Source organism: Stenotrophomonas sp. GD04024 (assembly GCF_029837545.1).
GTDB classification, from domain to species: Bacteria; Pseudomonadota; Gammaproteobacteria; order Xanthomonadales; family Xanthomonadaceae; genus Stenotrophomonas; species Stenotrophomonas forensis.
The window spans coordinates 1-56,303 of sequence record NZ_JAOEDV010000025.1 but is presented as its reverse complement, the minus strand read 5'-3'; the positions used below and the strand labels follow the sequence as shown (position 1 = coordinate 56,303).

The following is a 56,303-nucleotide window of genomic DNA, read 5'->3' as shown; positions in this document are numbered from 1 at the left end:
GCGCCAGCGGAAGAAGCAAGCCACCTGCATCACCAGCATCGCCAGCAACCCCAGCGGCCACGCCCACCACAGCCCGGCCAGCCCATGCCGCGCCTGCAACCACATCGCCAACGGCAGCTCCAGCAGCAGCACCGCCGACATGCCCAGCAGCGCCGGCAGCAGCACGGTGCCGCTGCCGCGCATCACCCCAACCAGCACCCCGGCAACCCCCATTGCCAGCACGCCCCAGACCACCGTGCGCAGCTGCAGCGCGGCCAGTTCGCGCACCTCCGGCGCCGCCAGGATCAGGCCGCTCAGCCAGGGCGCCAATGCCATCACCAGCATCACCACCGCGGCCAGCAACGCCAGCCCCAGCAGCACGCCGGTGCGGGCGATGGCCGGCAACCGCGCCGCACGCCCCGCGCCCATCGCGTGGGCCGCAAGGATGGTGGCGGTGATGCCCAGCGACATGGCTGGCAACTGCACCCAGCTCATCAACTGGTTGACCGCACCGTAGGCCGCCGTGGCCGTGTAGCCGTAGCGGTTGATCCAGCCCAGCAACACGATCTCGGCAATGGCCAGGCTGAACATCTGCAGCGAAGACGGTACGCCGATGCGCAGCATCGAGCGGATCAGCCCCCCATCGAAGCGGATGGCGCGCAGCAGATCATGGCCCGGTGCCAGCGGGTGCGCCAGACGATGCCAGCGCCACAGCAACCAGACCAGGGCCAGCAGCGAAGCGAACACCGCCGAGACCGCTGCACTGGCCGCCCCCAGCCGCGGCAGGCCGGCCCAACCCAGGATCATCAGCGGCGTGCAGAACAGGCCCACTGTTGTGGCCAGCAGCAGCGCATGCAACGGCGTCTTCGCATCGCCCACCGCGCGGCTTACGGCGGTCGCCAGCCACAGCAGGAAGAAGGCCGGCGCCCCCAGCAACAGCACGCGCGCATAGGCGATGGCCTCGTCCAGGATCGGTGCCGGCGTACCCAGTGCTGCCAGCAGCTGCGGCGCGAAGAGGCCGCCCACCGCCATCACCAGCACCGACAACGACAGCACCAGTGCCACCGCGCTGCCTGCCACCGCTCGCGCCTGGTGTGGCCGGCCGGCGCCCCAGGCCTGGCCGATCAGCACCATCGCACCGGTCGCAAGGCCCATCACCAACGCCAGCAGCAGGAAGAAGGCCGGGAAGAATGCGGCGGCGGCGGCCACGGCCTGGGTGCCAAGCAGGTGCCCCAGATAGATGTTGTCCAGTGTGCCTGCGGCCAGCTGCAGCGCATTGGTCAGCAGCATCGGAAGCAGCAGGGTCAGATAGGTGCGCCACAGCGGTGGGGCGACCGGCGGAATCGAAGGTGCAGGAATGGTCATCGGCGTCTTTGGGGAAAGCGCTGCCCTGCCGGGCGTTTCAGCCAGCAAAGAGCGCGCACGAAAGGAACGGGCCGTGGCCCGCGATCAGGTGAAGCGCTCGCTCAGCGAGCGCGGGGTGTCAGCCGTCGGCAGTGCCGGCAGGGTCATCGAACGCCAGGCGCAGGGCATGCGTGCGCACGTCGTCGGGCCACGCATGCAATGCCGTTTCAAAACCCGCGCGGTCATGCGCGAACAGGAGGCGGATGGCGTCCTCGAAGCCCGGCAGGTCGCCGCCGATGGTCTGCAGGAAGTGATAGGCACGCTCGCTGTCCCGGCGCTGCCGATCCCTGTCCGCGCCGGCACGGCTGGCCGATTCCACCAGCCTGCGCAGCACCACCGAGGCCCCGCCCGGCTGTTCGGCCAGCCACGCCCAATGGCGCGGCAGCAGTGTCACTTCGCGGGCAACCACGCCCAGCTTGGGTCGACCGCGGCCGCGTGGGATTGCAGGTGTATCGTCGAACGGGGTTTCCGGATCCGCTTCCACGGCCGGCGGGAACGCCTCGGCCACCCGCGCCAGCAGCTGCGCATCCGTGCCGCGCGTATCGAAATCGCGGGTGCGGCCGGTGGCGTTGTCGAACACCAGCAGCGGACCGGCGGCGTTGTCGGCGCGCAGCTGTTTCAGCGCCAACGCGGCGACTTCCGGGGTACCGGACGCCACCAGGCGATGGCCGTCGAAACAGCTGAACGGAGGAAGTCGGGACGCAGGCATGGCAAGGGCACCGGAGGCGATGCGCAAATATTGCCCGGGTAATTTGTGACTGTCAATATTGTCCGGGTATTAATTGGCCGGAAGAGCGTGCCAACCAAGGTTGGCATCCACCAGAAGGGTTGGCACCCACCCGAAAGGTCGGCACCCACCCGATTCGCCGGGTTACAGCCGGCTGAAGGACCAGCTCACCATGCGGCCGTCCTTGTACGGCATCACGCCATGGAACGGGCGCGGGTCGGCATCGAACACCAGCGGCAGGAAATTGCGGTCGCCCTCCCACATCGGCAGCGTGTCCAGCTTGTCCAGCTCCACCCATTCCAGCGTGCCTTCATGGTTGCCACCGTGCGGAGTACCTTCGAAGCCATCGATGACGAACACGAAGCCGAGCCAATCCTCGCCGTGCTTGCCGAAGCCGGGCCAGCTGATGGTGCCGCGCAGGCGCATGCCGGTGCAGTCGATGCCGGCCTCCTCCTGGATCTCGCGGCGCATGCTCGCGGCCACGTCCTCGTCCGCTTCGATCTTGCCGCCCAGCCCGTTGTACTTGCCCAGGTGGTGGTCTCCCGGGCGGGTATTGCGGTGGATCATCAGCACCTGGCGACGATCAGGCGAAAGCACGTAGCCCAGGGTGGCGACGATCGGGGTGTACGGCATGGGGCAGCATCCAGCGGCAGGTCAGCCCCGGATTATGGCCGATCAGCGCACCAGCGACAGGCGGCGCTCGGTCGGCGTGCGGATGCCGTCGGAATCGCGACGCAGGGTGGCGACGCCGTGGCCGCGCTCGGCCAGGTATTCCAGCCACTTGCCGAGGAAGGTGTTCATCCGCATGCGGTGGCTGATCAGCTCTGCCGGCGGCGGATACAGGCCCATCGTGTCCTGCCAGCGGCGGCCGACGTAGCAGTGGGTGGTCTCGGCCTGGCGCGCGTCGCGGTACAGGCGCACATAGGCCGACGGATCGGGCTCGCCGGTGACCGGGTCGGCCAGGTCGTAGGTCAGGCGCAGTTCCACCGTGTAGCGGTGGCATTCGATCACGTCCAGGCGCACGTCCAGGCCATCACCCACCGAAGAGATGTAGCTGCCCGCAACCAGCTCGGCCGGCGCGAACAGGCGCACCAGGTGGCGGTAGTTTTCCGCGTATAGGCCCATGAGCCAGCTCAGCCGGCTCAGGCGGGGGATACGTTCGGTGCGGGGCGAGGCGTGGGCCATGGGTCGATCCTACACGTTGGTGCTTCAACGTGGGGGCGCACACGTGCAAGCCAACCCCTGGGTAGTGCCGGCCGCTGGCCGGCAGCCCTCCGTCGCGGCCGAGGGTTCATCAGCAAGCCGGCCAGCGGCCGGCTCTACCAGACCAGGATCAATACAGCTCGCGCTGCAGCCCCAGCGTAGCCAGCACCTTGCTGGAAATCTCCTCGATCGAGGTGTGGGTGGTGCTCAGGGTCGGAATGCGCTCCATCTGGAACATCACTTCGGCCGCGGCCACCTCGCGCTTGCAGGTATCCAGGTTGGCGTAGCGCGAATTCGGGCGCCGTTCCTGGCGGATCTGCTGCAGGCGGTCCGGGTCGATGGTCAGCCCGAACAGCTTGCGCCGGTAGTTGCGCAGGCGCGGCGGCAGGCGGTCGCTTTCCAGGTCTTCGTCGGTCAGCGGGTAGTTGGCCGCGCGCACGCCGTAATGCAGGGCCAGGTAGATGCAGGTGGGCGTCTTGCCGGCGCGCGACACCGCCACCAGGATCACGTCGGCATCGTCGTAGTTCACCGCGATGCCATCGTCATGGGTCAGGGCGAAGTTCATCGCGTTGATGCGGCGGTGGTAGGTGTCGAAATCGACCATGCCGTGGGCCTGGCCGACCCGCGCCAGGCGCGGGCTGGCCAGCTCGCGTTCCAGCGGCTCGATGAACGGTGCGAACACATCCAGCATCAGCGCCCCGCTGTCGGCCAGGATCAGGCTCAGGCTCTGGTCCACGCAGGAGTTCACCACGATCGGCCGGACCTGGTACCGCTCCCCTGCCGCCTGGATCCGGGCACAGGCTTCACGCGCCTTTTCGGGGTCGTCGACAAACGACATGCGGTCGGTAATGAAGCTGAACCCGGAGAACTGGGTCAGCAGGCTATGCCCAATGGTTTCAGCGGTGATACCGGTTCCATCGGAAACGTAGAACACCGGACGGATGGTCGACATGCGCGCTTTTACCCCCTACGAAGCCTAAAAAGGCCGTCAGCACAAGCTTGTGCCGACGGTGGTCTGCCCGGCATCATATCGGCTTCTTCCTACGGACGCGGCCATTCCAGCCCGCCTCGGGCGATGGCCAAACGGAGCATCGCGCTTGAACGAGAACATCCTGTGGTTGCACGAACTGCGTCTGGCCGACCTGGCCCGCGTAGGCGGCAAGAATTCGTCGCTGGGCGAGATGATCGGCAACCTTGCCGGTCTGGGCGTGTCGGTGCCGGGCGGTTATGCCACCACCGCTGAAGCCTTCAAGGACTTCATCGCGCACAACGACCTGTCCAAGCGCATCTTCGACAAGCTGGCCACGCTGGACGTCGAGGACGTCAACGCGCTGACCGCCGCGGGCAAGGAAATCCGCACCTGGGTGATCGATGCCCCGCTGCAGCCGCAGCTGGACCAGGACATCCGCACGGCCTACGCCCAGCTGAGCGCCGACAACGGCGGCGGCGACGTGGCCGTGGCCGTGCGCTCGTCGGCCACCGCCGAGGATCTGCCGGATGCGTCCTTCGCCGGCCAGCAGGAAACCTTCCTCAACGTCACCGGTGCCGACGATGTCGTGCACAAGGTCAAGGAAGTGTTCGCCTCGCTGTACAACGACCGTGCCATCGCCTACCGCGTGCACCACGGCTTCAAGCATGAAGACGTGTTCCTGTCGGCCGGCGTGCAGCTGATGGTGCGTTCGGGCGTCGGTTCCTCCGGCGTGCTGTTCACCCTGGACACCGAGTCCGGCTTCCGCGATGTGGTGTTCGTCACCTCTTCGTTCGGCCTGGGCGAGATGGTCGTGCAGGGTGCGGTCAACCCGGACGAGTACTACGTCTACAAGCCCACCCTGCAGGCCGGCAAGCCGGCGATCCTGCGCCGCTCGCTCGGCAGCAAGGCGATCCGCATGGTGTATTCGGATGTCCCCGGCGAGCGCGTCAGGATCGAGGACACCCCGGCCGAACTGCGCAACACCTTCTCGATCAGCGACGAGGACGTGCAGGAACTGTCCAAGCAGGCCCTGGTCATCGAAAAGCACTACGGCCGCCCGATGGACATCGAGTGGGCCAAGGACGGTGTCAGCGGCAAGCTGTTCATCGTGCAGGCGCGCCCGGAAACGGTGAAGTCGCGCAGCCACGCGACCCAGATCGAGCGCTTCGCGCTGACCGAGAAGGGCGGCAACGTGCTGGCCGAGGGCCGCGCCGTCGGCGCCAAGATCGGTTCGGGCGTGGCCCGCGTGGTCAAGACGCTGGACGACATGAACCGCGTGCAGCCGGGCGACGTGCTGATCGCCGACATGACCGACCCCGACTGGGAGCCGGTGATGAAGCGCGCCTCGGCCATCGTCACCAACCGCGGTGGCCGCACCTGCCACGCCGCGATCATCGCGCGCGAACTGGGCGTGCCGGCCGTGGTCGGTTCGGGCAACGCGACCAAGGTCATCGAAGATGGCCAGCTGGTCACCGTCAGCTGCGCTGAAGGTGATACCGGCTTCATCTACGAAGGCAAGCTCGGCTTCGAACGCACCACCACCGATCTGGGCAACATGCCACCGGCACCGCTGAAGATCATGATGAACGTGGCCAACCCGGAACGTGCCTTCGACTTCGGCCAGCTGCCGAACGCCGGCATCGGCCTGGCCCGCCTGGAAATGATCATCGCCAGCCACATCGGCATCCACCCGAACGCGCTGCTGGAGTACGACCGCCAGGACGCGGCGACCAAGAAGAAGATCGACGAGAAGATCGCCGGTTACGGTGATCCGGTCAGCTTCTACGTGGACCGCCTGGCCGAAGGCATCGCCACCCTCACCGCTTCGGTCGCACCGAACGCCGTGATCGTGCGCCTGTCGGACTTCAAGTCCAACGAGTACGCCAACCTGATCGGCGGCAGCAACTACGAGCCGCACGAAGAGAACCCGATGATCGGCTTCCGCGGCGCCAGCCGTTACGTCGACCCGAGCTTCTCGGCCGCCTTCGCGCTGGAGTGCAAGGCCGTGCTGCGCGTGCGCAACGAAATGGGCCTGGACAACCTGTGGGTCATGATTCCGTTCGTGCGCACCCTGGAAGAAGGCCGCAAGGTCATCGAGGTGCTGGAACAGAACGGCCTGAAGCAGGGCGAGAACGGCCTGAAGATCATCATGATGTGCGAAGTGCCGTCCAACGCACTGCTCGCCGATGAGTTCCTGGAGATCTTTGACGGCTTCTCGATCGGCTCCAACGACCTGACCCAGCTCAGCCTGGGCCTGGACCGCGATTCGTCGATCGTCGCGCACCTGTTCGACGAACGTAACCCGGCAGTGAAGAAGCTGCTGTCGATGGCGATCAAGTCGGCACGTGCCAAGGGCAAGTACGTCGGCATCTGCGGCCAGGGCCCGTCCGACCATCCGGATCTGGCCGAATGGCTGATGCAAGAAGGCATCGAGTCGGTGTCGCTGAACCCGGACACCGTCGTTGATACCTGGCTGCGCCTGGCCAAGCTGAAGGCCAACGGCTGATGCCCTGAAGGCCGCAGGCTGACGTCGTGTTCATCGGCGTCGGCCCATACTGCTGCTGCACGCAAGCCCCGCCTCTGCGGGGCTTCGTGTTTCTGGCGTCCACGCACGCCCTGCCCCGCGCAGACTTCCCCCGCAGCAAAGGACTTCCGCATGATCGCCGCCGCAGCGCCCGCCCCCGCCGCAACGCCCTGGTTCCATTCGCTCGACTGGGAGCGCCTGCTGGAAACCTACGGTGTGCCGTTACTGGCCGCCATTGTCGTGCTGCTGGTCGGCATGTGGGTGGCGCGACGCCTGTCCAATGCGATGCCGCGCGCCACCGCGCGCATGGGCGTTGACCCGATGCTGGGCAGCTTCCTGCGCAACGTGGTGTACGCCGCATCGCTGGTGATCGTGGTGGTGCTGGCGATCGGCACGCTGGGCGTGCAGATCACCCCGCTGCTGGCCGTACTCGGCACCGCTGGCCTGGCCGTGGGTCTGGCACTGAAGGACTCGCTGTCCAACATCGCATCGGGCGTGATGCTGGTGACGCTACGCCCGTTCCGGGTCGGCGATGTGGTGACCGTGGCCGGGCAGACCGGCACCGTGCGCGAAGTGCGCATCTTCCAGACCGTCATCACCGGCGCGGACAACCAGCACACCACCATTCCCAACACGCTGATCACCGCCGCGCCGATCATCAACCTCACCGCCGAGCCGACGCGCCGCGTCGAACTGGTGGTCGGCATCGGTTACGAGGACAACATCCAGCTGGCGCGCGACACCGCGCTGGCACTGATGAAGGCCGATCCGCGCGTGCTGCAGACGCCGGTACCGGACGTGGTGGTGTACGAGCTGGGCGCGCACGCCATCAACCTCGGCATCCGCTGCTACGTGAAGTCGGCCGACTGGTTCGGCACCAAGGTCACGCTGCTGGAACAGCTCAAGCTGGGCTTCGACAAGGCCGGCATCAACATTCCGTACCCGCAGCAGGACATGCACCTGTACCTGCATGGCAAGGATGGCGGCGTGGTCGAGGCCGATGCACTGGTGCGCGACAAGCCCTGACGCACAACGGTAGTGCCGGCCGCTGGCCGGCATCACCACAGGCAGCACCGGGAATGCCGGCCAGCCGCCGGCACTATCAGGAACCGCGCAGACCGGCCATCGGCGTCAGGCCTCGACGGCCGCTTCCAGCGCCGGGTAATCGGTAAAGCCGACCGCACCACCGCCGAAGAACGTCGCCCGGTCCGGTGGGTTCAATTCGGCACCCGCGCGCAGGCGCTCGGGCAGATCCGGATTGGCGATGAACGGCCGGCCGAAGCCGATCAGGTCGGCCCAGCCCTCGGACAGCGCCTGCTCGGCGCGCTCGGTGGTGTACTTGCCGGCATAGATCAGCGTGCCCGGGTAGACCATGCGCAGCGCCTGCTTGAACGCGACTGGCATCAGCGGCGCATCATCCCAGTCGGCCTCGGCGATATGCAGGTAGCCCACGCCAAGTTCGCCCAGCAGGTGCGCGGCCGCCAGGTAAGTCGCCTGCGGCGTATCGTCCACCGCGCCCTGCAGGGTGGTCAGCGGCGCCAGGCGCACGCCGACGCGCTCACCACCGGCCACCGCCACCACCGCCTGCACCACCTCGCGCAGGAAGCGCAGCCGGTTCTGCAATGCCCCGCCGTAGCCGTCGGTGCGCTGGTTGGCCTGCGAGTCGATGAACTGGTTGATCAGGTAGCCATTGGCGCCGTGCAGTTCGACGCCATCAAAGCCGGCAGCGAGGGCATTGCGGGTGGCCTGCGCGTAGTCGGCGATGATGCCCGGAATCTCATCCTCGGCCAGCGCGCGCGGCATCGAATGCTGGATCATTTCGCCCACGCCGGCCTCGGGGCCTGCGCCGGTCGGGTCGACGAACACCTTCACGCCTTCGGCCAGCAACGCTGAGGAAGACACCGGCGCCACGCCCCCGGGCTGCAGGGCCACGTGCGAAACCCGGCCGACGTGCCACAGCTGCGCGTAGATGCGACCACCGGCCGCATGCACGGCATCAGTCACCTGGCGCCAGCCCTGCACCTGCTCATCGCTGTGGATGCCGGGCGTCCAGGCATAACCCTGGCCCTGCGGGCTGATCTGGGTACCTTCGCTGACGATCAGGCCGGCGCTGGCACGCTGCGCGTAGTAGGCGGCCATTTCGGCGGTAGCGACATTGCCGCCCGTTGCACGCGAGCGTGTCATCGGCGGCATCACGATGCGGTTGGGCAGGGTCAGGGCGCCCAGGCGGTGGGGGGTGAACAGCATGGCGGCAATCTCTTGCGGGGGGAGTACCGGCAAGGATGGGGATGGAGCCCGCAGCACAACAGGCGCATCGTGGCAAAACAGTTGTGCCCGGCAGGCAAGGATGGCCTGGCCTGGGGTCGGATCCCTTTGCGACGCAAAGGGCTCTGCCCCCCGAGCCGGTTACAGCGTCGGCTCGATCAACACGCCACCGTGCGCCACCCGGTCGTAGCAGGCGCGCACCACGTCTTCGCCGTACTTGCGTTCCAGCCGGCGCACGATGAAATGGCCGCGCGCCATGTCCTGGTAGTAATCGGTGAACATGGTGTTGAGCGTTGCACCGGCTGCCGCACCCACGATCGGCACCGCCTGTGCGGCGAACTTTTCGGTGACCACCACGCCGAAACGGGCGGCCACCTTCTCCACTATCTTCGCCAGCAGCTTGCCGGCTTCCTTCGGTGCCACGCCCAGGGTCAGGTCGCGCCCCGTCACCACGCGCCCGGCCAGTTCGGCCGACAGGTGCCGCATCACGTCGGTGGTGAAGCCGCGGGCCAGGTAGTAACCGGTCTCACTGGCGTCATCGCGTGGCGAGTTGCCGCCCAGCGCGAACACCTCCAGGCAGGCCTGGCGGGTACTGAACTCGGACAGGTCAAAGCCCTCGCTGCGGGCCACGTCGGCCACCGCGCGCATCATGATGGTGGTCGACACCGGCAGCTCGATGAACAGTGCAGCGAAGCCAAAGGCCCCGCCAACCGCACCCGAGGTCGCCGCTGCCAGCTTGTGCCAGCGCGTGGAGGCGCCCTTGCCGGGGCTGTTGTCCATGCTCCACAGCGCCGCCTGCGCCGACTTGGACAGCGCCGCCTGCACCGCGCCATGGATACGGCCGGAGACCGCCTTGGGCAGCGCCTTCACCGCGAATTCCAGCGGCGTGCCGACCAGGTTGGCCATGCGCGCGGTCAGGGTCGGCGCTTCCAGCAGGGTTACCGCCCGCTGCAGGTCGGACCAGTCGCGGGCATCGTGGGCGATGTCGCGGGGGAGCAGGATGGGCTCGTTCATGGCGCCGATCTTAGCGCCAGGGAGTTGAACGGAGGGTAGTGCCGGCCGCTGGCCGGCAACCTGATACACGTCACGAAGGCCGCTGAATTGCCGGCCAGCGGCCGGCACTACCAGTTCGCGTGTCACCCGGTAGCGCCGGGCCATGCCCGGTGGCGTCGTTCAAGCAGTCGGCAGGCCCGACAGCGCGCCCATGAACTGGCGGTAGTGGCGCAGCTCGGCGATCGAGTCGTGCACATCGCTCAGCGCGGTATGGTTGCTGTTCTTGCCGACCCCGGCGGCCACGGTCGGCGCCCAGCGCTTGGCCAGTTCCTTCACCGTGGACACGTCCAGGTTGCGGTAATGGAAGTACTTCTCCAGGCGCGGCATCTGGCGGTGCAGGAAGCGGCGGTCCTGGCAGATGGAGTTGCCGCACATCGGCGACAGGCCGGCCGGAATCCACTGCGCCAGGAAGTTCACCGTCTGCGCCTCGGCCTGGCCAAGCGTGGTGGTGCTGTCCACCACACGCTGCCACAGGCCCGAACGGCGGTGCTGGTTGCGGTTCCACTCATCCATCGCCTCCAGAGTTTCCACCGGGTGATGAATGGCGAACTCCGGCCCTTCGGCCAGCACATTGAGCTGGGCATCGGTGACCACGGTGGCAATCTCGATGATCGAATCGTTATCGGTATCCAGCCCGGTCATTTCCAGGTCGATCCAGATCAGTCGTTCGTTGGCCGCGCCGTTGTCCGCCATTGTGTCGCCTCGTTGCTGGGCAGGCGCGCGGCCTACCGGATAGGGAAAGAGGCGCCCATCATACCCGTTCGCCGTTCAGCCCTCGTCGGCGTGGCCTTCCAGCAGCAGCGGCGGCTTGCCCCGCTTGGCACGGAAATAATTGGTCAGGCGCGTGCTGGCTTCCTTGGCCAGCACACCGCCGTGGATCTCGACGCGGTGATTGTGGCGGGCGTCGCCGAGCAGATCGAACACGCTGCCACACGCCCCGGTCTTGGGGTCGCTGGCCCCGTAGACCAGGCGCGAGACGCGCGCATGCACGATCGCCATCGCGCACATCGCACACGGCTCCAGGGTCACGTACAGGGTGCTGCCAAGCAGCCGGTGATTGGCCAGCAGCCTGCCCCCTGCCCGCATGGCCACGATCTCGGCGTGCGCGCTGGGATCGTGCGAGGCGATGTTGAGATTCCAGCCCTCGCCCAGCAGCTGGCCATCGGCGCCGACCAGCACCGCCCCGACCGGAATCTCGTCGAACTCGCGCTGCGCGCGTTCGGCCAGCGCCAGTGCATGGCGCATCCAGTGCTCATCGGCGTCGTGCACCGGTACACCCAGGGTGTCGGTCATGGCGGTTCTCGCGTCGTTGCTGGGCCAGGATGGCCGCCGGGGCGCTAGTGTACGCCCCGGCTCGTGCAGGCGTCGCTAACGCGCGTCGAAGCGATCGCGGGCCGCATCCAGTGCGGGGAAGTTGTGCTCGGCCCAACGGTCCAGCGCAGCCAGCGTGTCGACCAGGCTGCGCGCGACCTCGGTCAGCCGGTACTCCACGTGCAGCGGCTTGCTGCCCCGGTCGCAGCGCTCGACCAGGCCGTTGCGCTCCAGTTGCCGCAGGGTCTGGGTCAGTACTTTCTGCGAGAGGCCTTCGATCTTCCGCAGCAGCGCGCCATTGCGCATCGGGCCCTGTGCCAAGGCAGGCAACAGCAGCATCACCCACTTGCCGGAGATCAGCGCCAACGCATCGCGCGCCGAGCAGTCCGCCGCATAGACATCGCCGGGAAAGGGCATGGTTACCTCAAGGTGCGTAATTGCCGGGGTGCGCCGGCCTCGCGAGGATGGTCGCACACTCCATCACGCCCTTTCCGCATGCATGCCCTGATCCTGCTGGCCCATCCCGAACCGCGCTCGTTCAATGCCCATCTGGCTGCCCAGGCAACCGAGCAGCTGCAACATGAAGGCCTGCAGGTGGACATGATCGACCTGTACGCGGATGCCTTCGACCCGCTGGAAGCGGCCCGTCACCATCCGCAGCGCCTGCAGCCCGGCCACTTCGATGCGCAGCGCGAGCAGCGGCACAGCGCCGAACAGGGACAGCTGCCGGCTGAGGTGCAGCGCCACCTGCGCCTGCTGCAGGCCACCGACCTGCTGATCCTGCAGTTTCCGCTGTGGTGGTTCGCGGCGCCGGCCATGCTGAAGGGCTGGCTGGATCGCGTGCTGGTCTACGGACCGATCTACAACAGCCGGCAGCGCCACGAGCACGGCATGATGCGCGGCAAGCGAGCGTTGCTGAGCGTCACCACCGGCTCATCGGCGCGGGCATGCGCGGTGGACGGCCGCGAGGGCGACACCCGTCTGCTGCTGTGGCCGTTGATGTACAGCCTGCGCTACGTCGGCTTCGAGGTGATGGAGCCGCACGTGGTGCATGGTGTGCGTTCCGGGCTTCCGCCCGAACGTGTGCAGGCACACGATGCCGCGCTGGAGGCCGCCACCGGCAACTACCGTGAACGGCTGGCGCACTGGCAACAATGGCCGAGCGTGCCGTTCAACAACAGCGAGGACTTCGAGGAGGGCGTCGTGCTTCGTGCGGACGCAACCGCGTTGAGCCCCTTCATCCGCCATCGCAACGGGGAATGAATCCACGCCTGCAGCCATCGCCCGGAATCTGCATACTGCACATTCTTCCAAAGCACCTTGGTGACCCATGACCACCCTGCGCCCCTCGCGCGCCGACGACGGCGCCGCCCTCGTCGACCTGTGGCGTCGCGCCGTCGACGCCACCCACGACTTCCTCAGCGCCGAAGACCGCCAGGCCATCGATGCAGAAGTGGCCGGTTTCCTGCCGCAGGCGCCGATGACCGTCGCCGCTGATGCACAGGACCGCCCGCTGGGCTTCATGCTGATCGACGGCAGCCACTTGGAAGCACTGTTCATCGACCCGGACGTGCGTGGCACCGGCATCGGCCGGCAGCTGCTGCAGCATGCACTGGCCCTGCAGCCGCAGCTGAGCACCGACGTCAACGCGCAGAACGCGCAGGCCGTGGGTTTCTACCGGCGCATGGGCTTTGTCGAAACCGGACGCTCACCTGTGGATTCGCAGGGGCGCCCGTATCCGCTGATCCATCTGCGACACAGCGGCTGACATCGTCCGGCAGCCGCCGCGTGCTAGCGTGGCCGCTTCGAATCGAGGAATGCCGCGCATGGATGGTGCAAAAGCCCTGTTGACCCTGTTCGCGCTGGGCATCAGCCTGGTCTGGATCCTGGTGCCGTTCGCCATCTTCGCCGTGCGCAACCTGTTGCGCGAGGTGCTGGTCGAGCAGCGCCGCACCAACGAACTGCTCGAGCATATCGGCGGCTACCGCATTCCCAGGCCGCAACCCGAACCGACCGCCTGGCGCGCGCCCTGAGCAGGAGCGCGCCAGGCCCGGCTCAGGAGGTGGCCTCGAATGCCGGTGAGTACTGCACCTCGCCCTGCGCCATCGGTGGGCGCAGGCAGAGGGCCTGGAAATACTCCGCAGGCACGCCCGGCAGTATCAGGCCTGGTTCGGCGCGGAAACCGAAGCGCCCGTAATAGCCCGGTTCGCCCAGCAACACGCAGCCCCGTGCTCCCTGCTGGCGCAGGGCTTCAAGCGCGGCATGCATCAACGCCGCACCGATGCCCTGCCCTTGCCATCCAGGCAATACCGAGATCGGACCGAGGCCGAACCAGCCGCTGCTGCCATCGCTGACCGCCACCGGCGAAATCGCGACATGGCCAACCCGCTCGCCATCGACCTCTGCCACCAGCGAAACCGCCAGCTCGCCGCGCGCGCGCAGTGCATCGACGATGAAGTGTTCGGTGTGGCTGCTGTGCTCGGCGGTAGCGAAGGCTGCGGCTGTCAGCGCATGGATGGCGGCGATGTCGGCCGCGGCTTCATTGCGGAGGGTGTAGTTCAAGGGGCACCTCGATCGATGCGGCGCACCCGGACAGCGGGTACGCGGTGAGGGAAAAGGATTGCCATGGCGTGCATCAGCGATTGTCCAGCTGCGGGCGCACCGCAACCAGTCCGGCGCGGTTGATGCGGTAGGGACGACCGTCATGCGAACTGATCAGGCGCTTGTTCTTCAGCTTCTTGAAGACGGCCAGCGTGCAATCGCTCAGCAACAGGCCTTCACGATTGAAGCATTCAACGCTGCGGACACGGCCGGAGCCGTCGCGGCTGAAGGCAATGCAGCCGCCCTGGGCGAGAACGTGCAACGTCCTCTGCTCCGCTCGGGAGATATTCATGGGAAGAGAGATCCTGCGTAATCGGAAATGCGGACGACACGGGCTGCCAACGGCACCCGGCCAGGGGAACACGCATTCGATAACCACTCCCGGCAGACACACGGGAAGGGTTATCCGATGACGGCAATCTCCAACATGAAAAACCACACTCGGCAGGCGCCTGCGTGCTGCAGGCACGCGCACGTTACCCAGCCGCCTGCGGCGGGTCAACCTCGGCACTACCGCGATTGGGCGATAATTTATCTTTCATCCGCAGGAGCCGACGATGGTCTGGGCAGCATCGGCGCGCATCCGCCAGCACCCACTGGACCTCAACGTAAAGCTCGCCGACATCGCCATCCGCGCCGACTGTAGCCGGTGGACGCGGCACACACGTCGATGGCGCTGCTCAGCGTACGCGAGGGGTGCTGGCCGAAGGGGAGGCACAGATGGCACCGATGCAACCCGGGCACCACCGGTCAAACGCTGATTCTTGGCCATGGGCACTGATCACTGCTGCGGTGCAGCAGTACAATGGGCGGCTCCCCGTCCCCATCGCGCCCCCGCATGAGCCCCAACTCTTCCCTGGCTGCGCGGCTGACGCCCCGTCAGCGCACCCTGATCATTCTCGCCCTGTCATTGGGCGGCTTCGCCATCGGCACCAGCGAGTTCGCCAGCATGGGCCTGATGCTGGAGATCAACCGGGGCCTGTCGATCTCTGAAACCCAGGTCGGTCACCTGATCAGCGCCTACGCCATCGGCGTGGTGGTCGGTGCGCCGATCCTGGCGTTCGTCGGCGCCAGTTTCCCGCGCCGCAAGCTGTTGTTGGCGCTGATGGGCTTCTATGCCGTCGGCAACCTGGCCAGCGCGCTGGCGCCGAACTACGCCACCATGCTGCTGGCGCGCTTCGTCGCCGGCCTGCCGCATGGCGCCTACTTCGGCGTGGCGATGCTGGTGGCTGCGGCGATCAGCCCCGCCGGCCAGCGTGGCCAGGCGATGTCGCGCGTGCTGCTCGGCCTGTCGATCGCGATCCTGGTCGGCAATCCGCTGACCACCTGGCTGGGCCAGCAGCTGAGCTGGCGCACCGCCTTCGCCCTGGTCAGCCTGCTGGCCATCGCCACCGTGGTGATGATCGCGCGCTTCCTGCTGCCCGATCCGGACGAGGTGCGTACCTCGCCGATGCGCGAACTGCGCGCCTTCAACACCACCCAGGTGTGGCTGGCGCTGGCGATCGGTGCGGTCGGTTTCGCCGGTATGTTCTGTGTGTTCACCTACCTGGCACCGACCCTGGTGCAGGTCACCGGCGTGGCCGAATCGTGGATGCCGCTGGCGGTGGGCGTGTTCGGCATCGGCGCGATCATCGGCAACATCGCCGGTGGCTGGCTGGTGGACAAGTTCCACTTCAAGGCCGCCGCCGTGGTGTTGCTGTGGTCGATCGTGATGCTGTTGCTGTATCCGCTGGCGGCACAGTCGGTGTGGACGATCGGCCCGATGATCATCACTGTCGGCACCATGGGCGCGCTGGCGGCGGTGCTGCAGACCCGCCTGATGGACGTGGCCGGCGAAGCACAGACGCTTGCCGCCGCTTCCAACCATGCCGCGTTCAATACCGCCAATGCCCTGGGCCCCTGGCTGGGCGGCATGGCGATCAGCGCCGGCTTCAGCCCGGCCAGCACCGGCTACGTCGGCGCCGCCACCGCCCTCGGCGGCCTGCTGCTGTGGGGTGTGGCGGTGATGCTGGACAGGAAGCGCAAGCACGCCGTCGCCGGCAGCCACTGAGCATCGCGCCGGGTCGTCAGTCGCTGCCGTTGCGGCGGCGGCGGCCCGGTCGCAGCAACGCACCATCGCCGGCTGCCAGCGTGGGCCGTGCCAGTTCGCCACGCTGTACGCGGTCCAGTACCCGCCGTGAATTGGCCGCGCAATCAATGCCGTCCGGCCGCGCCTGGATATCCTCGATCAAGGCCAGCAGGTGCGCCCGGCTCTGCGCAAGGCGCAGTTGCAGCGCCTCGATATCGGCCACCTTCCGCCGCAGCATCGTGATCAGCGCATCGTGCTGCCACTGGCCCATGTCCGGCGGCAGCAGCGCACGGATCTCTTCCAGGCTGAAGCCGGCGCGCTGCGCGCCGATGATCAGCTCCAGCAGCAGTACCGCCTGCTCCGGGTAGTCGCGGTAGCCGTTGGCCTGGCGCTGCACCACCAGCAGCCCGGCATCCTCGTAGAAGCGGATGCGCGACGCGGCCAGTCCCGTCCGCCGCGCCAGTTCACCGATCTTCATGGGCCTGAATCCTCGACATCGGCATCGGTTGACCTTCAATCAAACTTGAAGGTTAGCGTAGCGCTATTCCCCTGTCCCGGAGCTGTCCGATGTCCCTGTTCTCGCCGCTGGCCCTGCCTTCGGGCGCCGTCATCCACAACCGCATCGCCAAGGCCGCGATGGAGGAAAACATGGCCGACGCCGACCACGCGCCCTCGCCTGCGCTGTTGCAGCTTTATCAGCGCTGGGCCGACGGCGGCGCCGGGCTGATCATCACCGGCAATGTGATGGTCGATGGCCGTGCCATGACCGGACCAGGCGGTGTGGTGCTGGAAGACGATCGCCATCTTGATCGCTTCATCGCCTGGGCGGACACGGCCCGCGCGCGCGGCGTGCAGATGTGGATGCAGATCAACCACCCCGGGCGGCAGATGCCGGCCGCGCTCGGCCAACCGGCGCTGGCGCCTTCAGCGGTGCCGCTGCAGATGGGGGCGTTGTCCAGCCAGTTCGCACCGCCGCGGGCGATGACCGGGGCCGACATCGAAGAGGTGATCGCCCGCTTCATCCGCAGTGCCGAGCTGGCCGAGCGCGCTGGCTTCAGCGGGGTGGAGATCCACGCCGCACACGGCTATCTGCTCAGCCAGTTCCTGTCACCGCTCTCCAACCGCCGCGAGGACCGTTGGGGTGGCAGCCTGCAGAACCGCGCGCGCCTGTTGCTTGAGATCGTGCAAGGGGTGCGCGCTGCGGTGTCGCCCACGTTCGCGGTGGCGGTGAAGCTCAATTCCGCCGACTTCCAGCGTGGCGGCTTCTCGCCGGAGGACGCGCGCGCGGTGGTGGAGATGCTGGCGCCGCTGGGTGTGGATCTGGTCGAACTGTCCGGTGGCAGCTACGAAGCACCGGCCATGACCGGCGCCGCGCGCGATGAACGCAGCCTCGCACGCGAAGCCTATTTCCTCGAGTTCGCACGCGAGATCGCCACAGTGGCGACGATGCCGCTGATGGTCACCGGCGGTATCCGCCGCCACGCGGTGGCTGAGCAGGTGCTGGAGAGCGGTGTTGCGATGGTGGGCATCGCCACCGCGCTGGCGATCGAACCGGACCTGCCCAAACACTGGCAGCAGGGGCACGACGCGGGGCCGATGCTGCGCATCATTGATTGGCGCAGCAAGCCGCTGGCGGCCAGCGCACACATGGCGGCGGTGAAGTACCAGCTGGGTCGGCTGAGCCGGTGCCGCCCCACCGCGCCCGGCGTCTCACCGCTGTGGGCGCTGCTGCTGGCGCAGGCAGCGGGCAGGTGCCGGACCCGTCGCTACAGGCGCTGGATCGCCGCACGCGCAGGCAGCCGCTGAACAGGCAGGCTTCTCATCGCGGCGGCGATGCTCCACCATCTGCGTGATCGGCGGCAATCCGCTCCCGATCACAGCAGGCACAAGGAACCCACGTGGCAGCCGCACCGACCAGGAACCGCGAAAAACTGCTCGATGACCTGCTCTCGCTCGGCCGCAACTGGGCACTGGCGATTGCCATTGCCGGTGCGGGGGCGGCGGTCCATTACAGCGAAACGGTGTACGAGGCCGGCCTCTGGCGCGGGCTGCTGCCCACGCTGTGCTTCCTGGTCGCCATCATCTGGATCGTGCTCAGCATCATCCGCTTCGACCTGACCCTCCAGCAGCACTTCGAGCGCAAGCGCACGCGCTGGCTCAGCCGCCTGCTGTACGTCGTGCTGTTGGGCACCGGCATCACGGCGGTGTTCTTCGTCACCGAACTGGCGGCCAGCAATCACATCGCGCGGATGTGCGATTCGGTCGCCAACGAACCGGCAAGCCGCATCTACCGGTCGAGCGAATGCCAGCGCCTGTACCAGCATCGCGCGGCGTACCGGAAGCGACTGGAATCGGCCGAGGGCGAGTTCGACTGAGCGCCTGGCGGGCCGCTGTGCAGCACCGGACGCACGGGATGCAATCCGGCGGAAGCCGGCCGACGCGTAGGAAAATTGCGAATTCCACCGTCAGGTAGTTGCCCGCCCATGCGGAGTCACCGATAGTTCTGTGCGATTTAACACGTCAGGTGACGCAGCGCAGCTGCACGCAAAGGGAATTGCATGGATCGCACCACCATCACGGAAGGCCCGAGCCTTCTGACCCGGAACAGCACCCGGATCACAGTATCGCTCGCGCTGGCGCTCATCCTCCAACTGCTGGCTGTGGCGCCCGCGCAGTCGGCCGGGCGTGATATCCGTTATGTGGACACGGCCAGCGCGTTGGTTCGCCTGCAACCGGAAGGCACCGTCAGTGAAACAGTCAGCCGCGGTACGGCCGTCATCGTCAACCGGATCGATCGCGGGTGGGCAAACATCGATACGGACCGTCATTCAGGGCACTGGATCTCTGCCAGTCTGCTGTGCAGTGGCGCAGGCTGCTGGAATCGATCAGCCCCGTCCGTCGGCAACGCGCACGCGCTGCCAGCCGCTGCCGGAGCGCGCCTTGCGCCCGCCAGGGCGGCGCCCCGCGCATCCTCGTCCAGTGCGTACAGCTGCCCCTGCTCGGCACGCTACAACTGTACTGGCCCTCGCGGGGGGCAGTACTGCATCACCTCGGGGGGCAACAAGCGCTATCGATGAACAGGGGGCACGTCCGAGCCCTCGCCATGAACACATTGCGTGGATATCGTTTTCGACAGAGTGTGGACAACGCCCTGTTGTCTCCCGCACCGGAACGGCCATGCTCCCCCACTCCCGCCCCACCCGCCACGATGCCATCGCCCTGCAGGCGGGCGTGCTCGGCAGCGTGCTGGCGCTGGGGTTGTTCAAGGCCATCGCCCTGTCGGCGCTGGCGAGCGGCTCGCTGCTGGTGATCGGCATTTGGCTGCTGGCCTGCACTCTGCTGGCGGCGTGGGCCCTGGCGGCGTGCCTGGCCTGCCTGGCGCTGAGCCGGCGCGTATTCGTGCTGATGCTGGTGCTGTGCAGCCTGCTGCTGATCTGCGTCGCCTGATGCGGCGCGCCGACCATCGCGGCGACCAGGGAGAGGCGCCGCAACAGCCGCGTCCGCTTGACCCGCTGCATGCACACAGCTGACCGCGCCGTCACTGCCTTTGGGCAACGATACGCCATGCGCCCCTGCCGAGATGTCCATGCCCGACTCGATCCACCCCGTCATCCGCGCCTTCGAGGCAGTGTTCAACCTGTCCGGCGGCGTCGAGCGCATTACTGCGCTGACCATCACCTGCCGGCACTGCGCCGAAACCACTTCGGCCAGCGAACACAGCCTGCTGCAGCTGCCGGGGGGCGCCCTGTTCCGCTGCGAACGCTGCGGTTGCCACCAGCAGGTCAGCCATGCACGGGTGGCCGATTGGCAGCTCCCCACGCTGCTGGGTGTATGAGCATGTGATGTGCCGATGCCGCGCGTGCCTGTGCAGGACGCGCTGACATGCACTCGGCTATGCTGCCGCACCTTTCCGCGTCGACGGCCATGCATCCTTTTCCCCTCTCCGTCTCCGCACCCGACCAGCTGGCCTACCGGCTGCTGCAGGACAGCGATTGGGCCCGTTCCGCCGCCGCCGCGAGTGCGCCTCCCGAACTGCGCACCCTGCTGGCGATGATCCTCGACTCTCCCGAGCCGCTGTGGATCGCGTGGGGCCATGATGAAAAAGCGTTCTTCTTCAACGACGCCTATCTGCCGATGCTGGGTGACAAGCTGCACGGCGCGATGGGCAACTGCCTGCAGACCGTCTGGGCAGACGTCTGGCAGGACGTGTCGCAGGCCATTGATGATGCGTTTGCCGGCACCCATCGCAGCTTCAACAACCTGCCACTGATGATGGACCGCGACGGTACGCTGCGGGAAACGTTCTGGACGTTCTCCTATTCACCGCTGCGCATGGGCAGCGGCGCGGTGGCCGGCATCTTCTGCGTGGTGAGTGAACAGACCGAGCGGGTGATCGAGCGCGACATGCACAGCCGCCAGGTTGCCGCCATCACCGAACAGGCACGCGAGGCGCACCTGGAGCTGGTACGCGCACGCGAGCAACTGCGGCAGTCGCAGAAGCTGGAGGCCATCGGCCAGCTCACCGGCGGCGTCGCCCACGATTTCAACAACCTGCTGCAGGTCATCACCGGCTCGGTGGACATGCTGCTGCATACCTGGCCTGGCGACGATCCGCGCCTGCGTTACGTCCAGGCCATCGGCAGCGCCTCGGACCGGGCAACCCGGCTCACCGCGCAGCTGCTGGCATTCTCGCGCCGCCAGAGCCTGTCACCGGAAGTCTTCGATCTCTGCGAGAGCGTGCAGGCTCTGTCGGACATCATCAGCACCGTGCTCGGTGCGCGCATCACGATGTCGGCGAACCTGCCCGGCACACCGCTGCCGGTACTGCTGGACCGCACGCAGCTGGACACCGCCCTGATCAACATCGCGGTCAATGCACGCGATGCGATCGACGGCCAGGGCAGCGTGATGATCGATGTTGAACAGGTCACCGCGGTGCCATCGATCCGCTTCGCCGCGCCGATGAAGGGCGCGTTCGCCGCCATCAGCGTGACCGACAGCGGTGCAGGCATCGATCCGGCGATCGTCGATCGCATTTTCGAACCGTTCTTCACCACCAAGGGCGTGGGCGCCGGCACCGGCCTCGGGCTCAGCCAGGTGTTCGGCTTCGTAAAGCAGTCGGAAGGCGAGGTGGATGTGAGAAGCGAGGCGGGTGTCGGCACGCGCTTCACGCTCTACCTTCCGTTGGCACAGGAGGGCGCCAGCATCGTCCGTGCGCAGCCGCAGCCGGGCCTGGTCCACGGTCACGGACTGTGCGTGCTTGTGGTGGAAGACAACGTCGATGTGGCCGAGTTCGCGGTGGGTGCACTGCGCGAACTTGACTACAACGTGGTGCTGGCACGCAACGCGGACGAAGCGCTGGCGGCGCTGGAACAGGACGCTGCGCGCTTCCACGTGATGTTCAGCGACGTGGTCATGCCCGGCACCAACGGGCTGGACCTGGCGCGTAACGTCCGCAGCCAGTTTCCGGATCTGCCGATCATCCTGACCAGCGGCTACAGCGAACTGCTGGCACGCGACCCGGGGCATGGCTTCACCCTGCTGCGCAAACCCTATTCGCTCAAGCAGCTGGCCGCGGTGATGACCGAGACGGGGCGACAACGTTCGCCAGTGCCGGTACGGGTGTAGCGGTTTCTGCGCCGAGCCACCGCCGACTATCGCGCACTTGTTAGACCATAACAAGTGCGCTTGGGTAGATTGCGCGCGCCCGCTGTCACGCATTTGAATCGCAGGGCCAGTCCGGCATTCCCTCCGAGAACCCCCATGACCCCGTCGTCCCTGTACCGCGCCACGCTTGCCTTGATCGTCGTGTCCGCTCTCAGCGCCTGTGCCACCTATGACGACAACGCGATGCACCCGGCCTGTCAGGAATCACCGCACCTCAAGGACCTGCCGCCCGACGTCGCCGCTCGCGAAAGCCGCTGCAACAAGGGCATGGAGGTCTGGTCGAGCGAGGGCAAGGGCAGCGACAAGCCGCTGGACCTGAGCGGCAAGAAAAAGGAACTGTAAGCGCAGCCGGCGCAGCCCGGATCGGCTGCGCCGCCATCGTGCAGGTCAGCGGACGGCCGCCGTCCCGAACCAGCGCTGCAGCGCGTGAGCCAATCCGGTCGGGTCGGCGCCCGCATCGCAGGCCCAGGCGACGATGCCATCGGGGCGCACCATAACCGCGCCCAGGCCCGTCGCCTCATCCGGCACCGATCCCATGCAGACAGGGTGCGGTGGTGCATCGCCCATGATGTTGCACGGCAACGATTCTACATCGAACACGAGCAGCGCCCCCTGCCCGGCCCTCAGCAGCTCGCCGGTGCGACGGCCGTCGGCCAGCACGAAGTCCGGCACGCTGCGACCGACCAGCGGGTGCCCATCGCCCAGCGCCAGCTGCTGCGCCACTCCCCAGACCCGCTCGGCCAGATAGGTCGCGCCATCGCGGGTGTCGGCCAGATCGGCCATCACCGCCGCCAATGCGCGTGACCCGGCGCCGGGTCGCATCAACGCCACCTGCGCGCGCGACCAGTCCAGCACCTTCGCGCCGATCGGATGCCGCTCGGCCTGATAGCTGTCCAGCAGGGCCTCGCCGGCGACACCACGCACCACCGCCGCCAGCTTCCAGCCCAGGTTCATTGCATCGCCGATGCCCAGGTTCAGCCCCTGCCCACCCAACGGTGAATGCATGTGTGCGGCATCACCGGCCAGCAGCACGCGACCGTTGCGGTAGGCGCTGGCCTGGCGCGCGGCGTCGGTCCAGGTGGTGGCCAGGTGCAGCGCGGTGATCGTTGCATTGCGACCGGACACGCGCCGCAGCAGCGCTTGCGCCGACGGCAGGTCCAGCGGCGTGCGATGGCCGGCGCCGCCATCGAAATCAGCCAGTGCCAGCACACCGGGGGGATTGAAATTGCACATGCCGTGCGGCGTGTACTGGCGGCCCGGCGTGAGCATCGAAGGATCTTCCAGCTCGACGAGCAGGGAGTGGCCGGTGAACTCCGGATCGGTTCCTTCGAAGCTGAAACCCGATTGCTTGCGCACCGTGCTGCGGGCGCCGTCGCAGCCGACCAGCCAGCGGCCGTGGACGGTGCCGTGTGCGGTCGTCTGCACAGCGACCTGATCCTCCTCCACCTGCACCGCCTGTACCGCGCAGCCGCGATCGATGTGCACGCCCAGCCCGACTGCGCGCTCGGTCAATACCGCTTCCAGCGCCTGCAGCTCGATCGCCATCTGCGTGCCGACCGGCGTTGGCAGCCGCCAGTTCCAGCGCCCGCTGTCCACGTTGTCCAGCGCGAACGGAATGCCGGCGAAGTGGCCCCCCAACGGCCGCGGTTGCGCCAGCCAGTGCGCCGTGCCGGGCGGGGGAGCGCCCTTGTCCGGCTTCAGCACCTGGGACGCGGCAACCGCGTCCAGCAGGCCGCGCCGATCCAGCGCCTCCAGGGTGGGGGCGTTCAAGCCGCGCAGGCCCAGCGGCAAGCGTTTCAGGGATGATCCAGGGGACTCGGCCTGTTCCAGCACCCGCACCGAACAGCCCGCCAGGGCCAGTTCGCAGGACAGGAACAGGCCAACCGGGCCCGCACCGGCGATGACGACGTCGTACAGCATTGGGACTTCCTCGTGAGCACCGGGCCGGCGCTCTGGCGATCAGAATGTTACACTCGGTGTACGTTTCCACAAGTGAACCTCCGATGACCCCACCTCCGGGCCGCCGCGAGCAGCGCAAGGCCGAGACCCGACAAGCGATTTCAGACGTCGCCACCGAGCTGATCATCCGGCGCGGCTTCGAGGCGGTGTCGATGTCCGAGATCGCCGAGGCCGCCGGGGTCTCGCGCAAGACGGTCTTCAACTACTTCGCCAGCAAGGAAGACCTGGTCTTCGACCGCGACGAGGAGGCGCGCGCTTTGCTGCGCGACGGCATGCTGGCCCGCAACGACATGGCCCCGCTGGGCGCCTTCCAGTCGCTGGTACGGCAACTGCTGGACAGCGGCCATCCGCTGCTGCGGATCAACGCCGGTGCAGCGGCGTTCTGGGCGACCGTGGCCGACAGTCCCGTGCTTGTCGCGCACGCGCGCAGGCTGCAGGCGCAACTGACAAACGACCTCGCGCAGCTGATGGCCGATGCTGCCGGCCGACCCGTCGACGATGCCGAGGCGAGGCTGGGCGCGGGCATGCTGATGGCGTCAATGGTGGCGGCCTACGAGAAGGGCCTGGCCAGCCAGCGGCACGGTGAAGACCCGCGCGAGGCCATGCTGCAGCTGATCGTGCGTGGCGCCACCGGGGTGCTGGTGGCCCTGGCAGGCACCCCGTATACAGACCCGGCCCTGCGTCCATAGCGCATTCGGGGGGATAGGTCACGAAGTGTTGCAAATGCTAATCTTTCTCATTTGCAGCCACCCCCACCTCGCCCCCATGCCCCTTTCCGCTCCTCTGCCGCGCGCCCTGTGCCTTGCGCTGGGCCTTTCCCTGACCTCCTTCGCACTGGCCGCCGAGACCCCGGCAGACGCCCCCAGGGACCTGGACAAGGTCGAAGTCCGCGGCCGTGCGCAGACCCTCTACCGCGCCACCGATGCGGCCGTTGGTACTCGTACCGACACCCCGCTGGAGCTGGTCCCGCAGTCGATCCAGGTGATCCCGCGCGAGCTGATCGACGACCAGGCCGCGCGCCAGGTGACCGACCTGTACCGCAGCATCAGCGGCATCAGCTTCTTCAGCTATGCCGGCGTGACCCTGCGCGGCTTCCGCCAGGAGAACGTGCTGTACGACGGCCTGCGTGGCGATCCCTATGCAGGTTTCTCGGTACCGCAGCTGTTCAACATCGAGCGCGTGGAGGTATTGAAGGGCCCTGCCGGTGCGCTGTACGGCGGCGGCGATGCCGGCGGCGTCATCAACTATGTGACGCGCAAGCCGAAGGCTCGTGCCGAGCGCCGCATCGAGCTGCAGGTGGGCGACAAGGATTTCCGTGCGGGCTCGATCGAAGGCACCGGGCCGTTGAATGCCACCGGCAGCGTTCGCTATCGCGCAGGCCTGTATGCCGACAGCGAACAGGGCGTGCGCTGGAACGCCGACAGCGAAAGCGTGATCGGCGATGCGTCGCTGGCCTTCGATGTCGGCCAGACCGGCGAACTGGTGCTGCAGTTCACCGACATCACCCAGAACCTGGGCGGCAACCGCCTGCGCGGTGTGCCGGTGAACGATGCCGGGACCTTCCTGACCGACCGCCGCTGGAACCACAACGAGGCCAGCGACTTCCTCGACATGCGCGCCAAGGTGGCACTGGTGCAGTACCGCTTCGCACCACGCGACACCCTTGACGTGGACGTTGCCGCACGCTGGTTCAGCAACAACGAGCACCAGATGTACCACGAGCCGATGGGGCTGATCGACCGTGACCGCGATGGCGTGGCCGAGTGGATGACGCGCCAGCTGCGCAACCAGATCCGCGACAACGAGGCGTTCACCGCCAGCGCGAATGCGGTCTGGCGGATCAACACCGGGCGCATCGAGCACAAGATGTTGTTCGGCGCCGATGTGTACCAGCTCGACGCCGACTTCACTGCACAGACCGCCAACAGCGCCGACCTGGCACGCGGCGCCGGCCCGGTGCGCGGCATCGATCTGTTCAACCCGGTCTATGGCGCCAGCACCTGGCATGACTACAACCTGGCCGCCCTGCCCTGGCGCAGCACCTCCACGCGCAGCAAGCGCTACGGCGGCTATCTGCAGGATGAACTGGCGCTGGGCCCGCGCTGGCACGTGCTGGCCGGGCTGCGCTGGGACGGCTTCAGGGATGAGGACCGCCTGGGAGGCGGCAGCGTGGAGGGCAACGATCTCAGCTGGCGGCTGGGCAGCACCTTCAGCGTGCGCGAGGGCCTGAACGTGTACGCCAACGTGGCCAGTGGCTTCGTGCCGCAGAGCGCAGCGAACCAGAACCCGGCGGCGGGCGGGCCATTCGACGCCGAGCGCAGCAAGCAGTGGGAAGTGGGCCTGAAATCCCTGCTGGCCAACCGCGTGACCTTGAACATGGCGGCCTACCGCATCGACCGCAGCAACATCGTGCAGGCTACCGGCGAAGTACAGAACGGCGTCAACCAGCTGGCTGCGCTGGGCCTGGTGCGCAGCACCGGCATGGAGCTGGACCTGCTGGCCGATGTGACCGAACGCTGGGTGCTGAACCTGACGTACGCCTACAACGACGCGCGGGTGAAGGATGCCGGACCGGGCGGCATCACCAATGCCTCGGGCGACCGCTTCGCCAACGCACCACGCAACAAAGTGGGCCTGTGGACGCGCTATGACCTGCCCTCGATCAACTCAGCGATTGGCTTCGGCGTGGATCATGTCGGAGAACGCGTCAGCCTCGACGGACAGACGGTGAAGGCCTACACCGTGTTCGATGTGAGCTGGAAGACCACGTGGAAGCAGTGGCAGTTCCAGGCCAACGTCAAGAACCTGTTCGACAAGGTGTACGCCGCCAGCGGCTTCATCGAACGCAACGGGCATTTCCCGGGTGAACCGCGGCGGGTGTATGTGCAGGCGGCCTACAGCTTCTGAGGCCGTGCTGCAGGGAGCAGCGGGGGAAGTGGCAACCCACTTCCCCTGCCAGCGTCAGTGCGAGCAGGACACCAGCATCGAGCGGGTGGCCATCTGGGTGGAGGTGAAGCCGTTCCTGTTGCCCACCGCGATGGCGTTTCCTTCGTCGCCGTCCTTGCTGAAGACAACATAGCCCCCCGGGCACATCTGCCCGGCCTTCTCGTAGCAGCCACTCCAGGAACTGGAGCCGCTGCAGTCGATGGACACGCCACGGCGGCCATCGGGGGTGACGGTCATCCTGGCGGTGGTACAGCCGCCCAGCGCGGCAACGAACAACAGCGGAACGTACAACTTCATGGGCACTCCAGGGTTGGGGATCAGCAGACGGGCGCCAAGGCTGGAGTGCCCGGATTGCGCCAACCTTGCGCCAGATGGCCTCACCACTGCGGGGTTCCTGCTGCGGTGCCACGCCATGTTCACGCAATGTTCCTGTAATACGGTGCCGGCGCCTGCCGAAGTCACGCTGCGCCCCCTTCCCGCCCGATTCCCGCCGATGCACATCCTGCTGATCGAAGACGAAGCCGAACTGGCTGCCACCCTGAAGTCCGCCCTGCAGCGCGAACGCTACGTGGTGGACCTGGCCAACACCCTGGCACTGGCCCGCGAAGCGGCGCTTTCCGGGTCGCACGATCTGGTGCTGCTGGACCGCACCCTGCCCGATGGTGACGGGCTGGGCCTGATTCAGGTCCTGCGCGGGCACAACCCCGGGGTACCGATCATCGTGCTCAGTGCGCTGGGACAGTTGCCGGACCGCATCGCCGGCCTGGATGAAGGGGCCGACGACTACCTGGCCAAGCCCTTCGCGCTGGAGGAACTGTTCGCGCGGATCCGGGCAGCCGGGCGCCGGCCGGGCGGCATGCAGGTAGAGCCGGTGAGTATCGGCCGGCTGCTGTTCGACCCCGCCTCGGGCGAGGCCACGGTAGGTGGGCAGCGACTGGAGCTTCCGCGCCGCGAGATCCGGGTGCTGGCCGCCCTCGCCCGCCGGCTGGGCCGCACCGTGCTGCGCGAGTCCATCGAAATGGCGGTGTATGGCTTCGACGACGGCATCCATTCCAACACGCTCGACTCGCATGTCTCGCGCCTGCGGCGCAAATTGGCCGACGCCGATGCCGGGGTGGAAATCCATGCCATCCGCGGTGTCGGCTATCTGATGCGGGAAACGAAGTAATGGCGCGACGCCCCTCCCTGAAGCGCCCGCTGATCGTCAAAACGCTGATCTACCAGCTGCTTGCGTTGCTGGTGGCGTTCTTTGCGCTGCTGATGGTGCTGGTGCGTGCCGACAGCGGCGGCTACTACACCATCCAGACCTTTGCCCCGGTGGCCGCCGAGGCCGTTCACCGCGACAGCACGGGCGAACTGTATGTGGAGCACACGCCTGAGCTGGCCGAGCTGCTGAAGATCGTTCCCGGCGCGTGGTTCATCGCCGAGGATGAGCATGGCCACCATGTGACCTTCGGCCATGTTCCACCCGCCTATGCCTCGCTGGTCGGCGCCCTGGACGGCATTCCCTATGGCGACCTGCGCGGACGCGACCGCAGCGATGGCCTGGCGGTGGCGATACGCCAGCACAGCGGCCCGGCCGGCAAGCTGACCATCATGGCCCATGGCGAAACCGATTCGCTGACCTGGCAGATGGCGCTGGCCGCACACATCATCACCCTGCCGATCTTCCTGCTACTGGGCCTGGCCACCCTCATCCTGACCCCGATCATCGTCCGTCGCGCCCTGGCTGGTGTGGAACGCATCGCGCAGGAGGCCCGCAACATTTCCGCCAGCCGTCGCGGCATCCGCCTGACCGAGACCGCCGTACCGGTGGAGATCGCTCCACTGGTGACGGCGGTGAACGAAGCGCTGGACCGCCTGGACGAGGGACACGAGCGGCAGCGTCGCTTCATCGCCGCCGCCGCCCATGAGCTGCGTACGCCGATCGCGATCCTGCGGGTCAAGATCGATGCCACCGACGACGCCACGTCCCGCAGCCTGGCCGTGGAAGTCGCGCGGCTGGCGACGCTGGCCGAACAGCTTCTGGACCTGCACCGCATGGAAGAAGATGGACCGAAGGACTCGCTCAACCTGGCCCGCGTGGCCAAGCGGGTCGTGGCCGATCTGGCGCCGCTGTTGATCCAGTCCGACAAGACGGTCGCCGTCGCGGTGGAACCGAACTTCCCGGTGCTGGGCGAGGCCGGCGCGGTAGAGCGCGTGCTTTCCAATCTGGTGTTGAATGCAGCCGAGCATGGCGGGCGCCACATCATCGTGCGCGTGCAGGGCAGCTGCCTGGAAGTGGAGGACGACGGCCCCGGCATTCCGGTCGACCAGCGCGAGCGCGTGTTCGAGCCCTTCCAGCGCCTGCGCCCGCGCCAGACCGGTGCCGGGCTGGGGTTGAATCTGGTGCGGCAGGTGATCGACCGGCATGGCGGCCGCGTCACGATTCTGGATGCACCCGGCGGCGGCGCATTGATCCGCGTCGAGTTCCCGCTGCATCCGGGCGTCAGCAGCGCGCCGCCACCGGAGCGCTGAGCGCAGCGTACCTGCGGGGCTGACTGCCCGCTGTCCACGCGTGGCGACCAGGGCCGATGCGCAAGGTTGCGGCAATGTTCGCCGCACAGCATCTGCAGGCGTGGCATTGCTCATGATGCCGCGTCCGGGTCTGACAGGAAGCCTGCATGTGACACAGGGAGCGCATCCCTCTTCGTCTACCACGCGTACTCCGCCCCCCGGCTGTACGTCCGGCCTGACCGCGGCAGCGTGGAATCATCGCGCGCGAACGTGGCGCAGCCGTGGCGGCAAGCACTGGCCGCACTGGCTGCGGATACCTGCCGAACCCGAGCGGGTGGAAGCCCTGATACGCCTGACCGGCGCACTGTTCCTGCTGCTGCCGGGCATGTCACTGGTGGCTGCAACATTCCGCCACGCGCCGGGAACAGCCGCCGCCATCGTGCTGTTCGTCACCCTGCATGCGGGGCTGCATATGCTGGCAGTGTGGCGCGAGGCAGCATCCCGACCGATTCCCTCGATCCCCCGGGTGCTGGACGCGCGTGCCGCCGGCATGATGCTGGCCGTTACCTTGCCGGTCATCGTCCTCGGTGCCACAGGTCCGAGGCCCGTCATCACGTCAGCCTGGCTGCTGGCTGGCGCGATATGCCAGCTCTGCAGCCTGCGCCGCGTATCGCAACGCCTGCGCCACGTCCTGCTGGCTATCGGCAGCGTGCTGCAGTTCATTGCGGTAGCCCTGCTCGCACTCGGTACGGTACACGGATAGGCCCGCACCGCCGCAAGGTTCACGCAATCCAGCGCATCGAGACTCGACGACCATCCACGCCCGCCGGCGTGCATCCCATCTGTCGCGAGGACCCACGATGCCCTGTCTTTTCTGGATGCTGAGCCGATGAGCGCCGTACCGCGCAAGCGTCGCCGCGTGCTCATCATTGCCGCCGTACTGCTCTGCACAGCATTGTTCCTTTTCGCCTGGCTGCGGCCCGCATCGCCGCCGCACCTCCAGGTGGCGCCGGTCACCCGTGGCAACATCGAACAGGTGGTGGAAGCCACCGGCACGCTGAAGCCCTCGCGGCTGGTGAGCGTGGGCGCTCAGGTCTCCGGCCGCATCGAAACCCTGCATGTGAAGCTGGGCGACAAGGTAAAGGCCGGTGACCTCATCGCCGAGATCGACTCGCGCACCCAGCGCAATGCGCTGCAGAGCGCGCAGGCCGCCCAGCGCAGCGCACGCGCGAACCGTGATGCCCTGGCCACCGACCTGCGCCAGTACCAGCTGACCCTTCAACGCCAGCAGGCACTGGTTTCAAGGCAACTGGTCGCACGCGCCGACTACGATGCGGCAAAGGCCAAGGTCAATGCCACGCGGGAGCAGATCGCCGCACTCGATGGCGAAGTGGTGCAGCGGCAGACCGATGTGGATGTGGCGCAGACGAACCTGGGCTACACGCGCATCACCGCGCCCACCGATGGCACCGTGCTGGCCGTGGTCGCGCGGCAGGGCCAGACCGTCAATGCGGTACAGAGCGCACCGACCATCGTGATGCTCGGCAACCAGGACGTGATGACCGTCTACGCCGAAATCTCCGAGGCGGACGTGGTGCACACCGCGCTGGGACAGGAGGCGTTCTTCACCATCCTGGGCGACAGCGGCCGACGCTACAGCAGCACGCTGCGCGACATCGCGCCGGCACCGGAGTCGATCACCAACGAAGACACCTCCGGCTTCAGTCCGGCAGGGGCGTCGGCGGGTGCCAGCCGCACCGCCATGTACTACAACGGCCAGTTCGACGTGGACAACGCCGATGGCCGCCTGCGCAGCTACATGACCGCGCAGGTGCGCATCGTGCTGGGGCGTGCCAAGGGCGTGCTGACCATTCCCTCGGCCGCGCTGGGTGCGCGCGCCACCGATGGCAGCTACAACGTGCAGGTCCGCGGCGCGGATGGCCACCCTGCCCCGCGGCGCATCACCACCGGACTGGACGACCAGATCAACGTGGAAGTGCGCAGTGGCCTGCAGGAAGGCGAGCAGGTGGTCCTGGCCCAGGCCGGCGATGCCACCGCCACCGCCGCCGCACAGCCATGACCGGCGCAGAGAAGGACACACCGCTGCTGCGCGTGCGCGACATCCGCCGTGAATTCGCCGCTGGCGAACAGACCCTGGTCGTGCTCGATGGCATCGACCTGGACATCCGCGCGGGTGAACTGGTGGCCATCGTCGGCCAGTCCGGCTCGGGCAAATCCACCCTGATGAACATCCTGGGCTGCCTGGACCGGCCCTCGGCCGGCGCGTATCAGATTGCCGGTCGCGAGACTGCGCAGATGTCGCCGGACGAACTGGCCGAGCTACGCCGCGAGCACTTCGGCTTCATCTTCCAGCGCTACCACCTGCTGACCGACCTGACCGCGCTGGGCAACGTGGAAGTGCCGGCCATCTATGCCGGCCAACCCAGCGCCGACCGCCATGCCCGCGCCCAGGCGCTGTTGCAGCGGCTGGGCCTGGGCGAACGCATGCAGCACCTGCCCGGCGAGCTGTCCGGCGGGCAGCAGCAGCGCGTGTCCATCGCGCGTGCACTGATGAACGGCGGCGCGGTGATCTTCGCCGATGAGCCGACCGGCGCACTGGACACCCAGTCCGGCAAGGAAGTGATGAAGATCCTGGGCGAGCTGCACGCCGAAGGCCACACCGTGGTGCTGGTCACCCATGACATGGCCGTGGCCGAGCATGCGCAACGCATCATCGAGATCCGCGACGGGCGCATCGTCGATGATCGCCCTACCGCTGCCGCGACAGCGGCGGCCTCCAGCAACCCAGCCACCCTGCAGGTGCGCAGCGAAGGCAGCGGCTGGCAGGCGCTGCGCGACCGCTTCGGTGAAGCCTTCCGCATGGCCCTGCGCGCAATGAACGCGCACCGCATGCGCACCTTCCTGACCATGCTCGGCATCATCATCGGCATCGCCTCGGTGGTATCGGTGGTCGCCCTGGGCACCGGCGCACGCCAGGCCATCCTGTCCAACATCGCCTCGCTGGGCACCACCACCATCGAGGTCTACCCGGGCTCCGGCTTCGGCGATGTGCACGCCGCACAGGTGGAAACCCTGACGCCCGGCGACAGCACGGCACTGGCCGCGCAACCGTTCGTGGACAGCGCCACGCCCGGCGTCGCCAGCAGTGGCACCGCCCAGCGCGGCAACCGCTCGGCCAACGTGCACATGCAGGGCGTGAGTGAGCAGTATTTCCGCGTGCACGGCCTGAAGCTCGGGCAAGGCCGCTTCTTTGCCCAGCCCGCCATCGCCGGCTACCAGCAGGTGGTAGTGATCGACGCCAATACACGGGCACGGTTCTTCGCCGCACAGGAAGACCCGATCGGCCAGACCCTGATGCTGGGCAACGTTCCGGTGCGGGTGGTGGGCGTGGTGAAGAAGGAGGCCGGCGCCGTGGGCGATGCCTCGCTGCTGCAGGTCTGGGTGCCCTACACCACCGCCATGGCGCGCATGCTGGGGCAGAGCCATGTGTCCAGCATCACCGTGCGCGTGTCCGACACGGTGGGCATGCAGGCGGCGGAGGCTTCCATCGGCCGGCTGCTGGAGCGCCGGCATGGGCGGCGCGATTTCTACATGAGCAACAACGCGCAGATCCGCACGTCGATCGAGCAGACCACCCGCATCCTCACACTGATGATCAGCTCCATTGCCGCCATCGCGTTGGTGGTGGGCGGCATCGGGGTGATGAACATCATGCTGGTGTCGGTGACCGAACGCACCCGCGAGATCGGCGTGCGCATGGCGGTGGGCGCGCGCCGCAGCGACATCCTGCAGCAGTTCCTGATCGAATCGGTGCTGGTCTGCCTGCTCGGTGGCGTGCTGGGTATCAGCGTGGCGCTGGCGCTGGGGGCCGTGCTGGCACTGGCTGATATCGGCTTCTCGCTGGTGTTCTCGAGCACTTCGATCCTGGCCGCGTTTGCCTGCAGCAGCCTGATCGGCATTGGTTTCGGCTTCCTGCCGGCCCGCCGCGCGGCGCAGCTGGACCCGGTGGAGGCGCTGGTGCGCTGAACAACGCGCATTCCACAGGAACGACTACAGGTTCGCGCAATGTCCGCGCGCTGTACTGGCACCACCGACACAGCCGCACAGGAGCGGAACGATGTTTCAGAAGACAGGACGTACGGCGTTGCTGCTGGGGGCCGCACTGCAACTGCTGGTGCTGATTCCATACGCGGGCGACGCCCATGCACAGGACCGCGATGGCTACCGCTCCGGCTGGGACCGGGGCTATCACGACCGCCAGCGCGACGAATGGGAGCGCCGCGAGCGCGAACGGGAGCGCGAACGGCGCGATGACGACAAGGCCAAGCGCGTGGTGGTGGGCGTTGTGGGCGCGGCGGTAGTTGCCGGCGTAATCGCTGCGGCGGCCAAGCGCGAGCGCGAGACCCGCGAACGTGCCGACTACTGCGTGAACCGTTACGGCAACTACGACCGCCGCAGCGACACCTACCGTGGCTCGGATGGCTACAGCTATCCCTGCCGCTGACCTGCCCTGCTTTCCGAAGGAACCGACTGCATGAACAAGACGCTACTCATCATCACCCTGTGTGCCGCACCGCTGATCGGCCACGCCGCCAGCGGCGACCCGAAGCAGGCCTATATCGATTCCAGCTTCGCCGTCATGGACAGCAACGGCGATGGCCGCATCGACAAGGCCGAGTACGCGAAGTACCAGCAGGCACGCTTCAGCAAGCAGGCCGACTCCATCGACGCCGCGTTCAAGGAAATGGATGCCGACAAAGACGGAAGGATCAGCAGGAAGGAAGCCGCCGTGGTGCCGGAAATCGAGAAGTATTTCGCGGGGCTGGATACTGATGGCGATGGCTATCTGTCGCTGAAGGAAATGCAGCAGGCCATGGTGGCCGCGCAGACGGCAGACGCCCCGGCGAAGTAGCGCCTTGGTACGGGGTCAGCGCCTGATCGTGCGGCATTGCCGCAGCCAGGCCGCGTCGCCCTGGTAGGTGCCCACCTTGGTGGGCACGGCTCCATCGACACGTGCGAGCGCCAGAGCGCCCACCAAAGTGCGCATCCAGCAAGTGGCGCGCGGCAGTCAGCGCACCTTGTACAGCACCGCCGCACCCGGGCGCGGCTCGAACGCCGGAACGGTCTGCTGGGTGAGCACCGTGCCCTTGGCATCCCACACCAGCGTGTCCACCGGGTACTCATCCTTGCGGGTCATCTGGTCGATCTTCGCCACGACCACCGCCGCAGCGGCCGGCACCTCCGGATTCCAGCCGAACACGCCCACGCGGCCGTAGAACACGGCGGGCGCAGAAGCATCCAGCCGGCGGTCCGGGCACATCACCAGGCCATGGTCGAGCATGACGCGCAGTGCACCGATCGGCACCTTCTTCACTGTCGGCGTGGTGCGCTCGCTGCTGTGGCCGGGGCATACATTGGCCGCGCGGGTAATCATGTCCTCGGCTACCTGGCGGTCGGATTGGGCAAAGGCCGCGGCCGGAATCAGGCAGAGGCCGAGCAGTACACGCGTGGACGTCCGGGTCATTGCAGGTTCCTGTGATGGATGCCAAGCGAACTTAGCAATGCCTGCCCGCCGAGTTGCAAAGACCGCGTGAGGCTGCAGCACAGCCCCGCGCAGCCTGCGCCATCACGGAACCAGGCAGCGCTCCACCTGCAGCGACAGCACCTGGCAGGCGTTGAACAGGCCTTCGACCAGCGCTGCGGACGGGCAACAGGCAGGATCATCACTCTCCCGCGCCACATGCGCGGCGTGCAGCATGGCGGTCAGCGCGGTGATGCCCGAGGCACTGCGGGTGGCCAGGGCCAGATCGAAGGCGCGGCCGGGGCTCAGCCGGGTTTCGGTCCAGGGCTGGCCATCGGCTCGCAGATTCTCACCGTGGCCTTTCAAGTGCGCGAAGAACGCAGACGGCAGGACAGACTCCGCGGATTCGCAGAGCGCCGCTTCGAGCGTTTCGGCCAGGGCGGCGGGAAGATCAAGTGCGGCGGCGCCGAGCAGCTGGCGCAGGCGGGGAACGTCGGGAGTACGGTCAGGCATGGCGGCAACCTCACGGTATGGCCACCTGCAGATGCGAGGTGGCGGACGGTGCGGGTTGGCGTGCCGGATACGTAGTACGAAAGCCGGCGGGTCCTAGAACCCCCACGCACCGTCCGCCATGAACTGGCAGGGGGTGCATTGTCATGGCTGCAGCGAAGGCTGCAAACACGACGCCGTGTACTACGTAAGTTCGGGACGCCAATCCCGGCCAGGGCGGGTGCCTTGGCGCGGCGATGATTGGCGCACTCCCGCATCGATGAAAAGTAGGAAAACTCCGCGCTGACACCTTCCTACGCTGGTTGCGTCACGGGATGGCCAATCATCCACCGGCTGACGCGCTTCGCCGACACCTCGTGCATGCAAGCGTGTGCGATCCAACGATCACACCGCGCCGAATGCGACACGCCGGTTATGGCGATCGCGCAGAGAGTCGCAATATGCACGGCCTACAACTTCAGGTCGAACACGCTTGCCCCGCGCCGGATTCTCGCCGTAAACGCTTACACGCAGGGGTTTCGGCGCACATCCGAGCGCGCAAATGGATCACAACGGAATGTGCGATCAACCCCAATTCGATGCGAATGCTGCGACACGATGTTTATAGTCGCGAACTTCAAATGGAGCAGGAGCTCATCATGGAATTCACTTCCTGGCGCAATATTCTTGTTGCCGCTGGCGTGGCCGTCGCACTTTCGGTGACCGCCTACAACGACCATCACCGCCACGCCCTCACCGACGGCGCCGAGGGACGCGATGCGGTAGGCCTCGTCACCGAGGTGCATTGGGATGAAAAGAGGGGAAGAAAAAGCAATTTCGTTCTGAACGTAGAGTTCGAAACCGAAGACGGGCAATCACGCGTGGAGAAGATCGCGGTCTCCAACGATCTTGGCAATCAGATGCGCGCGACCGACGAAGCAGAAGAGATTGATATCCGCTACAACGCCGAAGATCCCTCGGTGGCCGTGGCCGTCGGCGAAGCTGACAATTCCCTGCTGATGCTGTGGCTGGCCATCGCCTCGGGGGTGGTCACCCTGGCACTGCTGGCAGCCCGCCTCATCCAGGGCCGCAAAGCACAACCCGCCTGATTCTTGACGCCGCGTGCAGCAGAGGGGTGCAGGCAACACCCCTCACATTTCAGTTGTCACTCTGGCCACTCTGGTAGCCGCGGTAGGTCTCGCCCCATTCGCGCATGGCCAGCAGCACCGGCACCAGCGTTCTCCCGAATTCGGAAAGTTCGTATTCCACCTTGGGCGGCACTTCGGCATAGACGTGGCGGATCACCACCCCATCGGCCTCCAGTTCGCGCAACTGGCTGGTCAGCATGGATTGCGTGGCGTTGGGTACCCGCCGCGTCAATTCCATGAAACGCCGCTTGCCAGTCATCAAGTGGAAAAGAATGATCGGCTTCCACACGCCGCCCATCACTGACAGCGTGACTTCCACGGCGCACCCGCTCTTGCCATCCCAACGCCTGCTACGCATGCATACTCCCGAAAACCATAGTACCTACGGAAAAACATCGTTCTTGTTGCGATAACGGTGCGAGCCTAGCATGGCGCCATCCACTGAACGTGAGGCGCTTCCATGAGTTTCAAGGCACTGCTGACCCGCAAGACCGACGATGGAGTTTCCACCGAACTTGTCGATTTCGATGAAGCCAACCTGATGGATGGCGACGTCTTGGTGCAGGTTGAATACTCGACGCTCAATTACAAGGACGCGCTGGCGCTGACCCATTCGCGCCCGGTCATGCGCACGTATCCGCTCATTCCCGGCATCGACTTGGCGGGCGTGGTGCTGGAATCCAGCAATGCCGGTTTCAAAACCGGTGATCGCGTGGTGCTCAATGGCTGGGATCTGAGCATGGGCCACCACGGCGGCCTCGCCCAGCGCGCCCGCGTGCGGGGTGAGTGGCTGAACGCGATTCCCGGCAATCTGACCACCCGCGATGCCATGGCCATCGGCACTGCCGGCTATACCGCCATGCTGTGCGTACTGGCGCTGGAAGATGCGGGCGTAGCTCCAGAAAAGGGCGATGTGCTGGTAACTGGCGCCAATGGCGGCGTGGGCTCGATTGCGGTCGCGATCCTTTCCAAGCTGGGCTACCGGGTGGTGGCCGCCACCGGGCGCCCCGAACACGCCGAGTATCTGCACAGCCTCGGCGCGGCCGAGATCATCGACCGTGCGCAGCTTTCCGAGCCGCGCGACCGGCCGGTCAGTGCCGAGCGCTGGGCGGGCGTGGTGGATGTGGCCGGTGGCCCGACGCTGGTCAATGCCATCGCCGAGACGAAGTACCGCGGCGCCGTGGCCGCCTGTGGGCTGGCGCAGAGTGATGCACTGCATGGCTCGGTGCTGCCCTTCATACTGCGCAACGTGACCCTGGCCGGTGTCGACTCGGTGAACGCGCCGCAGGATGTGCGCCAGCGCGCATGGGACCGCCTCGCCATCGACCTGGACCCGCAGAAGCTGGAAAGCACGGTGCAGCAGATCGGGCTTGCCGAGGTGCTGCACGTGTACGAGAAGATCATTCCGGGCAAGGTGCGCGGGCGGATTGTCGTTGATGTGAACGCGTGACAGACCATCAGCCAGCGAGACAGATGCGCGGGCGCCACATGCGACACCAAGGCCCCTTATCATGGGGCTGTAAGGGCGCTATACGCCCGGTGAAGCATGCAAGGCAGTATCTGGATGTCTATGGAATGGCGCCCCTCGGGCTGGGGCCAGCGTGTGACCCGCTCGCCACTGTGGCGGCTGCGGCTTGATGGCGAACACCTCGAGCTGACCCTTGGCGGCGAGCAATACCGCCAGCACGTGGATGGCGATCATCACGTGCAGGTTGTCCCGGGGCTGTTCTGGGCCCGGGTTGCTCTGCAGACTGAAGGTGGGCCTGTGTCCGTGGGCGGGCTGCCCAATCGGCAAGCAGCCCAACTTGCAGCGGCTGTGCAGGACGTGTTGTCCGCGCGCAGCACGCGCGGGCGCAGGGGCCTGTTCGAGGACGTGCTGGCGCAGATCCAGGCGTGGCTGAGCGCGGCGGACGCACTGACCGATCGCGGTCACGCCAGCCGCCGCTGGATCACCCACGAACAACAACAAGCGCTGCTGGCCGACCGCCCCGCCCTGCCACTCTCCCCGGATGAGCTGGAGCGCCTGTTCCTCGATGCCAGCGTGCATGACAACCTGCGCTCCAGCCACCATCTGGCCGCGCTGGAAGCGCTGAACGACTGGCATCTGGATTGGCCCGCCGTATGGGCCGAAGCGAACGACGCCATGGCCACGCGTGAGCTGGTCCTGGCCAAGGACTTCCTGGACCGGGTCGAGAGCAGGCCGCTGACCGAGGAACAGGCCCGCGCGGTCATCTGCTTCGACAACCGCGTGCAGGTCGTGGCCTCAGCGGGCTCCGGCAAGACCTCGACGATGGTCGCCAAGGCGGCTTATGCCATCGATCGCGGCTTTGTCGAACCCGAGAGGATCGTCATGCTCGCCTTCAACAAAGATGCGGCCAAGGAACTGGAAGCGCGCGCGCAGCGCTCCTTTGATCGGCTCGGCATGGGTGACACCGTGGTCGAGGCGCGGACCTTCCATGCGTTGGGCCTAGCCATCATCGGCAAGGCCACCGGGCGCAAGCCCGACATTCCCGAATGGGCCATCGATGCCACCTTGGGCTTCAACAAGCTGGCCGACCTGGTGGACGACCTGAAGGATCGTTCGATCCACTTCCGCACCCAGTGGGACATGTTCCGGCTGGTATTCGGGCGCGACCTTCCGCCATTCGGTGCCGAGATGCTGGCCGATGGCTACGACCGCGACGGCACGCCCTATATCCGCACTCTGCAGGGCGAGCGGGTGAAGAGCCTGGAAGAGTGCGTCATTGCCGATTGGCTGTTCTACAACGGCGTTGCGTACGACTACGAGCGTCGCTATGAATTTGATACGGCCACCGACACCCATCGCCAGTATCGGCCGGACTTCTATTACCCGGACGCCGCGCTGTATCACGAGCACTTTGCGCTGGATGCCGATGGCCAGCCGCCGAAGCATTTCGCCCACTATGCGGAGGGCATGCACTGGAAACGGCAACAGCATGTGGCGCACGGCACCGCGCTTATCGAGACCACCTCCTTTGGCCTGCGCAGCGGGCACGCCCTGCATGACCTGGCGAAGACGCTTGGCGCATCTGATATCGAGCTCGATCCGAACCCGGACCGCGAGCTGCCCGATGCGGGTGCCAAGCCGATGCCGGATGCGGACCTGATCGGCTTGATGCGCACCTTCATTGCCCATGCAAAAAGCAACTGTCTGACCTTGGACGACATGGCCGCGCGTCTGCGGCAGATGCCCGAAGACCAATTCAAGGAACGGTACCGGCGCTTCCTGGAAATCGCCGGCCCTGTATTCCAGGCCTGGGACAACGCGCTGGCCGACGAACGCGGCATCGATTTTGAGGACATGCTCAACATGGCCGCCGGCCTGCTGGAACAGGGACATTATGCGTCGCCCTACGACCTGGTACTGGCCGACGAATTCCAGGACGCCTCGCGCGCCCGCGCCCGCCTCTGCCGTGCGCTGGTCAGCCAGCCGGGCCGCCACCTGTTTGCGGTCGGCGATGACTGGCAGTCGATCAACCGCTTCGCCGGCGCCGACGTTTCGGTGATGACCGGATTCCGCGAATGGATGGGGCATGGCCAGATGCTGAAACTGGAGCAGACCTTCCGCTGCCCGCAGGCACTGTGCGATGTGTCCAGCCGCTTCATCAGCCGCAATCCGGCGCAGATTGCCAAGGCGGTTCGTTCGGCTACGCCAGCGATGGGCCCGGTGCTACAGGCGTTCCAGATGAACCGGCGTGAGGAGGTGCAGGACGGTGTGCGCCAGTACCTCACCAGGCTGCATCAGCAACTGTTGTCCGGTGCGGTGCCGCAGGGACGCAACGGACGCGTGATGGTCTTCATCCTCGGGCGCTATCAGGCCGATCGCAGTGCGGTGCCTGCGGAGTGGAGAGCGTCGTTTGGCAGCACGATGGACGTCGAGTTCCTGACCGCGCATCGCTCGAAGGGGCGCGAGGCGGACTACGTGATCCTGCCGGGCATGGTGAACCGTAGCTTCCCCAGCCTGCGCTCGGATGACCCGGTGCTGTCGCTGGCGATGCCGGAGGGCGATACCTATTCGCTCAGCGAAGAGCGGCGGTTGTTCTATGTGGCACTGACGCGTGCGCGGCGCTCGGTGGCGATGTTCACCCTGCAGGGCAAGCACTCGCCGTTCCTGGATGAGCTGGTGAAAGACGGTGCGGTGGAAGTGACCGGGATTTCAGGCGCGGTCATCAATGAGGAACGATGCCCGGTGTGCAAGGTGGGCGTATTTGTGGAGCGGAATGGACCGCATGGGCCGTTCCGGTCGTGTTCTAGTTATCCGTTGTGCCATAACAAGCCAGACCGCTACCGGCGAGGCTGAGCCGCAAGATGGACCCTCATCGCATCGCCGCCTAGCGTACCTCCGCGCCGACCCGCTGTCTGACCCGGTCGACATCCGGGTTACCGGGGCTGCTGTAACCGAATGCCTAGATGACGAACACGGCCTGGTCCGCGGCACTGATGCAGTAAGAGATCAACGAGCAACCATCGGCTCGCGGTACAAAGACATGAACCGTGAGCGTCTTCTGGTCCTGATCCACGCGCGTCGTGTAGCCAAGCGCTGTCGCGCCTTTGGCGACCGCTGCGCGACAGGAGGGAAGGCTCAGCTGCTTTGCAGGAAAGCGATCGACACCGTAGCCAAGGCTGAACTCCGCTGCAGCCAACGCAGAAAGCGACGTCAGCAGCACCGCACTCGCCAGAGCAAACTTCAGCGACTTTCCCCACGGCGCTCTTAGTTTCACGACTCTCCGGCTATCAGGTGCGGACGAAAATCTTAACGCGCCGATTCAGCTGGCGGCCGCCGGGGTTGCCTTTGCCCTCCAGTTCGTTGAGGGCAACGGGTTCTCGCGCCAAAGCTGCGAGCGTCCATCTGCTGTGTTGTCCCCCGTTCGCGCATAAGCAGGCAAGCTCTCTAGCACTTTGCTGTTTTTACATAGGCGGCCTGATGGTTGAGCGTCTCAAAGATCAACTGGCTCTCGTCCCCAGCAGTGAGGTGGATGACAACTAGGAGCAACCCTTCGGTTACGACCTTCCAGATGCATTCGATACGATCTTCCGGCTTGGTATTTGCAAATTCATCGGCGCGATCCACATCCACATCATCGCCATTGACCCAAGCAGCAATGCTCGCAGCGAAGAAGAGATAAGCCTCCACCAGTCGGCTCTCAGTCAGGGGCTTGTCAACCTTGACCAGAGCTCTGACCTCATCGTCAGACGAGCAGGCATGGATAGCCATGAACGCAGCTCGATCCGCATTTGTGGGGAGAAGCTTATATTTCTCGGCCTCTTCATCGATATCGAGCGCACCGTTCTCAACCAACGCGCCAAGTCTAGGAGTCTGCTTCTCACTCCCCACCTTCCGGGAGATGTTGCATACAGCCATTAAGAAGAGCTGCAACGTGGTGAAACGCTGCTGACCGTCAATCACCAAGCGGGTCTGCACAGCGCCGGACTGACTGGTTTCTAGCTCAAACGCTGCTGCCCCGAGGAAGTGCGGATGGGCACCGCCCAGATAGAGATGCCTATCCAAGAGGGCCTCGATGTCCTCCCAGAGCGGCACCCAGTTCTCACCTTACCTCCACACATATGGACGCTGAAAAAGAGGAACGTGATACTGGACCGAAGGGTCCAAGGGCTTCCTAAGATTTCTTGTTGCCGCTTCCATTATCTATGCTCAACTAGTTGGCGCGTTGCACTCTGTGCATGCTGATCATTGAAGAGCTTAGAGCTAGAACGAAGCCCCGCACCCGATGTGGCAGCCCCTTGTTGGGCTGAGAAGATCATCGACTACTCCTGTAACGCCCTAGCAATCTTGTCGAGCGCAGCGTAGATTTGGCGAACCGTTTGAATTTCAAACTCCTCACGATCTTCTTCGTCATGAGTGCCTTTATTGAAACGAGACCAGACAGACTGGCTGTTCGGGACGTTCAGAATTTCTTGGAATCCCGCACTGAGTTCTGTCATGGCCTGCCCCGTCAGCTGTCCTCGCTGTATTCCTTCGATCAAAGCCTTGTTTAGAGCTTGGGTAAGCGCACCGAGCTCTGGCTTGAAAATTGGCGGCGCGATGGGAAGCTTCAATTGGGCGAGTTCCCTGGATTTACCGCTGATCTTCTTCCAAGTCTTCGCGGTCACGTTCTCAAGCGCTTGACGACAGAAGGCTAGGCACTGTCTTTGATCACCTTCGTCGAGGAACTGCCGTGCACGCAAGAGGTAGTTCCTACTCGTGCCCCCTTGGACACGCGGTTGATGGTCGCCGTCATGATGACTTAGCACATACAAATTAGAGACATCGTTGCCAAGCTGATTCTGGATATCCTTGATGAACTCATTGCCGTGACAGGTGATGATGATCTGCTTGATGTTGAGCCGCTCGTCGCCAAACAGCGTCTTTCGTATGCCGGCTCGATGGTCGGAATCAATCGCGTTGACAGCATCGTCAAAGACGATCAGCGGTAGTTCCAGCTTGATGTTCTTGGCAAGAAGAATGGCTAGACCAAGGCACCTAAGGTGCCCCTCGCTGAGCACATGGAGCGCATCATGCATCCGGGCTGGATCTGCACCGAACGCAACCATAATTTTCTCTCCACCTTTGAGGGGGAGAGATAGTGAGGTGAGCTTATCCCTTTCGTGATCATCCTCATTGAACGCGTTGTAGAGCTCTAGCGTTAGATCATTGAGGTCCGCCAAGAACTTCCTTGGCAGACCATCAAGATAGGCTCTGATGGCAGCTCTGAATGCCGCATAGCCCGTCCGAATACGCGTTTCGAACGCGTAAGACTCAGCCTCGAGACGCGCGCTTTCAATGAGATCTTCGTTCGCCAGATCGAAGCCTTCGACCAGCGCCTTATCAGCCACCAATCCAGCTTCGTGCTGAACTATCTTGGCATCAATGACCGCAAGACGTTGAGCGATGTCACTCAGCTTGTCCCTCTCCGAGATCACCTGTTGGCGAGACTGAGCACGCGTGCTCAGTTCCAAATCACCCGCTTCGAAAGCTGCAAGCGCCTTAGAGACCTCACGCACATGGTGCGCCCTCAATCCATCTATGTTCCAGTCAGCGCCTTGCCCACTTACGGCCCAACGGACTACCGCGTTATTTGCTAGATCTTCGTATCCTGCTTGATCTTTAATTGGGGCAAGATACCCTCGGATCTGGCGCAATAGCCCGTTGCAGTCCTCTATGAGCGTGCTTGCCTGATCTTCTAGCACTGCCAATTCTTGAAGATTCCGCAGCTCATGGTCTGCACGTTCAAACGGATTGGCGACTGCATGAGCCAGGGGAGTCAAGCAGGCTGGACACGCTTCACCAGCCTCAGCTCGGAGCTCCTGGATGGATTGAAAGAGCTTCTTGAACGAGACTTGCCCAGCCAAGTCGGCTAGTTGCCTTCTTACGTTATGCAGCTTTCGCTGCTTCCTCCTTAGTGCAACGAAGGACGCTCGAACCCCACTTGCTCTGAGACCAGATTGAGCGGGAATGATCTCATCTGCCGCGGTGATGAGCCCTTGGAGTCGGCTCTGGCGATCATCTGGGTCGATGAGTTCACGGACGTGGTCAATGTTGCATTCAAGCTCCGCAGCGAGTGCGCTTAGCTCGTCAACGAACGCATTTGACGTTACATCTGCGTCTCGGAGACACGCTTGAGCAGCGGCAAGGGCAGATGCCTTGCCTTCAAGGAGCAGTTTCTTCGGCGTTTCAAGCAACAATCCGATATCGATTTCAGCGGGAAATTGCTTGACGAAATCGCTAAATTCCTCAAGCCCAAAGAGCGATGCAATGAGCTCCCCAGCCTGGGCTGGCGTGCGTGCAGCGATCCTGGCGAAGCTCTCGATCCGATTCTTCTCGATGATTGCAAAGCGCAGCAGACCCGGAACAGGCACAACCGGAACGCCCTCATCGTCACCTTGAGAGAAGAGCACAGGTGCCAAGTATCGACCTTCATGGATGTTGGTGAAATAGCTCCCCAAAGCTCCTGCTCGCTTGAGTGAAGCCTCTTCGACGTCACCAGTCAGCGCATACTCGATGGCCTCACAGAGGCTTGTTTTGCCACTTCCGTTAGGACCGTAGAAAAGGGTCACTCGCTTGCTTAGGTCGAAGATCTCCTCTCTTCTGAATCCACGAAACGGCCCAATTTTGAGTGACTTCAAGTCAGACCAAGTGAGGGCATCCTGGTCAGCGCGAGCTCCGAGCTCAGGCAGCTGCTCAACTCGGTGCAAGCTTCCCCGGAGCAATGCTGCAACGTTCTGTGACCTACGGCCACCGGCACTTGGGGCGTCAGCGATGCGTTGGAGGTGCAGGTGGATGACATGCGCTACACGACGCACCTCGACGTCAGCATTCGACGCACCGAGATGCTCTAAAAAATTTAAATATTCTTCGTCCAATGAACTCACACTCCCCCCTTACAGCAAGTTAAGGCTTACCAGTCAGCTTTTCGCCCAAAATAGAATAGCGGGTTTTACATCACCCTTCCTCCCGGGCGCTGGTCGTCTGGATGCCGCCCGACCGCACCGTTAAATACGCCATCTAGGCATGCCGCAATCTCGCCTAGCCGCTTTGTGGAAACGCCACCGTCCTTTGCGGCGTCGATGTCTGTAGAAGTCGCACACCCATACTTCTTCGCTTGCACCATGGCATTGCGCACAGCCGCCCAGTCGATGAATTCAGAGTTTTTACTTCTCCAGTATGCCTGGGTGATGATCATGCTCGGCGCAGCTGCACCAGGGATTTGCCCGTTATGGTTTGTCATAAAGATCAATCCTCCAAATCTGAGATCAGTTGGCATTTACCAGCCCGCCGGCGAATCGGGATAAATCCAGGCTATTTAAATCAATGATTTGGCCCCTCGGACTCATCTACACAAAGCGCGACGTTCCAGGGCCCGGGTGTTCTATACACTTGCGCCACCAGTATCGGACGCTAGAGTGGCGAATGGAAGCAGGTCATCGTGAGATAGTGCCGTTGCAGCATCGGCAGGATGCCTGGACTAAGACAAGGAAGAGCAGGTATGGCACAGCAACAGCAAGATGCAACCGCCGCGGTCATGATCGACTGCGATAACGTTGCCCCAGCGATCATCGATTTCGCCCTTTTGATGGCAGCTCAGGCGGGTCGTGTGATCCTTCGCCGGGGCTATGGCAACAAGGCGACACTCAGCAATTCGTGGGAGCAGGCACTGGTCCGACAGGCGTTCACCCCATGCCTTCAATACCAATACGCTTCGAAGAAAAACACAGCTGACATTGCGCTTGCTCTTGATGCTCAAGAGGCACTGTTCGACAAGCGTGCAGAGGTCTTTTGTTTGGTAACGAGCGACTCGGACTTTGCATATCTCAGCCGCAGACTGAGAGAACGCGGCGCTACGGTCTTCATTGTGGGCGAAGCAAAAACGCCCGATGCACTGCGCAATGCGTGCGACCGGTTCTTCGAATGGAGCCCTGAACAAGCCACTGCGGAAGCACCGGACGCCGAGACCCCGGAAGCCAAACCTCGGGCCCCTGCCCAGCCCAAGCACGCCGCTGCTTCCACCCCGTCTGCCAAGATCAAGCGTAGGCCACGATTCGTCGTGGAAGCCGTCTCCCTCCTGGCCGCAGGCACGCCCGATGGCCGGGTCAGCGTAAGCGCTCTGAGCCAGTATTTGAAGCGTGCCGATTCGGCCTTTTCGCCCAGTGCCTACGGGCATTCCGGGCTTGTAGACATGTTGAAGACCTATGACCTGCTCACCCCTCACTTGGAGGAAGGTGGACATTGGACGGTGAGCCTGGCCCCAGAGACTGATGCTTCCTGACGGACCTGGTAGGGCGGCCTGATGAGCCTGCCACTAAGCGAGCCCAAGCGGCATAATTGGTAACATAGCAAAAATGCCACACAACTATTTTGGCCGCTAGAGGACCTGGCGGACAGGGGGAAGTATGAAAATTGCAGAAATTGGAGAGTCTGTCCGGCAGCTGGTGCTTGCGCCGAATCAGGATCGATTCTTATACGAACTACTGTCCGCATATGGGCAGCCAAAAGCTTCGATAGCTCGGCTCGAGAGCAAGGACAAGGGTAGCTACAACCTTTCGAAGGTGGAGGGCGTTGTCCTGTGGAAGAAGAAGGCGCTCTATGCCAGCACCCCGCTTGACGATGTGGAGAGCTACGCCAGTGCGCTGATCGCATCCCCAGCCGTGGACAAGCATGCTCCGCGCTTCGTCATTGTCACCAACTTTGAGCGTTTTTATGCCCTAGACACAAAGACAGGGGAAACACTCAACATCTTGTTCGTCGAACTACCAAAGCACTTCGACTTCCTTCTGCCGTGGGCGGGAATGGAGAAAGCCGTTGATCGAACTGACAATCCGGCTGACGTCAAAGCAGCGGAGGAAATGGCAAAGCTGTTCGATCTACTCAAGGCCGATAATCCAGCTAACGATGAAAAATCGACGCATAGCCTTAACGTCTTCCTCTCGCGCCTGCTCTTCTGCTTCTTTGCCGAAGACACTGGAATTTTCGACGACAAGCTATTTTCAAACAGCATCGAATCTCATACCTCTAAGGATGGGAGCGATGTCCAGGCCTATCTCGATGCTCTCTTTCAGACACTCAACACCGAAAATCGGGAAAACCTACCCAAGTATCTTTCCGACTTTCCCTACGTCAATGGCGGGCTGTTCGCTGAGCAGCATCCTGCGCCAAAGTTTTCAGCAAAGTCACGAAAGATCCTAATTGAATGCGGGTCCGGGCTCAATTGGTCCGAAATTAATCCCGATATCTTTGGCTCCATGATTCAAGCCGTGGTTGATGTCAAGAAGCGCGGCAACATGGGAATGCACTACACGTCCTCACAGAACATCATGCGGGTCATCGAGCCGCTTTTCCTCAACCAATTTTACGAGGAATTCGAAGAGGGAAAGCACAGCCCTAAGAAGCTAAACGAGCTTCTTGGGCGCTTGCGTAGCTTAAAGATCTTTGATCCGGCCTGCGGCTCAGGCAACTTCCTGATCATCGCCTACAAGGAACTTCGAAAGTTGGAGATGGAGATCTTCAACCAGCTTGCGCACATGAGCAAGCAGGCGGATCTCGGCATCACGGGCATCCAGCTTTCTCAGTTCTACGGCATCGAGCTCGATGACTTCGCACATGAAGTAGCAATACTGGCGTTGTGGCTCGCCGAGCACCAAATGAACTTGGCGTATGTCAAGCGCTTCGGCAAATTTATGCCAACCCTGCCCTTGAAGCCGAGTGGCAAGATTGTTCGAGACAACGCAGCGAAGGTTGACTGGCGGAGCGTCTGTCCCAGCAATGAGGGACATGTCTACATCTTGGGAAATCCGCCCTACTTGGGAGCTAGACAGCAAACTGCCCTCCAGAAGATTGAGACAAAGAGTGCGTTCCCAGGCATCAAGGGAAATGGCGATCTTGACTACATCTCAATTTGGTTCCTTCGAGCAACGGATTACATTGCGAACGGCGCTGGCTCCTTCGCCTTTGTATCAACAAATTCGATCTGCCAAGGTGTCCAAGTCGGAACGCTATGGGGGCACCTGCTTGGGAAGGGTGTGGAGATTGGTTTCGCGCACACCTCTTTCAAGTGGACCAACAACGCCAAGCTCAACGCAGGCGTGACTTGCGTAGTCGTTGGAGTTCGCCAGAAATCGAAAGCGCCGAAGTTCCTTTACAACAATGGCCTCCGAGCTACTGTTTCCAACATCAGCCCATACCTCGTTGATGGCCCTGACGACTATGTTGTCTCACGGAAGAAGCAGCTTTCTGCTATCCCCGCCATTAACTATGGGAGCTTCGCACTCGACGATGGAAACATGACTATCACGTCCGAAGAACGTAGCTCCATAGTAGGGGACTACCCCCAATCGGCAGAGTATTTCCGTCCTTTTGTCGGCGCTAAAGAACTGCTGTATGGGACCGAGCGCTACTGTCTTTGGATTGGTGAAGATGTCGATCATGCTCGGTCATTTCCGCCGATCAAGCGAAAACTTGCTGCCGTCAGAAAATGGCGCTCGGAGAGTGATCGCGAGACGACAGTGAGGCTGGCGAGCACGCCTCATCTCTTTGCTGAAATCCGACAGCCATCAACGCCCTATCTCGCCCTACCTACGATCTCGTCGGAACGCCGTGACTATCTTCCGGTCGCCTTCATGCAGCCGTCGATCATTGCCTCGAACCAGATCTATGTAGTCCCAAATGCAGACGCATTCCTCTTCGGACTGCTGTCGTCTCGCATGCACATTGAGTGGGTCAAGGCAGTTTGTGGTCAGCTGGAGACGCGCGTTCGATATTCGGCAGCGATCTGTTACAACAATTTCCCACTGCCAAAGGTGCAAAGCGCATCGAAGACGGAGGTTGAAAAGATTGTGATGCAGCTCCTAGGTGCGCGAGAGACTTACTCAGAGCTGACCTTGGCGGAACTCTACGATCCGGAGACAATGCCCCCGGAACTGCGCAAGGCACACAACCGGTTGGATAAAGTCATTGAGAAAATCTACGGCCTTCCTGATGACAGCAATGCAACTCAGAGATTGAAAAGGATGTTCGATCTACATCGCAAGCTAACGGAGAGCAAGAATGCCTAACATCGTCGAAGTCAGCTACGAACAGACTGGTGAAAGCACCATGATCAACTCACGCGGCATGCGTGAGATGCAGGTTCGTGCCTATGAGGCGCGCGACAGCCAATACCTGTTGCTTAAAGCTCCCCCGGCGTCAGGCAAGAGCCGCGCACTCATGTTCCTCGCCTTAGATAAGCTCTATAAGCAAGGGTTGCGCAAAGCGATCATCGCGGTGCCGGAGCGATCTATTGGCGCTTCGTTTGATAGCACAGACCTTTCCACCCACGGCTTCTTCGCGGACTGGGTTGTTGAGGCACAGAACAACCTCTGCACACCCGGCGGAGACGGAAGCAAGGTTCAGGCCTTCTTGCGGTTCATGGAGGGCGAAGACCGTGTGCTTGTTTGCACCCACTCAACTCTTCGCGCGGCCTTTGAAGCGCTTGAAGAGGAGATGTTCAACGACTGTCTGCTAGCCATTGACGAGTTCCACCATGTTTCCGCTGACGAAGACAGCCGCCTTGGACTGCTGCTTCGGACTGTGATGCAGAAGTCGAGCGTGCACATCGTCGCAATGACTGGCTCCTACTTCCGTGGAGACAGTGTTCCGGTGCTGCTGCCAGAAGACGAAGCCAAATTCACCAAGGTCACTTACAACTACTACGAGCAGCTCAATGGCTACACGTATTTGAAGTCACTTGGCATTGGCTATCATTTCTACCAACACAAATACCTGACTGCGATCAAGGATGTCCTTGATACCGACAAGAAAACCATCCTCCACATCCCAAGTGTGCGTTCAGGCGAGTCGACTCAAGACAAGCACCAGGAAGTTGACACGATCCTGGACATCATTGGCAGCGTCCAGTTTCAAGACTCAGAGACTGGTGTAATCCATGTCAAACGCAAGGAAGACGGCAAGATCATCAAGGTCGCCGACCTGGTGCAAGATGAGCCCAAAGCCCGTGATCGCATCGTAGGCTACCTGCGCAAGATCAAATCGCCCGACGACCTGGACCTGATCATCGCGCTAGGGATGGCTAAGGAAGGCTTCGACTGGTCGTTTTGTGAGCATGCGCTCACGGTTGGCTATCGCGGCTCGCTGACCGAAGTGATCCAGATCATTGGGCGCTGCACACGCGATAGCAGTAACAAAACGCATGCACAGTTCACCAACCTAATCGCTCAGCCCGAAGCGGAGGACGACTTGGTGAAGCTGGCCGTCAACAACATGCTCAAAGCGATCACCTGTTCCCTGCTGATGGAACAAGTGCTTGCTCCCGTCTTTAAATTTAAGACCAAGGTTAACGAGGACGATCTCCCAGGACCTGGCGAAGTAAAGATTGGCGGGTTCAAGGAGCCCTCGACCAAACGAGTTAAGGACATCATTGAATCAGACCTCAATGATATCAAGGCCAAGATTTTGCAGGATGACCAAATCGTCAAGGCGCTTCCTGGTGGAGTGGATCCCGAAGTGATCAACAAGGTCATGATCCCTAAGATCATTCGGATGACCTACCCCGACCTGACGGACGAAGAGGTTGAAGAAGTTCGTCAGCAGGTCGTGGTGGACTCTGTGATCAAGGGCGGGGAATACAAGGAAGACGGTGATAAGCGTTTCATCAAGATGGCGGGGAAGTTCATCAACATCGATGAGCTGCACATCGACCTGATCGACCGGATAAATCCCTTCCAGGCAGCGTTCGAGATCCTATCCAAGTCGGTCACTGTGGGCGTCTTGAAGCTGATCAAGGAAGCAATTGAAGCTACCCGAATTGCGATGACGGAGGAGGAAGCTGTCATCCTTTGGCCGAAGATCAAAGAATTCAATCGTCTAAACGGACGCCCACCTAGCCCAGACTCAACTGATCCCCTCGAAGTTCGAATGGGTCAGGCGCTGATCTACATTCGTAACGAGAGGCGTAAAGAAGGGCTATGAAGCGAGAGACACTGATCCAGTTGATCGGGGACGACGAGATTGGCCTGCTCAAGGTCAAATCTCGGGTGCCCGAAGCAATGACTCAGGACCAGCGCCTTCTTGGTTCTTTCAAAGAGATTGAGGAATTCGTCAAAGATCACGGACGTATGCCGGAGGCGAACCCAAAGGACATGCACGAGTTCAAGCTCAACAGCAGATTGAGCGGCATCAACGATAGCCCAGCCAAAGCCGAAGCGCTTCGTCCCATCGACAATCTTGGGCTGATTAAAAGGCCAATTGAGTCCCTCGACGATATCTTGGACGATGATGATATGGGTCTTCTTGGACCCGATCCTGAGAGCATTTTCACGCTCAGAAACGTTCCATCCAACATACGCATGCCAGAGCGGATTGCGTCGCGCAAGCCATGCCTGGACTTTGCCAACTTTGAGTCGTTGTTCGTCCTCTGTCATGCAGAACTCAAACAGGGGTTGAGGGAAATGCGCGCCTTCACTGGCGAACAGCAAATTCAACCCGGCCACTTTTTCGTTCTACATGGCGTCATGGCATATGTCGCCGAAGTCGGCGAGAAAGAGATTCGGAATAAGAAGGTCAATGCCAGGCTTCGATGCATCTTTGAGAATGGGACGGAAAGCAACATGCTTCTGCGTTCCCTAGCTACTGAGCTTTACAAAGATCCTGCCGGACGCCGCGTCCTTAGCCACAGTGATCAAGCCTTGGATGAGTTGGACCAAGTCAAAGACGACGACATTGAAACGGGCTACATCTACATCCTGAGCTCAACAAGTGAGCGCGACGACATCAGGAGCATAAGCCATCTATATAAGATTGGCTATTCGACTGTTCCAGTGCCTCAGCGAATCAAGAATGCCAAGCGAGAACCGACCTATCTTATGTCGGGCGTCAAGATCATCTCCGCCTACAGATGCTACAACCTCAATCCACAAAAGTTTGAAAGCTTGCTTCATACCTTTTTTGGCAAGTATTGCTTAGACGTGCAGGTGGTTGATGACCTCGGCAAGGAGCACACTCCGAGGGAGTGGTTCATTGCTCCGTTACCTGCAATTGAGATGGCGGTGCAGCTTTTAATCAACGGTGAAATTGTTCACTATCGATATGATGGCGATACACAGCAGGTCATCGAGAGAGATTAGCTCGATGAGACGTGGAGACCCAGGCAACCGCCTGGGCCTGCTCACTAATGGCCGAGGCGTTATCTGGCGACGCCCTTAACGACCTCAATGTTGCACCAGTGCAGGAAATCAATGTCCGGATGCTCCCAGTAGATGCCATCGAGCGTGAACTGGACAACACCCGGACTTGCACCATGAACAATTAGCGTAACGACGGTCTTGTCTAGCAGTGTTACTTGATACTCTTTTCCCAAACATAATTTTACTTTCATGTAATTATTTCCTTATTCTATTTAATTACATGAATATTTATAGCAATTGCAATCAACTGTCACAGCTTATGCTTCAGCGACGAAATGAAATTAACGCATTATATAAAGCACCCCAGATTCTCTGACCGAATTGGCTTCTAGTAGTGGGCAAGCAGATGGTCTTCGAGAGCTTCAGACTATTAGGCATCTGCTGACGCCTGCAGTCCACGACAATTCCTGGGGGCTTAGCGAAGATGCGATGCCCGAGTGAGGCAGCGACATAGCGCCAAGCCCTCTCGTGATCTTCAGCGTCAAGCTGGGCGCCCTGAATCGTCGATAGGTGTTGGAACTCGAAAGCGCTTGGCCAACCGCCAGCAATTGACTCGTACTCCTTGCACCTGCGTTCCATGCCAACCGTATGGCCGATATAGACTGCACCAATTTTAAACTTGAGAGCGTATAGATACCGCTCTCTTGCATGGCATTTCCGATGTCGCTTATAACGCACTGGATCTCCTGATTTGCTGAGTTAGACACAACAAAACAGAAATCCAGAATTAGCAGTAAATTAGATATTTATTATTTCGGGATACCTGTGTCTACCAAGTGAACTTGGGTAGGTGCAATTACCTTCTTACCGCTAAAGCGTCAAGCTCTGCCCGATCAGTAATCGCTTTGCTTCGCGCCTGCACTCGATCCAGCCATGGGTCTTCTGCCGATGCTTGGCTTCAAGATGCTTGCGGTAGGCCTCAATGTAAGCTTCCTTTTCTTCATGCAAGGTTGCGCGCATACAAGCGCAGCCATTGTTGGCAGTGTTTAGAGCGCGTTTGATGAGCCTAAGACCCACAACTGCGTGTAGATCACCGGGAACACGCTGGCGGAAAGAGAAGTTGCCGGAAGCAGCTCGAACGAGATTGTAAGGGATGCGCATGCGGGAGATGTGTCCCGACTTGTGTCCCATTCAACCGCCAATCAAATCATGCAAATAATCATATAAATCAATTATTTGCGATGATCTGGCGGAGAGAGTGGGATTCGAACCCACGGAAGGTTTAACCCTTCGCCGGTTTTCAAGACCGGTGCCTTAAACCGCTCGGCCATCTCTCCAATCGGGGTCCCGGTTGCCCGGGCAGCGGCGTATTCTCGCACGTGAAGCGCTTTTGCCCAAGACCATCCTTGCCCCTGCCCTTCGCATCCGGCACGGTGGGGCATCACCCGCAACCGGAGCCGCCATGGCCCACCTCGATCTGGCGAACCTGCGCACCTGCCTGCTGGACGACACCCAGCTGGCCGCGGTCGCCCTGACCCGCAGCTTTGCCGGCAATCTGCCGGTCAGCAGCGGGCACCTGGTGGTCTGTGATCCGCTGGTCCAGACTGAGGCACCCGCGCTGGCCGACTACACCGCCCCGGCGGGCCTGCATCCGGTCGAGATCATCGTGCACAGCGGCCGCCCGGCGCTGGCCGTGGTCTGGTTCAAGCCCCGGCGGACGCTCACCGCGTGCGCGCTGCACTGGCAGATGGCGCGCTGGACCACACAGGACCTGACCGGCCTGGATGAGAACAGCTTCATTGGCTACCCGGTCGACGCCGGCATCGGATGTTTCATGGACACCGCTACCCAGCAGGCGCTGCTTGCGCTGATCGATCAGGGCAACGAAACATGGTCCGATGCGCTGATCGACCACGACGGCCTGGATGAAGGGGCCGAGTACCGGCCCTGGGGCGAGGATTCGCCGCACGGCCTGGTCGTGTTCACCAGCGGATGGGGCGATGGCATCTATCCCACCTACTGGGCATTGGATACATCCGGCATCCCGGTGGCACTGGTCACGGATTTCCTGTGCATCCAAGGCGGAGATGGCCGCGACGAGCGCGAGATCGCCGACCAGGCCTATCGCGACAGTCTGGCGCCCGATGAAGCCGAGGCACTCGCGCAGCTGGTAGCCGCGGTGGAGCGTGATGACGTGGATGCGCTGCGCTCCCTGCTGAAGGATGCGCCACAGCGGGCCAACCAGATTGAACCCGAATGCGGCGGTACCGCCGTGTTCGAGGCGATCCGCCTGGACCGCCCACAGGCATTGCGGGTACTGCTGCAGGGCGCCGCGCTACCGGCAATGCCCGCGAGCCTGTACACCAGCAAGGTGACCAGCTATCTGGACTATGCACGCTTCCTGAGAAAGCCACGCAGCCCGGAGCTGATGGCCGTGCTGGAGGAACCGGTCACCGCCACGCCTGCAACGGTGGTAAAGGCTCGGCCCGGCTTCTGGGCAAGGTTGTTTGGGCGAAGGTAACAGTCGCCGGAAACAGCAACGCCGGGCATGGCCCGGCGCTACCTTTTGAAAGCTCAGCGTGAGCGGTGAGGCAACCCTCAGCCCGCGTCCACCGCCAGCGCACCCAGTGCACTGGCCTTGATCCGCTCCTTGGCCTTCTCACAGGCACCACCGCAGTCCAGGCGCGAGGCCTCAAGCTGCGGCGGCAGGTGCTCGGCCAGGAAGTCGATGAATACCCGCACCGCCGGCAGCAGGCCGCGGCGCGAGGCGAACACGGCGTGGCACACGCCCTGTGGCAGCGACCAGTCCGGCAGCACCACTTCCAGCTCGCCATTGCGCACCGCATCGGCGCACACGGTTTCCGGCAGCATGGTGATGCCGAAGCCGTCCTTCACCATGCTCTGCAGCAGCGGGAAGTCGAAGCCGGCCACGCGCGGCTGCAGGTCAACCCGGCGCACTTCGCCTTCCGGGCCATGCAGCTCCCAGCGCTGGCGCGCTTCGTCTTCGCTGATGCTGAGGGTGACGTGCTGGGTCAGCTCTTCCGGGTCCTTCGGGCGACCGGCACGGTCCAGGTACTTCGGGCTGGCCACCAGCAGTTCCTGCACCTGGCCGAAGCTGCGCATCACCAGGCTGCCGTCGTCGTCCAGGCGCGAACGCACGCGCAGCGCGACGTCGTAGCCTTCATTGATGATGTCCACGCGGCGGTTGCTGATGTTCAGCTGCAGGCGCACCTTCGGGTACTGCTCCAGGAACCTGGGCAGCAGCTTGGGCAGCTGCATCTGCGCCAGCGACACCGGCACGCTGGCGCGCACCACGCCGCGCGGTTCCGCGCTGAGGCGGTCCACCACTTCGCGTGCGGCCTGCGCCTCGGCCAGCATGGTCTGCGCGTGGCGGTGCACGCTGGTGCCGACGTCGGTGACCGCGAAACGGCGCGTCGAGCGCTGCAGCAAGCGCACGCCCAGGTCGGTTTCCAGCTGGCTGATGCGGCGGCTCAGGCGCGACTTGGGGATGCCCAGTGCGCGCTCGGCGGCGGCGAATCCGCCGTGGTCGACCACCATCGCGAAGTAGTACAGATCATTCAGGTCATGCATGCCCGAGTTCCATATCTAGAACAATACGTGGCATTCAACCACCTTTATCCCGCCTTTGCAACAACCTATCGTTCTCTCCGTCGGCGGGGCCACCCCGCCCCTTCCTCCCAGAACATAGGTGACTGCCATGAAGCTTCTGCATCTCGACGCCAGCGTGCTTGGCGACAACTCCGTGTCCCGCCAGCTGTCGGCCGCCGTGGTCGCCCGCTTCACCGGCCAGATCGATGGCCTGCAGGTCGATTATCGCGATCTTGACGCCAATCCGGTACCGCATCTGCGCAGCAGTTCGTTGGCCAAGACCGATGCAGCCGAGGCGACCGATGCTGAACAGGTGATGCAGCAGTTCCTGGACGCCGACATCGTGGTGATCGGCGCGCCGATGTACAACTTCAGCATTCCGTCCACGCTGAAGGCCTGGATCGACCGCGTGGCCGTGGCCGGCCGCACCTTCAAGTACACCGAGAACGGCCCGGTCGGCCTGGCCGGTGGCAAGCGGGTGATCATCGCCAGCAGCCGCGGCGGCATCTACACCGACTCGCCGGCCGACTTCCAGGAGCCGTTCCTGCGCCAGGTGTTCGCTTTCATGGGCATCAACGAGGTCGAGTTCGTGCGTGCCGAAGGCATCGCCTACTCGCCGCAGCACCGTGAAGACGCCATTGCCGGCGCGCTGGCCACCCTGCCGTCGCACGAAGTGGCCGAAGCCGTCGCGGCTTAACGCGTTCCAGCG

The 56,303-nt window shown here is 63.7% G+C and carries 55 protein-coding genes and 1 tRNA gene; 31 read left to right on the top strand and 25 right to left on the bottom strand.

Annotated features, from left to right (window positions below; genetic code table 11):
* The 5 genes from N7590_RS10655 to N7590_RS10635 all read right to left on the bottom strand — a co-directional run.
* On the bottom strand, nt 1-1,344 hold a 1,344-nt coding region (locus N7590_RS10655), incomplete at its 3' end, for an MATE family efflux transporter (protein WP_279935473.1).
* 118 nt (nt 1,345-1,462) lie between these two features.
* Entirely contained in the window at nt 1,463-2,092 is a 630-nt protein-coding gene (locus N7590_RS10650) for a DUF2239 family protein (protein ID WP_164241858.1), read from the bottom strand.
* A 162-nt stretch (nt 2,093-2,254) separates the two neighbouring features.
* Nucleotides 2,255-2,743, bottom strand: a complete 489-nt coding sequence (locus N7590_RS10645) for an 8-oxo-dGTP diphosphatase (protein WP_053450141.1) — start codon at nt 2,741-2,743, stop codon at nt 2,255-2,257.
* A 42-nt stretch (nt 2,744-2,785) separates the two neighbouring features.
* The gene (locus N7590_RS10640; protein ID WP_053450142.1) at nt 2,786-3,295 is read right to left on the bottom strand and encodes a DUF1249 domain-containing protein; all 510 of its coding nucleotides are present in this window, start codon (nt 3,293-3,295) and stop codon (nt 2,786-2,788) included.
* A gap of 148 nt (nt 3,296-3,443) precedes the next feature.
* Nucleotides 3,444-4,265 carry a pyruvate, water dikinase regulatory protein gene (locus N7590_RS10635; RefSeq protein ID WP_006452040.1) on the bottom strand — a complete coding sequence of 274 codons (822 nt, stop codon included), beginning with the start codon at nt 4,263-4,265 and terminating at the stop codon, nt 3,444-3,446.
* 145 nt (nt 4,266-4,410) lie between these two features.
* Here N7590_RS10635 and ppsA point away from each other — a divergent pair, with 145 nt between their 5' ends.
* Together ppsA and N7590_RS10625 are read left to right on the top strand one after the other, a co-directional pair.
* Nucleotides 4,411-6,789, top strand: a complete 2,379-nt coding sequence (gene ppsA, locus N7590_RS10630) for a phosphoenolpyruvate synthase (protein WP_008267432.1) — start codon at nt 4,411-4,413, stop codon at nt 6,787-6,789.
* Nucleotides 6,790-6,939: 150 nt separating this feature from the next.
* Nucleotides 6,940-7,833 carry a mechanosensitive ion channel domain-containing protein gene (locus tag N7590_RS10625; RefSeq protein WP_053511276.1) on the top strand — a complete coding sequence of 298 codons (894 nt, stop codon included), beginning with the start codon at nt 6,940-6,942 and terminating at the stop codon, nt 7,831-7,833.
* A gap of 105 nt (nt 7,834-7,938) precedes the next feature.
* Here the strand turns inward: N7590_RS10625 and N7590_RS10620 are convergent, their stop codons facing one another.
* The 5 genes from N7590_RS10620 to N7590_RS10600 form a co-directional block, all read right to left on the bottom strand.
* On the bottom strand, nt 7,939-9,054 hold the full coding sequence (locus N7590_RS10620) for an alkene reductase (protein WP_164241859.1): 1,116 nt from the start codon (nt 9,052-9,054) through the stop codon (nt 7,939-7,941).
* A 159-nt stretch (nt 9,055-9,213) separates the two neighbouring features.
* Nucleotides 9,214-10,086, bottom strand: coding sequence for an EcsC family protein (locus N7590_RS10615; RefSeq protein ID WP_164241860.1), 873 nt, complete (start codon nt 10,084-10,086; stop codon nt 9,214-9,216).
* Between the two features lie 159 nt (nt 10,087-10,245).
* Entirely contained in the window at nt 10,246-10,818 is a 573-nt protein-coding gene (gene orn, locus N7590_RS10610; protein ID WP_008268480.1) for an oligoribonuclease, read from the bottom strand.
* Nucleotides 10,819-10,893: 75 nt separating this feature from the next.
* Entirely contained in the window at nt 10,894-11,418 is a 525-nt protein-coding gene (gene tadA / locus N7590_RS10605; RefSeq protein ID WP_053450147.1) for a tRNA adenosine(34) deaminase TadA, read from the bottom strand.
* A gap of 75 nt (nt 11,419-11,493) precedes the next feature.
* Nucleotides 11,494-11,853, bottom strand: a complete 360-nt coding sequence (locus N7590_RS10600; RefSeq protein WP_053510287.1) for a helix-turn-helix domain-containing protein — start codon at nt 11,851-11,853, stop codon at nt 11,494-11,496.
* A gap of 78 nt (nt 11,854-11,931) precedes the next feature.
* Here N7590_RS10600 and N7590_RS10595 point away from each other — a divergent pair, with 78 nt between their 5' ends.
* The 3 genes from N7590_RS10595 to N7590_RS10585 all read left to right on the top strand — a co-directional run bounded on the left by N7590_RS10595 (nt 11,932) and on the right by N7590_RS10585 (nt 13,469).
* Nucleotides 11,932-12,699 (top strand): NAD(P)H-dependent oxidoreductase, encoded by a 768-nt coding sequence (locus N7590_RS10595; RefSeq protein ID WP_164241862.1) that lies wholly within the window; start codon nt 11,932-11,934, stop codon nt 12,697-12,699.
* Between the two features lie 67 nt (nt 12,700-12,766).
* The gene (locus N7590_RS10590) at nt 12,767-13,204 is read left to right on the top strand and encodes an acetyltransferase (protein ID WP_164241863.1); all 438 of its coding nucleotides are present in this window, start codon (nt 12,767-12,769) and stop codon (nt 13,202-13,204) included.
* Nucleotides 13,205-13,262: 58 nt separating this feature from the next.
* On the top strand, nt 13,263-13,469 hold the full coding sequence (locus N7590_RS10585; protein ID WP_006452125.1) for a hypothetical protein: 207 nt from the start codon (nt 13,263-13,265) through the stop codon (nt 13,467-13,469).
* 22 nt (nt 13,470-13,491) lie between these two features.
* Here the strand turns inward: N7590_RS10585 and N7590_RS10580 are convergent, their stop codons facing one another.
* Nucleotides 13,492-13,998 (bottom strand): N-acetyltransferase, encoded by a 507-nt coding sequence (locus tag N7590_RS10580; RefSeq protein ID WP_053510293.1) that lies wholly within the window; start codon nt 13,996-13,998, stop codon nt 13,492-13,494.
* A 73-nt stretch (nt 13,999-14,071) separates the two neighbouring features.
* Complete coding sequence (locus N7590_RS10575; protein ID WP_040007459.1) at nt 14,072-14,329, bottom strand: YjhX family toxin; 258 nt, start codon at nt 14,327-14,329, stop codon at nt 14,072-14,074.
* Nucleotides 14,330-14,875: 546 nt separating this feature from the next.
* Here N7590_RS10575 and N7590_RS10570 point away from each other — a divergent pair.
* On the top strand, nt 14,876-16,087 hold the full coding sequence (locus N7590_RS10570) for an MFS transporter (protein ID WP_164241864.1): 1,212 nt from the start codon (nt 14,876-14,878) through the stop codon (nt 16,085-16,087).
* 16 nt (nt 16,088-16,103) lie between these two features.
* Here N7590_RS10570 and N7590_RS10565 read toward each other — a convergent pair whose 3' ends face one another.
* On the bottom strand, nt 16,104-16,583 hold the full coding sequence (locus N7590_RS10565; protein ID WP_164241865.1) for a MerR family transcriptional regulator: 480 nt from the start codon (nt 16,581-16,583) through the stop codon (nt 16,104-16,106).
* An 89-nt stretch (nt 16,584-16,672) separates the two neighbouring features.
* On the opposite strand from N7590_RS10565, the gene N7590_RS10560 reads away from it, so the two are divergent.
* The 7 genes from N7590_RS10560 (at nt 16,673) to N7590_RS10530 (ending at nt 22,114) form a co-directional block, all read left to right on the top strand.
* A complete protein-coding gene (locus N7590_RS10560; protein ID WP_164241866.1) occupies nt 16,673-17,911 on the top strand; it encodes an NADH:flavin oxidoreductase/NADH oxidase family protein in 1,239 nt (412 codons plus the stop codon).
* Nucleotides 17,912-18,003: 92 nt separating this feature from the next.
* Complete coding sequence (locus N7590_RS10555; protein WP_053510300.1) at nt 18,004-18,480, top strand: hypothetical protein; 477 nt, start codon at nt 18,004-18,006, stop codon at nt 18,478-18,480.
* 183 nt (nt 18,481-18,663) lie between these two features.
* A complete protein-coding gene (locus N7590_RS10550; protein WP_164241867.1) occupies nt 18,664-19,182 on the top strand; it encodes a hypothetical protein in 519 nt (172 codons plus the stop codon).
* 100 nt (nt 19,183-19,282) lie between these two features.
* Nucleotides 19,283-19,552 carry a hypothetical protein gene (locus N7590_RS10545; protein WP_049458653.1) on the top strand — a complete coding sequence of 90 codons (270 nt, stop codon included), beginning with the start codon at nt 19,283-19,285 and terminating at the stop codon, nt 19,550-19,552.
* A gap of 139 nt (nt 19,553-19,691) precedes the next feature.
* Nucleotides 19,692-19,940, top strand: a complete 249-nt coding sequence (locus N7590_RS10540; protein WP_049458780.1) for a hypothetical protein — start codon at nt 19,692-19,694, stop codon at nt 19,938-19,940.
* A gap of 89 nt (nt 19,941-20,029) precedes the next feature.
* Nucleotides 20,030-21,733 (top strand): ATP-binding protein, encoded by a 1,704-nt coding sequence (locus N7590_RS10535; protein ID WP_053510342.1) that lies wholly within the window; start codon nt 20,030-20,032, stop codon nt 21,731-21,733.
* 135 nt (nt 21,734-21,868) lie between these two features.
* Entirely contained in the window at nt 21,869-22,114 is a 246-nt protein-coding gene (locus N7590_RS10530) for a hypothetical protein (protein WP_164241868.1), read from the top strand.
* Between the two features lie 45 nt (nt 22,115-22,159).
* Here N7590_RS10530 and N7590_RS10525 read toward each other — a convergent pair whose 3' ends face one another.
* Entirely contained in the window at nt 22,160-23,692 is a 1,533-nt protein-coding gene (locus N7590_RS10525; RefSeq protein ID WP_164241869.1) for an FAD-dependent monooxygenase, read from the bottom strand.
* An 83-nt stretch (nt 23,693-23,775) separates the two neighbouring features.
* On the opposite strand from N7590_RS10525, the gene N7590_RS10520 reads away from it, so the two are divergent.
* Together N7590_RS10520 and N7590_RS10515 are read left to right on the top strand one after the other, a co-directional pair.
* Nucleotides 23,776-24,420 carry a TetR/AcrR family transcriptional regulator gene (locus N7590_RS10520; protein WP_053510304.1) on the top strand — a complete coding sequence of 215 codons (645 nt, stop codon included), beginning with the start codon at nt 23,776-23,778 and terminating at the stop codon, nt 24,418-24,420.
* A 76-nt stretch (nt 24,421-24,496) separates the two neighbouring features.
* Nucleotides 24,497-26,638: a TonB-dependent receptor gene (locus N7590_RS10515; protein ID WP_279935464.1), complete on the top strand. Its 2,142-nt coding sequence runs from the start codon at nt 24,497-24,499 to the stop codon at nt 26,636-26,638.
* A 54-nt stretch (nt 26,639-26,692) separates the two neighbouring features.
* On the opposite strand, the gene N7590_RS10510 is transcribed toward N7590_RS10515, so the two are convergent.
* Nucleotides 26,693-26,974: a hypothetical protein gene (locus N7590_RS10510; RefSeq protein WP_053450161.1), complete on the bottom strand. Its 282-nt coding sequence runs from the start codon at nt 26,972-26,974 to the stop codon at nt 26,693-26,695.
* 196 nt (nt 26,975-27,170) lie between these two features.
* Between N7590_RS10510 and N7590_RS10505 the strand changes: the two genes are divergently transcribed.
* From N7590_RS10505 to N7590_RS10475, 7 genes are all read left to right on the top strand, one after another.
* On the top strand, nt 27,171-27,845 hold the full coding sequence (locus tag N7590_RS10505) for a response regulator transcription factor (RefSeq protein WP_053510310.1): 675 nt from the start codon (nt 27,171-27,173) through the stop codon (nt 27,843-27,845).
* Nucleotides 27,845-29,194, top strand: coding sequence for a HAMP domain-containing sensor histidine kinase (locus N7590_RS10500; protein ID WP_053450162.1), 1,350 nt, complete (start codon nt 27,845-27,847; stop codon nt 29,192-29,194). The genes N7590_RS10505 and N7590_RS10500 overlap by 1 nt, the downstream gene beginning before the upstream one ends.
* Before the next feature lie 100 nt (nt 29,195-29,294).
* Nucleotides 29,295-29,936 carry a hypothetical protein gene (locus tag N7590_RS10495; RefSeq protein WP_279935459.1) on the top strand — a complete coding sequence of 214 codons (642 nt, stop codon included), beginning with the start codon at nt 29,295-29,297 and terminating at the stop codon, nt 29,934-29,936.
* A gap of 126 nt (nt 29,937-30,062) precedes the next feature.
* Nucleotides 30,063-31,253: an efflux RND transporter periplasmic adaptor subunit gene (locus tag N7590_RS10490; protein WP_279935458.1), complete on the top strand. Its 1,191-nt coding sequence runs from the start codon at nt 30,063-30,065 to the stop codon at nt 31,251-31,253.
* Nucleotides 31,250-33,220, top strand: coding sequence for a MacB family efflux pump subunit (locus tag N7590_RS10485; RefSeq protein WP_164241872.1), 1,971 nt, complete (start codon nt 31,250-31,252; stop codon nt 33,218-33,220). The genes N7590_RS10490 and N7590_RS10485 overlap by 4 nt, the downstream gene beginning before the upstream one ends.
* A gap of 91 nt (nt 33,221-33,311) precedes the next feature.
* Nucleotides 33,312-33,698 (top strand): hypothetical protein, encoded by a 387-nt coding sequence (locus tag N7590_RS10480; protein ID WP_164241873.1) that lies wholly within the window; start codon nt 33,312-33,314, stop codon nt 33,696-33,698.
* A 30-nt stretch (nt 33,699-33,728) separates the two neighbouring features.
* A complete protein-coding gene (locus N7590_RS10475; protein ID WP_164241874.1) occupies nt 33,729-34,106 on the top strand; it encodes an EF-hand domain-containing protein in 378 nt (125 codons plus the stop codon).
* Nucleotides 34,107-34,262: 156 nt separating this feature from the next.
* Here N7590_RS10475 and N7590_RS10470 read toward each other — a convergent pair whose 3' ends face one another.
* On the bottom strand, nt 34,263-34,718 hold the full coding sequence (locus tag N7590_RS10470; RefSeq protein ID WP_164241875.1) for a hypothetical protein: 456 nt from the start codon (nt 34,716-34,718) through the stop codon (nt 34,263-34,265).
* Nucleotides 34,719-34,820: 102 nt separating this feature from the next.
* Nucleotides 34,821-35,228, bottom strand: a complete 408-nt coding sequence (locus N7590_RS10465) for a hypothetical protein (protein WP_164241876.1) — start codon at nt 35,226-35,228, stop codon at nt 34,821-34,823.
* A 635-nt stretch (nt 35,229-35,863) separates the two neighbouring features.
* On the opposite strand from N7590_RS10465, the gene N7590_RS10460 reads away from it, so the two are divergent.
* A complete protein-coding gene (locus N7590_RS10460; RefSeq protein WP_154582896.1) occupies nt 35,864-36,313 on the top strand; it encodes a DUF3592 domain-containing protein in 450 nt (149 codons plus the stop codon).
* A 49-nt stretch (nt 36,314-36,362) separates the two neighbouring features.
* Here N7590_RS10460 and N7590_RS10455 read toward each other — a convergent pair whose 3' ends face one another.
* Nucleotides 36,363-36,710 (bottom strand): helix-turn-helix domain-containing protein, encoded by a 348-nt coding sequence (locus tag N7590_RS10455; protein WP_053510324.1) that lies wholly within the window; start codon nt 36,708-36,710, stop codon nt 36,363-36,365.
* Nucleotides 36,711-36,812: 102 nt separating this feature from the next.
* On the opposite strand from N7590_RS10455, the gene N7590_RS10450 reads away from it, so the two are divergent.
* Nucleotides 36,813-37,802, top strand: coding sequence for an MDR family oxidoreductase (locus N7590_RS10450; RefSeq protein ID WP_164241877.1), 990 nt, complete (start codon nt 36,813-36,815; stop codon nt 37,800-37,802).
* 120 nt (nt 37,803-37,922) lie between these two features.
* Nucleotides 37,923-40,673 carry a UvrD-helicase domain-containing protein gene (locus N7590_RS10445; RefSeq protein ID WP_164241879.1) on the top strand — a complete coding sequence of 917 codons (2,751 nt, stop codon included), beginning with the start codon at nt 37,923-37,925 and terminating at the stop codon, nt 40,671-40,673.
* 106 nt (nt 40,674-40,779) lie between these two features.
* Here N7590_RS10445 and N7590_RS10440 read toward each other — a convergent pair whose 3' ends face one another.
* The 4 genes from N7590_RS10440 to N7590_RS10425 all read right to left on the bottom strand — a co-directional run bounded on the left by N7590_RS10440 (nt 40,780) and on the right by N7590_RS10425 (nt 45,054).
* Nucleotides 40,780-41,094, bottom strand: coding sequence for a DUF6180 family protein (locus tag N7590_RS10440; RefSeq protein WP_164241878.1), 315 nt, complete (start codon nt 41,092-41,094; stop codon nt 40,780-40,782).
* Between the two features lie 170 nt (nt 41,095-41,264).
* Nucleotides 41,265-41,912: a DUF262 domain-containing protein gene (locus N7590_RS10435; protein WP_279935457.1), complete on the bottom strand. Its 648-nt coding sequence runs from the start codon at nt 41,910-41,912 to the stop codon at nt 41,265-41,267.
* A gap of 227 nt (nt 41,913-42,139) precedes the next feature.
* The gene (locus tag N7590_RS10430) at nt 42,140-44,674 is read right to left on the bottom strand and encodes an AAA family ATPase (protein ID WP_279935474.1); all 2,535 of its coding nucleotides are present in this window, start codon (nt 44,672-44,674) and stop codon (nt 42,140-42,142) included.
* Between the two features lie 134 nt (nt 44,675-44,808).
* Nucleotides 44,809-45,054 (bottom strand): hypothetical protein, encoded by a 246-nt coding sequence (locus N7590_RS10425; RefSeq protein ID WP_279935456.1) that lies wholly within the window; start codon nt 45,052-45,054, stop codon nt 44,809-44,811.
* Between the two features lie 303 nt (nt 45,055-45,357).
* On the opposite strand from N7590_RS10425, the gene N7590_RS10420 reads away from it, so the two are divergent.
* The 4 genes from N7590_RS10420 (at nt 45,358) to N7590_RS10405 (ending at nt 51,985) form a co-directional block, all read left to right on the top strand.
* Nucleotides 45,358-46,137, top strand: a complete 780-nt coding sequence (locus N7590_RS10420) for an NYN domain-containing protein (RefSeq protein WP_279935455.1) — start codon at nt 45,358-45,360, stop codon at nt 46,135-46,137.
* 124 nt (nt 46,138-46,261) lie between these two features.
* Nucleotides 46,262-48,919, top strand: a complete 2,658-nt coding sequence (locus N7590_RS10415; protein WP_279935454.1) for a DNA methyltransferase — start codon at nt 46,262-46,264, stop codon at nt 48,917-48,919.
* Complete coding sequence (locus tag N7590_RS10410; RefSeq protein ID WP_279935452.1) at nt 48,912-50,831, top strand: DEAD/DEAH box helicase family protein; 1,920 nt, start codon at nt 48,912-48,914, stop codon at nt 50,829-50,831. The genes N7590_RS10415 and N7590_RS10410 overlap by 8 nt, the downstream gene beginning before the upstream one ends.
* Nucleotides 50,828-51,985: a GIY-YIG nuclease family protein gene (locus N7590_RS10405; RefSeq protein ID WP_279935451.1), complete on the top strand. Its 1,158-nt coding sequence runs from the start codon at nt 50,828-50,830 to the stop codon at nt 51,983-51,985. The genes N7590_RS10410 and N7590_RS10405 overlap by 4 nt, the downstream gene beginning before the upstream one ends.
* Nucleotides 51,986-52,855: 870 nt before the next feature.
* Here N7590_RS10405 and N7590_RS10400 read toward each other — a convergent pair.
* Both N7590_RS10400 and N7590_RS10395 read right to left on the bottom strand, forming a co-directional pair.
* Complete coding sequence (locus tag N7590_RS10400; protein ID WP_164242984.1) at nt 52,856-53,146, bottom strand: DUF6538 domain-containing protein; 291 nt, start codon at nt 53,144-53,146, stop codon at nt 52,856-52,858.
* Between the two features lie 86 nt (nt 53,147-53,232).
* A tRNA-Ser gene (locus N7590_RS10395) sits at nt 53,233-53,322 on the bottom strand.
* Nucleotides 53,323-53,447: 125 nt separating this feature from the next.
* Here N7590_RS10395 and N7590_RS10390 point away from each other — a divergent pair.
* A complete protein-coding gene (locus N7590_RS10390; protein ID WP_164242983.1) occupies nt 53,448-54,506 on the top strand; it encodes a DUF4241 domain-containing protein in 1,059 nt (352 codons plus the stop codon).
* Nucleotides 54,507-54,583: 77 nt separating this feature from the next.
* On the opposite strand, the gene N7590_RS10385 is transcribed toward N7590_RS10390, so the two are convergent.
* Complete coding sequence (locus N7590_RS10385; protein ID WP_053450173.1) at nt 54,584-55,576, bottom strand: LysR family transcriptional regulator; 993 nt, start codon at nt 55,574-55,576, stop codon at nt 54,584-54,586.
* Nucleotides 55,577-55,703: 127 nt separating this feature from the next.
* Here N7590_RS10385 and N7590_RS10380 point away from each other — a divergent pair, with 127 nt between their 5' ends.
* The gene (locus N7590_RS10380) at nt 55,704-56,291 is read left to right on the top strand and encodes an NAD(P)H-dependent oxidoreductase (RefSeq protein WP_053450174.1); all 588 of its coding nucleotides are present in this window, start codon (nt 55,704-55,706) and stop codon (nt 56,289-56,291) included.
* Nucleotides 56,292-56,303 lie beyond the last annotated feature (12 nt).

What these genes read in the sequence shown, in the direction of transcription:
- N7590_RS10650 (WP_164241858.1), bottom strand. Translation starts at nt 2,092, where the DNA reads ATGCCTGCGTCCCGACTTCCTCCGTTCAGCTGTTTCGACGGCCATCGC.
- N7590_RS10645 (WP_053450141.1), bottom strand. Translation starts at nt 2,743, where the DNA reads ATGCCGTACACCCCGATCGTCGCCACCCTGGGCTACGTGCTTTCGCCT.
- N7590_RS10640 (WP_053450142.1), bottom strand. Translation starts at nt 3,295, where the DNA reads ATGGCCCACGCCTCGCCCCGCACCGAACGTATCCCCCGCCTGAGCCGG.
- N7590_RS10635 (WP_006452040.1), bottom strand. Translation starts at nt 4,265, where the DNA reads ATGTCGACCATCCGTCCGGTGTTCTACGTTTCCGATGGAACCGGTATC.
- N7590_RS10625 (WP_053511276.1), top strand. Translation starts at nt 6,940, where the DNA reads ATGATCGCCGCCGCAGCGCCCGCCCCCGCCGCAACGCCCTGGTTCCAT.
- N7590_RS10620 (WP_164241859.1), bottom strand. Translation starts at nt 9,054, where the DNA reads ATGCTGTTCACCCCCCACCGCCTGGGCGCCCTGACCCTGCCCAACCGC.
- N7590_RS10615 (WP_164241860.1), bottom strand. Translation starts at nt 10,086, where the DNA reads ATGAACGAGCCCATCCTGCTCCCCCGCGACATCGCCCACGATGCCCGC.
- orn (WP_008268480.1), bottom strand. Translation starts at nt 10,818, where the DNA reads ATGGCGGACAACGGCGCGGCCAACGAACGACTGATCTGGATCGACCTG.
- tadA (WP_053450147.1), bottom strand. Translation starts at nt 11,418, where the DNA reads ATGACCGACACCCTGGGTGTACCGGTGCACGACGCCGATGAGCACTGG.
- N7590_RS10600 (WP_053510287.1), bottom strand. Translation starts at nt 11,853, where the DNA reads ATGCCCTTTCCCGGCGATGTCTATGCGGCGGACTGCTCGGCGCGCGAT.
- N7590_RS10595 (WP_164241862.1), top strand. Translation starts at nt 11,932, where the DNA reads ATGCATGCCCTGATCCTGCTGGCCCATCCCGAACCGCGCTCGTTCAAT.
- N7590_RS10590 (WP_164241863.1), top strand. Translation starts at nt 12,767, where the DNA reads ATGACCACCCTGCGCCCCTCGCGCGCCGACGACGGCGCCGCCCTCGTC.
- N7590_RS10585 (WP_006452125.1), top strand. Translation starts at nt 13,263, where the DNA reads ATGGATGGTGCAAAAGCCCTGTTGACCCTGTTCGCGCTGGGCATCAGC.
- N7590_RS10575 (WP_040007459.1), bottom strand. Translation starts at nt 14,329, where the DNA reads ATGAATATCTCCCGAGCGGAGCAGAGGACGTTGCACGTTCTCGCCCAG.
- N7590_RS10570 (WP_164241864.1), top strand. Translation starts at nt 14,876, where the DNA reads ATGAGCCCCAACTCTTCCCTGGCTGCGCGGCTGACGCCCCGTCAGCGC.
- N7590_RS10565 (WP_164241865.1), bottom strand. Translation starts at nt 16,583, where the DNA reads ATGAAGATCGGTGAACTGGCGCGGCGGACGGGACTGGCCGCGTCGCGC.
- N7590_RS10560 (WP_164241866.1), top strand. Translation starts at nt 16,673, where the DNA reads ATGTCCCTGTTCTCGCCGCTGGCCCTGCCTTCGGGCGCCGTCATCCAC.
- N7590_RS10550 (WP_164241867.1), top strand. Translation starts at nt 18,664, where the DNA reads ATGGATCGCACCACCATCACGGAAGGCCCGAGCCTTCTGACCCGGAAC.
- N7590_RS10545 (WP_049458653.1), top strand. Translation starts at nt 19,283, where the DNA reads ATGCTCCCCCACTCCCGCCCCACCCGCCACGATGCCATCGCCCTGCAG.
- N7590_RS10540 (WP_049458780.1), top strand. Translation starts at nt 19,692, where the DNA reads ATGCCCGACTCGATCCACCCCGTCATCCGCGCCTTCGAGGCAGTGTTC.
- N7590_RS10535 (WP_053510342.1), top strand. Translation starts at nt 20,030, where the DNA reads ATGCATCCTTTTCCCCTCTCCGTCTCCGCACCCGACCAGCTGGCCTAC.
- N7590_RS10530 (WP_164241868.1), top strand. Translation starts at nt 21,869, where the DNA reads ATGACCCCGTCGTCCCTGTACCGCGCCACGCTTGCCTTGATCGTCGTG.
- N7590_RS10525 (WP_164241869.1), bottom strand. Translation starts at nt 23,692, where the DNA reads ATGCTGTACGACGTCGTCATCGCCGGTGCGGGCCCGGTTGGCCTGTTC.
- N7590_RS10520 (WP_053510304.1), top strand. Translation starts at nt 23,776, where the DNA reads ATGACCCCACCTCCGGGCCGCCGCGAGCAGCGCAAGGCCGAGACCCGA.
- N7590_RS10515 (WP_279935464.1), top strand. Translation starts at nt 24,497, where the DNA reads ATGCCCCTTTCCGCTCCTCTGCCGCGCGCCCTGTGCCTTGCGCTGGGC.
- N7590_RS10510 (WP_053450161.1), bottom strand. Translation starts at nt 26,974, where the DNA reads ATGAAGTTGTACGTTCCGCTGTTGTTCGTTGCCGCGCTGGGCGGCTGT.
- N7590_RS10505 (WP_053510310.1), top strand. Translation starts at nt 27,171, where the DNA reads ATGCACATCCTGCTGATCGAAGACGAAGCCGAACTGGCTGCCACCCTG.
- N7590_RS10500 (WP_053450162.1), top strand. Translation starts at nt 27,845, where the DNA reads ATGGCGCGACGCCCCTCCCTGAAGCGCCCGCTGATCGTCAAAACGCTG.
- N7590_RS10490 (WP_279935458.1), top strand. Translation starts at nt 30,063, where the DNA reads ATGAGCGCCGTACCGCGCAAGCGTCGCCGCGTGCTCATCATTGCCGCC.
- N7590_RS10485 (WP_164241872.1), top strand. Translation starts at nt 31,250, where the DNA reads ATGACCGGCGCAGAGAAGGACACACCGCTGCTGCGCGTGCGCGACATC.
- N7590_RS10480 (WP_164241873.1), top strand. Translation starts at nt 33,312, where the DNA reads ATGTTTCAGAAGACAGGACGTACGGCGTTGCTGCTGGGGGCCGCACTG.
- N7590_RS10475 (WP_164241874.1), top strand. Translation starts at nt 33,729, where the DNA reads ATGAACAAGACGCTACTCATCATCACCCTGTGTGCCGCACCGCTGATC.
- N7590_RS10470 (WP_164241875.1), bottom strand. Translation starts at nt 34,718, where the DNA reads ATGACCCGGACGTCCACGCGTGTACTGCTCGGCCTCTGCCTGATTCCG.
- N7590_RS10465 (WP_164241876.1), bottom strand. Translation starts at nt 35,228, where the DNA reads ATGCCTGACCGTACTCCCGACGTTCCCCGCCTGCGCCAGCTGCTCGGC.
- N7590_RS10460 (WP_154582896.1), top strand. Translation starts at nt 35,864, where the DNA reads ATGGAATTCACTTCCTGGCGCAATATTCTTGTTGCCGCTGGCGTGGCC.
- N7590_RS10455 (WP_053510324.1), bottom strand. Translation starts at nt 36,710, where the DNA reads ATGCGTAGCAGGCGTTGGGATGGCAAGAGCGGGTGCGCCGTGGAAGTC.
- N7590_RS10450 (WP_164241877.1), top strand. Translation starts at nt 36,813, where the DNA reads ATGAGTTTCAAGGCACTGCTGACCCGCAAGACCGACGATGGAGTTTCC.
- N7590_RS10445 (WP_164241879.1), top strand. Translation starts at nt 37,923, where the DNA reads ATGGAATGGCGCCCCTCGGGCTGGGGCCAGCGTGTGACCCGCTCGCCA.
- N7590_RS10425 (WP_279935456.1), bottom strand. Translation starts at nt 45,054, where the DNA reads ATGATCATCACCCAGGCATACTGGAGAAGTAAAAACTCTGAATTCATC.
- N7590_RS10420 (WP_279935455.1), top strand. Translation starts at nt 45,358, where the DNA reads ATGGCACAGCAACAGCAAGATGCAACCGCCGCGGTCATGATCGACTGC.
- N7590_RS10415 (WP_279935454.1), top strand. Translation starts at nt 46,262, where the DNA reads ATGAAAATTGCAGAAATTGGAGAGTCTGTCCGGCAGCTGGTGCTTGCG.
- N7590_RS10410 (WP_279935452.1), top strand. Translation starts at nt 48,912, where the DNA reads ATGCCTAACATCGTCGAAGTCAGCTACGAACAGACTGGTGAAAGCACC.
- N7590_RS10405 (WP_279935451.1), top strand. Translation starts at nt 50,828, where the DNA reads ATGAAGCGAGAGACACTGATCCAGTTGATCGGGGACGACGAGATTGGC.
- N7590_RS10400 (WP_164242984.1), bottom strand. Translation starts at nt 53,146, where the DNA reads ATGCGCATCCCTTACAATCTCGTTCGAGCTGCTTCCGGCAACTTCTCT.
- N7590_RS10390 (WP_164242983.1), top strand. Translation starts at nt 53,448, where the DNA reads ATGGCCCACCTCGATCTGGCGAACCTGCGCACCTGCCTGCTGGACGAC.
- N7590_RS10385 (WP_053450173.1), bottom strand. Translation starts at nt 55,576, where the DNA reads ATGCATGACCTGAATGATCTGTACTACTTCGCGATGGTGGTCGACCAC.
- N7590_RS10380 (WP_053450174.1), top strand. Translation starts at nt 55,704, where the DNA reads ATGAAGCTTCTGCATCTCGACGCCAGCGTGCTTGGCGACAACTCCGTG.